At 61.1% G+C, this 56,811-nt stretch carries 52 protein-coding genes and 1 pseudogene (1 of these 53 only partly in view); 34 read left to right on the forward strand and 19 right to left on the reverse strand.

Annotated features, from left to right (window positions below):
• Window positions 1-173 precede the first annotated feature (173 nt).
• Both ACYG9Z_RS25920 and ACYG9Z_RS25925 read left to right on the forward strand, forming a co-directional pair.
• Entirely contained in the window at window positions 174-740 is a 567-nt protein-coding gene (locus ACYG9Z_RS25920; RefSeq protein ID WP_023682302.1) for an SIS domain-containing protein, read from the forward strand.
• Between the two features lie 3 nt (window positions 741-743).
• A complete protein-coding gene (locus tag ACYG9Z_RS25925) occupies window positions 744-1,487 on the forward strand; it encodes a creatininase family protein (protein ID WP_023752926.1) in 744 nt (247 codons plus the stop codon).
• A gap of 232 nt (window positions 1,488-1,719) precedes the next feature.
• On the opposite strand, the gene ACYG9Z_RS25930 is transcribed toward ACYG9Z_RS25925, so the two are convergent.
• From ACYG9Z_RS25930 to ACYG9Z_RS25940, 3 genes are all read right to left on the reverse strand, one after another.
• Window positions 1,720-2,637: a carbohydrate ABC transporter permease gene (locus ACYG9Z_RS25930; RefSeq protein ID WP_023669427.1), complete on the reverse strand. Its 918-nt coding sequence runs from the start codon at window positions 2,635-2,637 to the stop codon at window positions 1,720-1,722.
• A gap of 9 nt (window positions 2,638-2,646) precedes the next feature.
• Entirely contained in the window at window positions 2,647-3,762 is a 1,116-nt protein-coding gene (locus ACYG9Z_RS25935; RefSeq protein ID WP_023730888.1) for a carbohydrate ABC transporter permease, read from the reverse strand.
• Window positions 3,763-3,860: 98 nt separating this feature from the next.
• A complete protein-coding gene (locus tag ACYG9Z_RS25940) occupies window positions 3,861-5,525 on the reverse strand; it encodes an ABC transporter substrate-binding protein (RefSeq protein WP_023682299.1) in 1,665 nt (554 codons plus the stop codon).
• A gap of 273 nt (window positions 5,526-5,798) precedes the next feature.
• Between ACYG9Z_RS25940 and ACYG9Z_RS25945 the strand changes: the two genes are divergently transcribed.
• From ACYG9Z_RS25945 to ACYG9Z_RS25965, 5 genes are all read left to right on the forward strand, one after another.
• Window positions 5,799-6,851, forward strand: coding sequence for an ABC transporter ATP-binding protein (locus tag ACYG9Z_RS25945; RefSeq protein WP_023715417.1), 1,053 nt, complete (start codon window positions 5,799-5,801; stop codon window positions 6,849-6,851).
• A gap of 41 nt (window positions 6,852-6,892) precedes the next feature.
• On the forward strand, window positions 6,893-7,345 hold the full coding sequence (locus tag ACYG9Z_RS25950; protein WP_023682297.1) for an RbsD/FucU family protein: 453 nt from the start codon (window positions 6,893-6,895) through the stop codon (window positions 7,343-7,345).
• Window positions 7,346-7,349: 4 nt separating this feature from the next.
• Entirely contained in the window at window positions 7,350-8,279 is a 930-nt protein-coding gene (gene rbsK, locus ACYG9Z_RS25955; protein ID WP_023752927.1) for a ribokinase, read from the forward strand.
• Between the two features lie 276 nt (window positions 8,280-8,555).
• Complete coding sequence (locus ACYG9Z_RS25960) at window positions 8,556-9,359, forward strand: alpha/beta fold hydrolase (protein WP_050586889.1); 804 nt, start codon at window positions 8,556-8,558, stop codon at window positions 9,357-9,359.
• A 130-nt stretch (window positions 9,360-9,489) separates the two neighbouring features.
• Entirely contained in the window at window positions 9,490-10,125 is a 636-nt protein-coding gene (locus tag ACYG9Z_RS25965) for an SGNH/GDSL hydrolase family protein (protein ID WP_023752929.1), read from the forward strand.
• Window positions 10,126-10,186: 61 nt separating this feature from the next.
• On the opposite strand, the gene ACYG9Z_RS25970 is transcribed toward ACYG9Z_RS25965, so the two are convergent.
• Complete coding sequence (locus ACYG9Z_RS25970) at window positions 10,187-11,200, reverse strand: NADP-dependent oxidoreductase (protein ID WP_023752930.1); 1,014 nt, start codon at window positions 11,198-11,200, stop codon at window positions 10,187-10,189.
• Between the two features lie 92 nt (window positions 11,201-11,292).
• Here ACYG9Z_RS25970 and ACYG9Z_RS25975 point away from each other — a divergent pair, with 92 nt between their 5' ends.
• The 5 genes from ACYG9Z_RS25975 (at window position 11,293) to ACYG9Z_RS25995 (ending at window position 16,307) form a co-directional block, all read left to right on the forward strand.
• Window positions 11,293-12,225 (forward strand): LysR family transcriptional regulator, encoded by a 933-nt coding sequence (locus tag ACYG9Z_RS25975; RefSeq protein WP_023689456.1) that lies wholly within the window; start codon window positions 11,293-11,295, stop codon window positions 12,223-12,225.
• Between the two features lie 194 nt (window positions 12,226-12,419).
• Window positions 12,420-12,824, forward strand: coding sequence for an MAPEG family protein (locus ACYG9Z_RS25980; protein WP_023752931.1), 405 nt, complete (start codon window positions 12,420-12,422; stop codon window positions 12,822-12,824).
• A gap of 654 nt (window positions 12,825-13,478) precedes the next feature.
• Complete coding sequence (locus ACYG9Z_RS25985) at window positions 13,479-14,384, forward strand: SMP-30/gluconolactonase/LRE family protein (protein ID WP_023752932.1); 906 nt, start codon at window positions 13,479-13,481, stop codon at window positions 14,382-14,384.
• Between the two features lie 77 nt (window positions 14,385-14,461).
• The gene (locus ACYG9Z_RS25990; RefSeq protein ID WP_023752933.1) at window positions 14,462-15,625 is read left to right on the forward strand and encodes an alpha-hydroxy acid oxidase; all 1,164 of its coding nucleotides are present in this window, start codon (window positions 14,462-14,464) and stop codon (window positions 15,623-15,625) included.
• Complete coding sequence (locus ACYG9Z_RS25995; RefSeq protein ID WP_023752934.1) at window positions 15,618-16,307, forward strand: RraA family protein; 690 nt, start codon at window positions 15,618-15,620, stop codon at window positions 16,305-16,307. Before ACYG9Z_RS25990 ends, ACYG9Z_RS25995 begins: the two co-directional genes overlap by 8 nt.
• Before the next feature lie 13 nt (window positions 16,308-16,320).
• Here ACYG9Z_RS25995 and ACYG9Z_RS26000 read toward each other — a convergent pair whose 3' ends face one another.
• Genes ACYG9Z_RS26000 through ACYG9Z_RS26030 form a run of 7 tightly spaced genes read right to left on the reverse strand, consistent with a single transcriptional unit; the run spans window position 16,321 to window position 24,722 of the window.
• Window positions 16,321-17,274, reverse strand: coding sequence for a response regulator (locus ACYG9Z_RS26000; RefSeq protein ID WP_023669440.1), 954 nt, complete (start codon window positions 17,272-17,274; stop codon window positions 16,321-16,323).
• 47 nt (window positions 17,275-17,321) lie between these two features.
• Window positions 17,322-18,359: a chemotaxis response regulator protein-glutamate methylesterase gene (gene cheB, locus ACYG9Z_RS26005; RefSeq protein WP_023752935.1), complete on the reverse strand. Its 1,038-nt coding sequence runs from the start codon at window positions 18,357-18,359 to the stop codon at window positions 17,322-17,324.
• A gap of 22 nt (window positions 18,360-18,381) precedes the next feature.
• Window positions 18,382-20,655: a hybrid sensor histidine kinase/response regulator gene (locus ACYG9Z_RS26010; protein WP_023705672.1), complete on the reverse strand. Its 2,274-nt coding sequence runs from the start codon at window positions 20,653-20,655 to the stop codon at window positions 18,382-18,384.
• Window positions 20,652-21,356 (reverse strand): chemotaxis protein CheW, encoded by a 705-nt coding sequence (locus ACYG9Z_RS26015; RefSeq protein ID WP_023705671.1) that lies wholly within the window; start codon window positions 21,354-21,356, stop codon window positions 20,652-20,654. Before ACYG9Z_RS26015 ends, ACYG9Z_RS26010 begins: the two co-directional genes overlap by 4 nt.
• On the reverse strand, window positions 21,356-22,597 hold the full coding sequence (locus tag ACYG9Z_RS26020; protein ID WP_023705670.1) for a CheR family methyltransferase: 1,242 nt from the start codon (window positions 22,595-22,597) through the stop codon (window positions 21,356-21,358). The genes ACYG9Z_RS26015 and ACYG9Z_RS26020 overlap by 1 nt, the downstream gene beginning before the upstream one ends.
• A complete protein-coding gene (locus tag ACYG9Z_RS26025) occupies window positions 22,594-23,061 on the reverse strand; it encodes a chemotaxis protein CheW (protein WP_023700505.1) in 468 nt (155 codons plus the stop codon). The genes ACYG9Z_RS26020 and ACYG9Z_RS26025 overlap by 4 nt, the downstream gene beginning before the upstream one ends.
• A 23-nt stretch (window positions 23,062-23,084) precedes the next feature.
• Window positions 23,085-24,722 carry a methyl-accepting chemotaxis protein gene (locus ACYG9Z_RS26030; RefSeq protein ID WP_023705668.1) on the reverse strand — a complete coding sequence of 546 codons (1,638 nt, stop codon included), beginning with the start codon at window positions 24,720-24,722 and terminating at the stop codon, window positions 23,085-23,087.
• Window positions 24,723-25,590: 868 nt separating this feature from the next.
• Between ACYG9Z_RS26030 and nanR the strand changes: the two genes are divergently transcribed.
• From nanR to ligD, 13 genes and pseudogenes are all read left to right on the forward strand, one after another.
• Window positions 25,591-26,298, forward strand: coding sequence for a transcriptional regulator NanR (gene nanR, locus ACYG9Z_RS26035; RefSeq protein WP_023705666.1), 708 nt, complete (start codon window positions 25,591-25,593; stop codon window positions 26,296-26,298).
• Complete coding sequence (locus ACYG9Z_RS26040; RefSeq protein ID WP_023669450.1) at window positions 26,298-26,603, forward strand: putative quinol monooxygenase; 306 nt, start codon at window positions 26,298-26,300, stop codon at window positions 26,601-26,603. The genes nanR and ACYG9Z_RS26040 overlap by 1 nt, the downstream gene beginning before the upstream one ends.
• Before the next feature lie 47 nt (window positions 26,604-26,650).
• Window positions 26,651-27,427, forward strand: coding sequence for an HpcH/HpaI aldolase family protein (locus ACYG9Z_RS26045; RefSeq protein ID WP_023705665.1), 777 nt, complete (start codon window positions 26,651-26,653; stop codon window positions 27,425-27,427).
• 14 nt (window positions 27,428-27,441) lie between these two features.
• A complete protein-coding gene (locus ACYG9Z_RS26050) occupies window positions 27,442-28,494 on the forward strand; it encodes an NAD(P)-dependent oxidoreductase (RefSeq protein ID WP_023705664.1) in 1,053 nt (350 codons plus the stop codon).
• Window positions 28,495-28,613: 119 nt separating this feature from the next.
• Entirely contained in the window at window positions 28,614-30,269 is a 1,656-nt protein-coding gene (locus ACYG9Z_RS26055) for an extracellular solute-binding protein (protein WP_023705663.1), read from the forward strand.
• Between the two features lie 87 nt (window positions 30,270-30,356).
• Window positions 30,357-31,298: a carbohydrate ABC transporter permease gene (locus ACYG9Z_RS26060; protein WP_023705662.1), complete on the forward strand. Its 942-nt coding sequence runs from the start codon at window positions 30,357-30,359 to the stop codon at window positions 31,296-31,298.
• Window positions 31,298-32,146: a carbohydrate ABC transporter permease gene (locus ACYG9Z_RS26065; protein WP_050586890.1), complete on the forward strand. Its 849-nt coding sequence runs from the start codon at window positions 31,298-31,300 to the stop codon at window positions 32,144-32,146. Before ACYG9Z_RS26060 ends, ACYG9Z_RS26065 begins: the two co-directional genes overlap by 1 nt.
• Before the next feature lie 12 nt (window positions 32,147-32,158).
• A complete protein-coding gene (locus tag ACYG9Z_RS26070; protein ID WP_023705660.1) occupies window positions 32,159-33,253 on the forward strand; it encodes an ABC transporter ATP-binding protein in 1,095 nt (364 codons plus the stop codon).
• Complete coding sequence (locus ACYG9Z_RS26075; RefSeq protein ID WP_023752936.1) at window positions 33,250-35,223, forward strand: hypothetical protein; 1,974 nt, start codon at window positions 33,250-33,252, stop codon at window positions 35,221-35,223. Before ACYG9Z_RS26070 ends, ACYG9Z_RS26075 begins: the two co-directional genes overlap by 4 nt.
• 154 nt (window positions 35,224-35,377) lie before the next feature.
• A pseudogene (locus ACYG9Z_RS26080) lies at window positions 35,378-35,626 on the forward strand (hypothetical protein); the annotation flags it as partial.
• 36 nt (window positions 35,627-35,662) lie between these two features.
• The gene (locus tag ACYG9Z_RS26085) at window positions 35,663-36,157 is read left to right on the forward strand and encodes a YidB family protein (RefSeq protein WP_023682271.1); all 495 of its coding nucleotides are present in this window, start codon (window positions 35,663-35,665) and stop codon (window positions 36,155-36,157) included.
• A gap of 55 nt (window positions 36,158-36,212) precedes the next feature.
• Complete coding sequence (locus ACYG9Z_RS26090) at window positions 36,213-36,572, forward strand: DUF4112 domain-containing protein (RefSeq protein WP_032911339.1); 360 nt, start codon at window positions 36,213-36,215, stop codon at window positions 36,570-36,572.
• Between the two features lie 96 nt (window positions 36,573-36,668).
• Window positions 36,669-38,438 carry a DNA ligase D gene (gene ligD, locus ACYG9Z_RS26095; protein ID WP_023752937.1) on the forward strand — a complete coding sequence of 590 codons (1,770 nt, stop codon included), beginning with the start codon at window positions 36,669-36,671 and terminating at the stop codon, window positions 38,436-38,438.
• Window positions 38,439-38,451: 13 nt separating this feature from the next.
• Here ligD and ACYG9Z_RS26100 read toward each other — a convergent pair whose 3' ends face one another.
• The 5 genes from ACYG9Z_RS26100 to ACYG9Z_RS26120 form a co-directional block, all read right to left on the reverse strand.
• Window positions 38,452-38,643 carry a DUF3606 domain-containing protein gene (locus ACYG9Z_RS26100; protein WP_023715431.1) on the reverse strand — a complete coding sequence of 64 codons (192 nt, stop codon included), beginning with the start codon at window positions 38,641-38,643 and terminating at the stop codon, window positions 38,452-38,454.
• A 578-nt stretch (window positions 38,644-39,221) separates the two neighbouring features.
• A complete protein-coding gene (locus ACYG9Z_RS26105) occupies window positions 39,222-40,259 on the reverse strand; it encodes a sensor histidine kinase (protein WP_023746308.1) in 1,038 nt (345 codons plus the stop codon).
• Window positions 40,259-41,746, reverse strand: coding sequence for an ATPase domain-containing protein (locus tag ACYG9Z_RS26110; protein ID WP_023682267.1), 1,488 nt, complete (start codon window positions 41,744-41,746; stop codon window positions 40,259-40,261). Before ACYG9Z_RS26110 ends, ACYG9Z_RS26105 begins: the two co-directional genes overlap by 1 nt.
• A gap of 170 nt (window positions 41,747-41,916) precedes the next feature.
• Entirely contained in the window at window positions 41,917-42,120 is a 204-nt protein-coding gene (locus ACYG9Z_RS26115; RefSeq protein WP_023682266.1) for a CsbD family protein, read from the reverse strand.
• Window positions 42,121-42,393: 273 nt separating this feature from the next.
• Window positions 42,394-43,227 carry a CGNR zinc finger domain-containing protein gene (locus tag ACYG9Z_RS26120; protein WP_352839602.1) on the reverse strand — a complete coding sequence of 278 codons (834 nt, stop codon included), beginning with the start codon at window positions 43,225-43,227 and terminating at the stop codon, window positions 42,394-42,396.
• On the opposite strand from ACYG9Z_RS26120, the gene ACYG9Z_RS26125 reads away from it, so the two are divergent.
• Window positions 43,145-44,116, forward strand: coding sequence for a DMT family transporter (locus ACYG9Z_RS26125; protein WP_023682264.1), 972 nt, complete (start codon window positions 43,145-43,147; stop codon window positions 44,114-44,116). The two genes, ACYG9Z_RS26120 and ACYG9Z_RS26125, sit on opposite strands and share 83 nt — an antisense overlap.
• Before the next feature lie 276 nt (window positions 44,117-44,392).
• On the opposite strand, the gene ACYG9Z_RS26130 is transcribed toward ACYG9Z_RS26125, so the two are convergent.
• The 3 genes from ACYG9Z_RS26130 to ACYG9Z_RS26140 all read right to left on the reverse strand — a co-directional run bounded on the left by ACYG9Z_RS26130 (window position 44,393) and on the right by ACYG9Z_RS26140 (window position 48,003).
• Entirely contained in the window at window positions 44,393-44,653 is a 261-nt protein-coding gene (locus ACYG9Z_RS26130) for a hypothetical protein (RefSeq protein WP_023682263.1), read from the reverse strand.
• 1,025 nt (window positions 44,654-45,678) lie between these two features.
• Window positions 45,679-46,569: an adenylate/guanylate cyclase domain-containing protein gene (locus tag ACYG9Z_RS26135; protein ID WP_023715432.1), complete on the reverse strand. Its 891-nt coding sequence runs from the start codon at window positions 46,567-46,569 to the stop codon at window positions 45,679-45,681.
• A 405-nt stretch (window positions 46,570-46,974) separates the two neighbouring features.
• Window positions 46,975-48,003 (reverse strand): LacI family DNA-binding transcriptional regulator, encoded by a 1,029-nt coding sequence (locus ACYG9Z_RS26140; protein ID WP_023669472.1) that lies wholly within the window; start codon window positions 48,001-48,003, stop codon window positions 46,975-46,977.
• 355 nt (window positions 48,004-48,358) lie between these two features.
• Between ACYG9Z_RS26140 and ACYG9Z_RS26145 the strand changes: the two genes are divergently transcribed.
• The 8 genes from ACYG9Z_RS26145 to ACYG9Z_RS26180 form a co-directional block, all read left to right on the forward strand.
• Window positions 48,359-49,972, forward strand: a complete 1,614-nt coding sequence (locus ACYG9Z_RS26145) for an extracellular solute-binding protein (protein WP_023682259.1) — start codon at window positions 48,359-48,361, stop codon at window positions 49,970-49,972.
• Between the two features lie 81 nt (window positions 49,973-50,053).
• Complete coding sequence (locus tag ACYG9Z_RS26150; protein WP_023715433.1) at window positions 50,054-50,914, forward strand: carbohydrate ABC transporter permease; 861 nt, start codon at window positions 50,054-50,056, stop codon at window positions 50,912-50,914.
• A complete protein-coding gene (locus tag ACYG9Z_RS26155; RefSeq protein ID WP_023752938.1) occupies window positions 50,911-51,867 on the forward strand; it encodes a carbohydrate ABC transporter permease in 957 nt (318 codons plus the stop codon). Before ACYG9Z_RS26150 ends, ACYG9Z_RS26155 begins: the two co-directional genes overlap by 4 nt.
• Window positions 51,864-52,955, forward strand: a complete 1,092-nt coding sequence (locus tag ACYG9Z_RS26160; RefSeq protein WP_023715434.1) for an ABC transporter ATP-binding protein — start codon at window positions 51,864-51,866, stop codon at window positions 52,953-52,955. Before ACYG9Z_RS26155 ends, ACYG9Z_RS26160 begins: the two co-directional genes overlap by 4 nt.
• Window position 52,956: 1 nt before the next feature.
• Entirely contained in the window at window positions 52,957-54,018 is a 1,062-nt protein-coding gene (locus ACYG9Z_RS26165; protein WP_023715435.1) for an ABC transporter ATP-binding protein, read from the forward strand.
• A 35-nt stretch (window positions 54,019-54,053) separates the two neighbouring features.
• On the forward strand, window positions 54,054-55,151 hold the full coding sequence (locus tag ACYG9Z_RS26170) for a Gfo/Idh/MocA family protein (RefSeq protein WP_352518864.1): 1,098 nt from the start codon (window positions 54,054-54,056) through the stop codon (window positions 55,149-55,151).
• Between the two features lie 26 nt (window positions 55,152-55,177).
• The gene (locus ACYG9Z_RS26175; RefSeq protein ID WP_352518863.1) at window positions 55,178-56,092 is read left to right on the forward strand and encodes a sugar phosphate isomerase/epimerase family protein; all 915 of its coding nucleotides are present in this window, start codon (window positions 55,178-55,180) and stop codon (window positions 56,090-56,092) included.
• 55 nt (window positions 56,093-56,147) lie between these two features.
• A protein-coding gene (locus ACYG9Z_RS26180) for a sugar ABC transporter substrate-binding protein (RefSeq protein ID WP_023715436.1) crosses the window boundary here: on the forward strand, window positions 56,148-56,811 show its 5' portion. The gene runs 278 nt beyond the window's last position; the window shows 664 of its 942 coding nt (coding positions 1-664); the start codon lies at window positions 56,148-56,150; the stop codon falls past the right edge of the window.

Below are 56,811 nucleotides of genomic sequence, written 5' to 3' on the forward strand. Positions count from 1 at the left end.
TTCCTGGATTGATTGTCTGACATGACACTATCACGCCGCTGGCTCAGCAAAAGCCGCCATGGCCGTTGGACAGGCATTTTCGCGGTGATAGCATGAACAAAAACAAGCCTTTTTGCGAAAGCGCGCAACCCGAAATCACCGGCCACAAACCCAGCCGGACAGATGGGACTCTCATGACGAATGCCGGCTCGGATATGTTTTCGACCGCCCTGCAAGAGCTGGGCGCCGTACTGGCGCGCGTCGACGAAGCCGGCATCTACACCGCCTGCGAAACCCTGGCCCGCGCGCAAAAGATCGTCGTATATGGCTGCGGCCGCGAGGCCTTGCAGCTCAAGGGTTTCGCCATGCGCCTCTATCACCTTGGCCTTGAGGTGTCGGTGGTCGGCGACATGAACACGCCACCGCTTGGCCCAGCCGATGTCTTCCTGGTCAGTTCCGGCCCGGGCGAGACGACGACGGTGCTTACCTTGATGCAAGTCGCCCGCCAGGCCGGCGCCACCGTGCTTTTGCTCACAGCCGAGGCAGGCAGTAGTGCGGTCGCGCTTGCCGACTTCACCTTGCTGATCCCGGCGCAGACCATGGCGCGTGACCAGGGGCCACAAAAGACATCGCTGCTGCCGATGGGCTCGGTCTTCGAAGGGGCGCTGTTCCTGCTGTTCGAGGTGATGGTGCTGAAGCTCAAGGCGCTGACCGGCCAGTCGTCCGAGGCCATGCGCACCCGCCACACCAACATGGAATAGATCATGCGCTACGAACTGATGTTGCCGCACCAGATCCGCAAGGCGATCGCCGAGAACTGGCCGGTCGCTCTCCCGCTCGGCGTGCTCGAATATCACGGCGAGCACATGGCTGTCGGCATGGACACGCTGGCCGTCGTCAAGACGCTGGAGCTCTACGAGAAGGAGGCCGACATCGTCATCCTGCCGGCTTTCTACTACGGTGCGGCGAGCTATGTGGTGGCAGCACCTGAAGGCAACGGCTCGGTGCAGGTCGGCGGCAACCAGCTGGCGCCGTTCGCCGAAGAATTGTTCTACAGCCTGCTGCGCATCGGCTTTCGTAACATCAACGCCATCATACACCACCAGACCGAGAACTTTGCCGCCGGCATGCCGACCGATCTCGCCTTCAAGGCCGCCGGCCGCCAGGCGATCTTCCGCTTCCTCGAGAAGCAGCGCGGCGAGGGCTGGTGGGGCTCAGACGAGATGGTCGATTATTATGCCGGGCACGCCGCCGGCGAGAATTTCTTCAACTGGGTGCAGGTGCACCCGCTGATGTCGGCTGCCATGAACGGGAAGTATCCGTTCGATCACGCCGGTGTTGGCGAGACATCATTGATGCTGGCACTGTGTCCGGAAGCGGTCGATGCCGGGCGTTTTGGCGAGAATACCGCGTGGTATACGGCGAGTGCGCCGGAGGCCTCGGCGGAGCTAGGGCAGAAGGGTGTGGCGATGATCATGGATCACCTGAGGGCGATATTGAGGCGCTAGCAGACAAAGTCGCTCTGTAGCGATCCTTCACACCCCCTCTGTCCTGCCGGACATCTCCCCCGCAAGGGGGGCGATCAGATGTCATTTCCGCTTTCGCCAATCACCTACGTCGCAAGAAAAGCGATGCAGCCAAAGCTGCCGATCTCCCTCCTTGCGGGGGAGAAGGCCGGCAGGCCAGAGGGGGGTGCTGTCCCGCCGAGGTCAACAGTAGAGGGGCACGCCGCCTCTCGCCCTACTTCACCGCGCCAGCCGTCATGCCCATGATGAGATAGCGTTCAAGCGCAATCCCGATGACCGCCAGCGGTGCGATCGCGGCGGTGGCAAGCGCCGCCATCGACCACCAGTTGATGCCTTGCGAGCCGGTCTGGCTCGCCACCATGACCGGGATGGTCTTGGCGTCCGTCGAGGTCAGCAGTGCCGCAAAAAAGTACTCGTTCCAGCACAGCACCATCGCCAGGATGAAAGCGGCGACCATGCCCGGCAGCGCAATCGGCATGACGATGCGGAAAAAAGCGCCCCAGATCGACAGGCCGTCGACCAGCGCTGCCTCCTCGAGTTCGACAGGGATCGAGTTGAACTGGTCGCGCATGATCCAGATGACGATCGGCAGCACCATCAGCGTGTAGAGCAGGATCAGGCCGATGCGTGTGTCGAGCAGGCCGACTTCGCGGTAGAGCACCAGGAAGGGCAGGGCGAGCACCACCGGCGGCAGGATCAACTGCGACAGGAAGAAGAAGGAGATGTCCTCGTTCTTGAACCAGGCGAACTGATAGCGGTACCGGGTCAGCCCATAGGCGGCGAGGCTGCCGATGACGATGGCGAGGCTCGACGCGCCGACCGAGGTGATGACCGAATTCATGAAGCGCTTGAAAAACTCCTCCCGCACCGTCGAGGTCTGGAAGATCGAATCCGGCGACAGGCCGAGCGAGCGCCAGCCCTTCCAGTCCGGTTGGAAGTCGACGAACGGGATGAGGTGTCCTTGCGTGACGTCGACCGCGGTCTTGAACGAGGTGGTGATGGTCCAGTAGATCGGGAACAGGCAGATGAAGGCCCAGAACGCCAGCGCGCCATAGATGAAGATGCGATTGGCCAGAAAACCCAGCGGTGAGCGGATTTCCGAGGCAGCATAGTCGGTGGTCTGGACGCTCATTGTGCCTCGTCAGTTCACGTTGCGCACGAAGCGATTTGCGAATTTCAACAGCCAGGTCACGAACACGACGATGATGACGAGATAGGCCATCGCCAGCATGGTGCCGTAGCCGACATTCGAACGGTCGCGGTATTCGCGGTAGATGAAGCTCGACACCGAATCCGTGGCGCCGCCAGGCCCGCCGGAGGTCACGGTGATGATGATGTCGGCGAGCTTCAACTTGAAGATGATGCGCAGGATCACCGCCGTGACCGACACCGGCAGCATCAGCGGGAAGGTGACCTGCCAGAAAGTCTGCCAGGGCGTGGCGCCATCGACGCGCGCCGCTTCCAGCACGTCGCGCGACATCGCCTGCAAGCCGGCCAGCAGCATGATCATCATGAACGGGATGAAGGTCCAGGCGTCGAGCACCATGATCGAGATGCGGGCGGTGATCGGGTTGGAGAAGAAGGCGGGGTTTTCCCAGCCGAGATGGCGCGCCAGCGTCGCCGCCGGCCCGAAACGGTACTCCATCAGCGATTTGCCGATCATCCAGGATACCGCGACCGGCGACAGCATCAGCGGCATCAGGAAGACGACTCGGAAGAATTTGCGCGCCCGGATCTGCGCGTTGAGCAGCAGCGCCAGGCCGAAGGCAATCACATACTCAACCAGCACGGCGAGCACATAAAGCACCATGTTGAACAGCGCGTTGCGGTAGTAGGGATCGGCCAGCATCTGCCAGAAATTGTCGAGCCCGTTGAACTTGCGGCCGGAAAAGGACGACAGGTTCCAGTCGGTCAGCGCGATATAGAAGCCGAACAGCGTCGGGAAGATCACCATGGCGATGGTGAACAGCAGCGCCGGCAGCAGGAACAGCGCGCGCTGGCCGTCCTCGCCGCGCGTCAGCACCTGGCCGATGCCGAGCGCCACGCCCCACAGAACATAGGCGTAGACGATCGGACGCCAGGTCTCGAAGCCGAGCGTGGTGATCTCGTTCTTGTAGAGGATCTCAAACGCGATCACCGCCAGCAGGCCAAGCGTGGCGGCCGCCATCAGGGCAAAACCCGCCCGCTTGCGGGCCGGCGAGATCAGATCGGCTGGGCCGGCGTTGGCCGGCCATACATTGGTGGTCTGGTCAGCCACGCGTCCCCGTCCGTTTAAAAAATCAAGCCTGCGACCGGCCCGAGCCGGTCAGGTCCGGCGGCTTGCACCGCCGGACCTGTTGTCACGATAGGATCAGCCTACACGCCGAGCGAGGCCTTGTAGAGCTTGATCTGGTTTTCGCGGCCGATCTGGTCGGTCAGCTTCTCCCAGGCCGCGGCAATGGCGTCGGCGCCTTCCTGCGCCTTCATCTTGCCGGCGAATGTGTTGGCCAGAATGTCCTCGGCAGCCGAGTAATACTGGAAGATGCCGGGGATGCGCGGTTCGATCGCCGCGTTCGGATGGTTGTAGCTGTCGGCTTCCGACTTCAGATACGAGGTGATGAACGCCTCGTCGTAGCCTGCCGCCACCCATTCGGGAATGTCGAAATGCGAGTTGCGGTAGGGCTGGAAGCCGGACGGATACATCGCCGTCCAGATTGACAGGTCCTTGCCGCCGAGATGAGCGGCGGCCGACCATGCCGCTTTTTTCTTCTTTTCGTCGCTGTCGACGCGGGCCATGACATAGACGCCCCAGCCGAGATAGGCACAGTTTGGCGCATAGTTCGGGCCGCTGGCGAGTTTGTCCCAGGCGCCGGTCTTGGCATTGTAGACGTCGTCGGATCCCGGCAGGATCGAGAAGCCGGTGACGTCGCCGATGACCGAGCTATCGTTGGTCTTGACGTTGGAGCCGACGTCGCCCCACCAGGTGACCATTGAACCGGTGCCGGCCAGGAACTGCTGGAAGGCTGTCGTGTTCGGGTCGGCGTTGATCTGGTCGGCGGGCTCCGACGGCAGCGCGTCGATGACGTCCTGGATGGCGCGCACCCAGGCCGGATTGTTGATGCGCGGCTTCATCGTGTCGGCATCGAACAGCCAGGCCTTGTCGTCGGGATGCTTGGCATAGGCGGTGGCGCGGCTGCCGAGGAAGTAGAAGCCGAAACCGCCCCAGGCCTTGGGCGCATCGAGATAGCCGAAGACGTCCTGGTCCTTGAACTTCTTGCCCTTAAGGAATTTTGTGACGGCCTGGACTTCCTGCCAGGTCTTCGGCACACCCCATTCGGTGGTCGCACCGCCGTCCTTCCACGCCTTGGCGAGGTCGGCATCGGCAAAAACGTCGGTGCGGTAGTTGAAGTTGTGCGCATCGCCATCGACGGTGATCCGGTACTGCTTGCCGTCCCAGGTGCCGACCGGCGGCTGCAGGTAGGCCACGACATCCTTCATGTCGATCTGCTCTTTGACCCAGTCGGGCATCTCGGAGGTCAGGCCCTTGCCGCAGACATCGCCTTCGAAGGGCGCGCCCATCTCGATGATGTCGAAGTCGACGGTGCCGGTGGCGATCGACTGCTGCAGGCGGGCATTGTAGTCGGCCTGCGCCAGGTCGATCCAGCTGATCTTGGCGCCGGTATAGGCCTCCCACGGCTTCAGGAAGCCGCGGAACAGCACATTGTGCAGGTTCTGGTTGTTGAGGCCCATGAAGGTGAGCTCGACGCCGGCGAATTCGCCTTCCTTGACATTGGCCTTGGTGGCTTCCAGGCAGAGTTCGCCTACCTTCTGGAAGTCGGCATCCGTCGGCTGGCCTTTGCCGACGCCGGGGATCTGCAGAATTTTGGAGCGTAGCTCGCTGGCGGCTTCAGCCGGGCGGGTGAAAGCGCCGAGCCCAGCGCCCGATGCGGCGGCGATCGCGGCCATCGAGGCCGCGCCTTTGAGTATGTCACGCCGGGTGGCACCCGCGCGGACGAGTTTTTCGTACAGACCGACTCTCATCTATTCCTCCCAGAACAACAGTCGTGAATTAAAATGCCAATCCCTCCGACGCCGAAACGTCGGCGGTTCTCCTTTATCATACGGGGACGTGGGACCCCACCCTGCGTCGCCTGGAGCTCCGATTTCCGGATAAAAATCCGACTGCCGGATTGGCAACAGCTAATATTTGCGTAATCGATTACCTTGTCAACACGAATGGCTTTTTATCGATAACATACCGACTTGCCCTTGCCCTTGGCAATGGCTAGCTTCACCGCGAGAAAAGGGGGGACGATGGCTCAAGTCGCGATCAGCAATGTGGCCAAGGCGTTCGGAACCGTCAAGGTCCTGCACGAGGTCAGCGTCGATATCGCCGATGGCCAGTTCGTGGTGTTGGTCGGCCCGTCGGGCTGCGGCAAGTCCACGCTGCTCAGGATGGTGGCCGGGCTGGAGACCGTCTCCGGCGGCACGATCGCCATTGGCGAGCGCATCGTCAACAATCTGCCGCCGGCCAAGCGCGACATCGCCATGGTGTTCCAGAACTACGCGCTCTATCCGCACAAGACGGTGGAGCAGAACATGGCGTTTGCGCTGAAGCTGCGCAAGACCGATCCAGCCGTGGTCGCCGAGCGGGTCAAGCGCGCCGCCGACATTCTCGACCTCAATCCGTACCTGAAACGTTATCCGCGCCAGCTATCCGGCGGCCAGCGCCAGCGCGTCGCCATGGGCCGCGCCATCGTGCGCAATCCGCAAGTCTTCCTGTTCGACGAGCCGCTCTCCAATCTCGACGCCAAGCTGCGCGTGCAAATGCGCACCGAGATCAAGGAACTGCACCAGCGGCTGAAGACCACCACCATCTACGTCACCCACGACCAGATCGAGGCCATGACCATGGCCGACAAGATCGTGGTCATGCGCGACGGTCGTATCGAGCAGGTCGGCGCGCCATTGGAATTGTTCGACCGGCCGGCCAATCTGTTTGTCGCCGGCTTCATCGGCTCGCCGTCGATGAACCTGCTCAAAGGCGTGGTGCGCAAGGGCGACAAGGTCGAGATAGCAGGCACGCTGTTCCCGATCGCGGCCGGCAGCGCCGCCAAGGAGGGCCAGGCCGTGGTCTATGGCGTGCGGCCCGAGCATCTCGAAATCCATCCCGACGGCGTGCCGGCAAAAATCTCGGTGGTCGAACCGACCGGTTCCGAAACGCTGGTCTTCGTGCGCTTCGGCGACGGCGAGATGGTGGCGCTGTTTCGCGAGCGCCACGACTTCAAACCCGGCGACACGCTCAATCTCAAGCCGCGCCTCGACCAGGTCCATCTCTTCGACGCCGAGACCGGCAACCGGCTCTGATTTCCAATCGACTTTGGCCAAACTGTTTGACGAGGACTGCCATGCTCAAAGGGATCAACCCATTGCTCAATGCCGATGTGCTCCAAGCGCTCAGGGCAATGGGACACGGCGACGATCTGATCATCGCCGACACCAATTTCCCCGCCGATTCGGTGGCGCGCCAGACCGTGCTCGGCAAGCTGCTGCGCATCGACGCCTCGGCGGCCGATGTCGCCAAGGCGGTGCTGTCGCTCTATCCGCTCGACACTTTCGTCGACGATGCGGCCGCGCGCATGGAGATCGTCGGCAAGCCGGACGAGATCCCGCCGGTGCAAAAAGAGGTGCAGAAGGAGATCGACAAGGCGGAAGGCAAGGCCTGGCCGATGATCTCGGTCGAGCGCTATGCCTTCTACGAGCGCGCCAAGAAAGCCTATTGCGTCATCCAGACCGGCGAGCGCCGCTTCTATGGCTGCTTCGCCTTTCGCAAGGGCGTCGTGCCGCCGGACGCCGAGTAGGGCCATGGCGTCGGGCAAACCTGTCGTCATTCTGGGCGTTTTCGTCGCCGACACCGCCTACCGCGCCGATCGACAGCCGCGCATGGGTGAAACCATTCTTGGTAATTCCTTCAAGCTGGGACCGGGCGGCAAGGGCTCGAACCAGGCGGTGGCGGCAGGCAAGCTCGGCGCGGACGTCACCTTCCTGACCCGGCTTGGCGTCGATGCTTTCGCCGACATGGCCAAGGCGACCTGGGCAGAGGCGAGCGTCAAATCCGCCGTCATCGAGACGCCGCAAAGCTATACCGGCGCGGCCTATATCTTCATCGAGGAGACAACCGGCAACAACGCCATCATCGTCAGCCCGGGTGCGGCGATGCTGATCTCGCCTGAAGACATCGAGGCCAACGCCGGCCTGATCCGTGGAGCCGGCGTCTTCGTCACCCAGCTCGAACAGCCGATCGACGCGGCACTGCGCGCACTCGAGATCGCGCGCGGTGCAGGGGTGACCACCATCCTCAATCCGGCGCCCGCGGCCAAGCTGCCGGACCGCATCTATACGCTTTGCGACTATGTCACCCCCAACGAGACCGAGGCCGAGGAGCTGACCGGCATCAAGGTTTCTTCGATCGACGACGCTCGCCGCGCCGCCGACAGCCTGCTCAAAAAAGGCGTCGGCTCGGTCATCATCACGCTCGGCGAAAAAGGCGCGCTGCTGCACACGGCCGCTCGGTCCGACCATGTTCCCGTGGTCAGTGCCGGTCCGGTGGTCGAAACCACCGGCGCGGGCGATGCCTTCAATGGCGGCCTGGCCGCCGCACTCGCCAAAGGCGTGGAGCCGCTGCAAGCCGTCCGCTTCGCCTGCGCCGTCGCCGGCATTTCGGTGACAAGGCCGGGTACGGCGCCATCCATGCCGACGCTGCATGAGGTCGAGGCGCTGCTGGCCGAGGGGTGAGGAGGTCGTTGCGGGAGAGATCGAATTCAGATCCGACCGGATCTGAATTGCCTCATGCAAGATCATGATTCTAGACGATTATGTCACATTTCTCCTGAGGAGAAATGGCGCGAGTGACGGGGCTCGAACCCGCGACCTCCGGCGTGACAGGCCGGCGAAAACGCCTGATTAATCAACGACGGATTCAATTCCTTACGCTCTCGAATTTGCGGGAAAAAGCGCGAAATTGAAACATGCTTATCAGAACTCCTCGTCGTAATCCGCGAGGTATTCACTTTGATCGGTGCCTCCGCTGCTGCCAGCCTAGCGGCTGGACCGGGACAGACTGCTCCCGGCGACTTCTGGATCGGCTGGAGACGGCAGATCGATGCGCTCGCTACCGCCGGATTCCGGGTCATCGTTCCCGACCAGAGGGGCTACAACACCAGTGACAAGCCGAAAGCCATCCGTGAATACACGCTCCCCAAGCTCGTCGGCGATGTCGTTGCCATCGCCGACGCGCTCGGCATCGGAAGGTTTCACCTCGTCGGTCATGACTGGGGCGGTATCGTCGCCTGGGCCGCAGGCGCAAAGCTGCCGCACCGCCTGGAAAGGCTCGTCATCCTGAACGCGCCCCATCCCGAGGTGCTGCTTGCCCATTCCTTGCGATCTCCGACCCAGTTCCTGCGGAGCAGCTATGCGGCCTTCTTCCAGTTCCCCTTGCTGCCGGAGGCTTTTCTGGGGGCGGGGCGCTCGGCTCTGCTGGCACGGGCGCTCATCAAATCCAGCCGAACAGATGCCTTCACGGCGGAGGAAATCGCAGAGTATCGGCAGGCCTGGGAACGGCCGGGGGCGCTGACAGGCATGCTCAACTGGTATCGGGCGCTGCGCTTCCGCCCAAGCCTGAAGGAGCGGATCACGACGCCGACCCTTGTACTGTGGGGGATGCAGGACCAAGCTCTGGAATATGGCCTGGCCGAGCGCAGTCTGGCCCTTTGCAACGATCGGGGCCTGCAGACGTTCGAGAAGGCGACGCATTGGGTACAGCGCGAAGAGGCCAGCGCGGTGAATGCCGCGCTTCTGGCGTTGCTGGACGGCTGAGATGCCGTTCCGTTCTGCAGGTGGCCTGACTCGCCGTGATCTCCTGACCGTGCTCGCTGCCGCGGTCACAACCCACCACCTTACCTCCTCTGCTGATGCAGCATTGGCAGAGGCCTCAACGGAGCATCCGATGCCACACGTCGTCCTTCTCGGGGATTCGATCTTTGACAACGCTGCCTATGTCGCGCACGGGCCCGACGTAGTGCGGCAGCTGCGGGAGCGGTTGCCGGAGGGGTGGCGTGCAACGCTAAACGCCGTCGACGGCGCCGTCACAAGCGGCGTCGAGCGGCAGCTTGAACGGCTCCCCCAGGATGCTAGCCATCTTGTCGTCAGCGTCGGTGGCAATGATGCTCTTCGTCATGCAGGGATTCTGGAGCAGGGGGCCTGTTCGGCGGCCGAGGTTCTGGACAGGATCAGCGATATCCGGGAGGAATTCGAGCACGACTACTGTACGATGCTCGAGGGGGCGCTGGGCCAAAACCTACCCACCGCTGTCTGCACGATCTACGAGGCGCGCTTTCCCGACCCACAGCGTCGTAGACTTGCCGCAACTGCCCTGACGGTCCTCAACGACGTCATCACCAGGGCGGCGTTCTCGCGCGGTTTGCCGCTCGTCGACCTGCGCTTGGTATCGAATGAGGACGCGGACTTCGCCAATCCTATCGAACCGTCAGTGCAAGGCGGCGCGAAGATCGCGGCAGCCATCGCGGCACTTGTAGTCGAGCACGATTCAGCCGGACGTCGGTCGGTGGTCTTCGTCGGCTAAACGGCGTAATCCCGCCCGATCGTCTGCACTCCCGATGGTCGGTCGGACTGAAAGCAACAATTCAGACGGCCAGCACGATCTTGCCTTGAATACTGCCGTCGGCGGCGCGCTCATGTGCGCGCGATGCCTCGGCCAGCGGGAATGTGCTGTCGATGACGACACGCACAAGGCCGTCGTCGAGCAGGCGGGCGGCTTTTGCCAACTGCGCGCCATTGGATCGAACCTGTGTGGATGAGACCGTGATCCCCAGCCTCTCTGTCTCTTCGTGACCAGCGAAGCCCAGTGGGTTGACCAGGAACAGCGCGCCGCCCGGCTTCAGAACATGGAAGAAGCGCTCCATGCCCGCGCCGCCCACCGCGTCGAGGACAAGGTCGACGTCTCGGACGACATCTTCCGCCGCGGTTGTCTTGTAGTCGATGAATTGATCCACGCCGAGATCGCGCATCAGCGCCTCGTTCTTGGCCGATGTCACCGCGATGACGCGCGCGCCCAGCCATTTCGCCAACTGGACGGCCAGATGCCCGACACCGCCTCCGGCACCATTGATGAGCACCGTCTTGCCGTCGAGGGGCACCGGCTCATGCGGTAAGGGCTGGAACGGATTCGGCTCGTCGTGGCCAAGTTCGATCAAGAACTGCCATGCCGTCAGAAGCGACATCGGCGCACCAGCCGCATGAATATGGTCGATGCCGGCTGGTTTCAACGCAACATGCGATGCCGGCACACTGACATAATGCGCGTAGGCATTGCTACCCGTCATCAAGTTATCGGGGAAGCGAACCATTGCGTAGACCTCGTCACCGATGCTGAACTCAGCGACGTCAGCGCCAACCGCTTCAATGACGCCCGACACGTCCGTGCCGAGAATCAGTGGGAAGGACGCGTTGGGTCGCCATTCTGGCGGCAGTACGCGATAGCCATCCCGCAGATACCAGTCGGGCGGATTAAGCCCGGCCGCCTGGACTCGGACAAGCACCTCGCCGGGCTTCACACCCGGCCTAGGCGCGTCTTCGTACACCAGCATCTCGGGACCACCGAATGCGTGCAGACGGACTGCCTTCATCTTATCGCTCATTGGTGAAATCTCCGCTCATCCATGTCATTGGAGCGAATCTAGCGGCATGACCGCCGGTTGATAATCGGTCTGGATGGCGGTTAAGTAATGCCATGGCGGAACATATCACTTTGGATCGGCTCACTGGCATCATCGCCTTCGCGCGTGCGGGATCGCTGGGCAGCTACACGGCAGCGGCGCGCGCGCTGTCGATTTCCCCGTCGGCGGTCAGCAAGAGCGTCCAGCGGCTCGAGCGGCATTTAGGAGTGTCGCTGTTTACCCGTACAACGCGCTCGCTCACCTTCACGCCCGAAGGGCGCGACCTGCATGAGCGCGCGCTGCGTCTGCTACGCGAGGCGGAGGAAATAGAGCAGGCGGCAATGACCGCGCGCTCCGAACCATCGGGCACGTTGCGCGTGGCCGCGTCGCTGCCGATCGGACTGCATCTGATCGCTCCGGCTTTACCGGCTTTCCGTCGGCTCCATCCGAACCTGATCGTCGATCTCAGGCTGGGTGACCAGATGGTGGACATGATCGAGGAAGGGATCGATGTCGCCATACGCATCGGTGATCTGGCTGACACCCGGCTACTATCACGCAAGCTCGCACCCCATCGGCTTTGCTGCTTCGCCTCGCCAGCCTATCTCGAGGAACGCGGCACACCGACCCATCCCGATCACCTGGAAGGGCACGACACCGTCAACCTTCGATATCAGAGCACAGGCCAGGCCTTTCGCTGGCCCTTCCGGATTGGCGACCGTGAAATCGAGATCGTGCCCAATTCCGGTGTGGTCGCCGATGCCAGCGATGCCGTGCTCATCATGCTGGCAGCCGGCGGTGGGATAGGCATAGGCGCCTCCTTCATGGCGGCTCCCTATGTGAAGCGCGGCGAACTGGTCCCAGTGCTGTCCACGTTCGCGGTCGAGCGAAACAATGTCACCGTGCTCTGGCCGGCAAGCCGACGCGCCAACCCCGCCGTGCGCGCCTTTCTGACCATGCTCGACGCCGCTTTCACTCTGCGAATGGCAGCTTCAAGCATCGACTGATCTGGCGCGGAAGGGTCGCTAAAGGGCGAAAGCGGTCAATCACTGCTAATTGGCTGAACGGCAGCTATTCCGGGCACAACGTCCAAAAGCTGCTATTCCGTTTCGCCCCACTACAGGCCGCCCCTCCTCGTCGAATAGCATTAGACTAGTTGATCGGCTACAACGACCTAGAGTGCTAGCAACGGGGAGGGCACATGTCGGCGAGTGCTTACGCATTGACTGGCTTCATCTCGTGGGCGCTGGCCCTGCTGATCGTGATGGAAGTTATCCGGAGCTACCTGGTGATCTCTGGGCAAGTCCCGGTAAACGGCTTTACGCCAGATAACGGAGCCCTCTCCCCGTTTATGCGGAGGTTAGCCCGTGCCCACGCCAACTGCATTGAAGGGCTTCCAATCTTCGGAGGTCTGCTCGGAGTCGCGATCATCATTTCAAAGACAGATGTCACGGATCCCTTGGCCTCCACGATGTTAGGCGCACGTATAGTGCAGTCGGTGATCCACCTCGTCTCAACCAGCCAACTCGCGGTCAGTCTCAGGTTCACCGCGTTCGCTGTGCAAATGGTGATTGGTGCGTATTGGTGCTGGTTGCTGTTGATCTGAAGAGTGGCGGAGCCCCGACGCAAAAGTGGGCCACCTCGATTCCGGGAGCCTTGGCAAACCCACTCCGGATCGTGACCCGAAAGACTGTCCCTTTTGACGGGCGAGCGAACCGCAAAACTGGCAGTGGCAAAACCGCCGTTGAGGCATGATATTGCTGTTGGATTTTGGGGCTACTCCCCAGCTTCGGAGAAGGATCGGCGTTCAGAGAGCAATTTGCACGCCTGGGCGCTGCGGCGCTCCCCAGCTTTTGGCCACACGCACGCCCTGCAAACGCTCGGCTCAAGAGCGCCTGGCAGCGGAGCAGAGAATTGTTGGACTTTGTGAGTGTTAGAGGGAGAGGAACTGAGATTCAACCTTCTCCACCTGCACTTGTTCCTTGCACGCTGGCCTCAGCAGCACCTAATCCTGCCACGCAACCTGGAGGAGCAAGCCAGTGCTACCGAGCTGTGTAGACACCGATCGGCTCGCGCTGTAGCCATAGGCCTCCGCCCGTCGGGGTTCACCGGCGTCGGGGTGGGGGCCGGCCTAGGGGGGCCCAGCAACGCGCACGTCAGCCTGGCTATCTTTCGAGTCGCCCGGTCCGGTGACCGCCAGATCGTCAGGCTGGATTATACCCGACAAATCTTGATAGGCTGCCGTTCTGGGGGTCGCACGATGAACGAGGTTGAAAAGCTGGCCGTCGAGGTTGTCGCGACCGGCCTTGGCTGGCCCGAGGGCCCGACGGTGCTGCCCGGTGGCCGAATTGTCATCGTCGAAAGCTATCGCAGCCAGCTGACGGCCGTAGATCGCGACGGAAGTGCTCGCCAGTTCGCGTATGTTGCCGGAGCGCCCAACGCCTGCGTTCTCGGATCGGATGACCTGCTCTATGTCTGCCAGAACGGCGGCACGACAGGACCTTGGCGGGCCGCGGAGATGACGACACCGTCCATCCAGCGGGTTGCCGAAGGCGGAAAGCCGGAAATCCTGCTGACCGAAGTCGCGGGCATTCGGCTCAATGGGCCAAACGATCTTGTATTTGCTGCTGACGGCCGGCTCATCTTCAGCGATCCCGGCACATACAACCCGGGGAATCCGGACCCAAGCTACATCTTTGCCGTCAACCCCGACGGCAGTGCGTACCTTGCTCTCGGCTTCGACAAGCCGACCTTCCCCAATGGTGTGGCGATCGAAGCCGACGGCTCGATCATTTGGGGGGAGTCCTATACGGGGCGCGTCAAACGGCAGCGTCCGGATGGTTCCGTCGAAGACCTGGGCCGCTTGCCTGGGCCCAATCCGATCCCGGACGGGCTGAAGGTCGGAGCGGACGGCCGCCTTTACGTAACGGATATTGCCGCCAACGGCATTCATGTGCTCAGGCCGGACGGAACAGCGGAAGGTTTCTTCGTCTGCGGCAAGGCAACGACCAACTGCGTCTTCTCGGGCGAGATGCTTTGGGTGACAAATGCCGGCGTGCTGGCGACCGGCAGCGATCCCTCCTTTGAGGGAACACTCTCCCGCGTGCGTGTTCCGGGAGGCGGTGGACCGACGCACCACGGTCGCATAGACGGTAAGAAACCGTGAGTAGCTCCTCGACTGTCTCGAACGCAGGTGCTCTGATCAGCAGTGGCGTTGGTGCATCGCCTGCTTCGACGGCGGCGTTGAAGCGCCTGTACAGCGTGGCCGCGGTCCGCGTCGCCGCGCGGCGGACTTTGCCACGCCCGGTGTTCGACTTCGCCGATGGCGGTGCCGAGGATGAGCGAACGCTGCGCCGGAACGAGCAGGCTTTCAACGAGGTTGCCATTCTGCCGCGACCGCTCAACGGTGCAACGACGCGAGACCTTTCCCTTGACCTCTTCGGCGCGAAACTTGCCATCCCGCTGGGCATCGCGCCAACCGGCCTGGCTGGGCTGTTCTGGCCCGACGGCGAGCGCGCAGCCGCCCGAGCCGCAGCGGCCGCAGGGACATTCTACTGCGCCAGCCACGGATCCGTCTGCACGCTGGAGGACATAGCAGCCACTGGAAGTAGCCCACGGTGGATGCAGGTGTTCGTCTACACCGATCGCGGCTTCACCCGAGAAATGGTGCATCGGGCGCGTGCCTCAAGCTACGACGCGCTGGTGCTCACCATCGACAACCAGATGCTTGGCAACCGTGAACGCGACATCCGCAACGGTTTTGCCATCCCGCCGCGCTTCGGTGTGGCCGGAACCCTCGCGACCGCCACCAAGGCGGCGTGGCTTCTTCGTATGCGCACCCGACTCCCGAAACTGACCTTCGGCAACTACGCGCGCCCCGGAGATACGGCGACGGTCGGTGCATTGGCGGGCCGGATGGCCGCAATGCTCGATCCCGGACTCTCCTGGGCCGATGTCGACTGGCTGCGCACTGTCTGGTCCGGACCGTTGTTGCTGAAAGGCGTCCTGCATCCCAGCGAAGCCGCCGAGGCTGTAGCCCGAGGAATCGACGGCATCATCGTATCCAATCATGGGGGACGTCAGCTTGACGGCGCCGCCGCATCCCTGGACGCGTTGACGGCAGTTGTCGCGGCTGTCGCCGGCCGCGTACCAGTGCTTATCGACGGAGGCATCAGGCGAGGCTCTGACGTCGTCAAGGCCCTGGCGCTCGGCGCCTCGTGCTGTCTGATCGGGCGGCCGCAGTTGTGGGGGCTCGCGGTCGCCGGCGAGGAGGGGGTACGCCACGTGCTCGAACTCTACCGCAAGGAAATCGACCGCGTCATGGGACTGATGGGCGCGCGGAGCCTGCGCGACCTCGGGCCGGACTGTATTTCGTTCGTTCAGGGAATGGGGCCGCTACATGATTGAAAACCCACCACTGCTCACCATCAAGCGCCGTTTCGAACGGCCCGCAGCAGAAATCATCAGTGCTTTTGCGGGCGTGCCGGTTAGCCAGGTCGTAGACGCGATGGGGGGACGCGGCGCCTTGCATTATGCGATCAAGCCACTGTCGCCAGCTACTGCGACGATGGTCGGCGTCGCCGTGACCTGTCACTGCGGTCCCGCCGACAACCTCGCCCTGTTTGGAGCACTGGATGCCGCAGCAAGTGGCGATGTCATCGTCGCGGCCACCGACAGCTTTGCCGGTACGGCGGTAACTGGCGATCTCGTGCTCGGCATGGCGCGCAACAAGGGGGTCGCCGGCTTCATCACTGACGGCCTCGTGCGCGACGTTGTCGGGATCGAGGCGGTCGGGTTGCCGGTTTACTGTGCCGGGATCATTGCGAACTCGCCTGCGCGCAATGGTCCAGGCACGGTCGGATTCCCGGTGGTGGTGGGAGGAGTGACTATCTCGCCCGGAGACATACTGGTCGGCGACCGCGACGGTCTCGCCGTGGTGCCTCGCCTGGAGGCTGAGACGGTGCTGGCCCGGCTCTCCGCCATCAGGGCGGCTGAGAAAACTCTTGATGGCCTGGTGCGGCAAGGTCTCGAGATGCCCGACTTCGCCAAGGTCGTCCTCAAATCGAACAGGGCGCGCTTCGTTGACTGAGATGTGAGCTTCTCTAGCTGCGGGACATATGAAGCGCAACACGATTTCGTCCTTCCGATTTGGCACGAAACAGAGCCAAATCGGCGGCATTGACGAAATCGTTTGGCGTCTCGTTCTCGGTGGGCACCGCTGTTGCGACGCCGACGCTGATGGTCACGCGATCCGGGCCGTGGGGTATGTTCAACTCTCGCACGCTCTGGACGAGCCGCTCGGCGATCGCACTGGATTGTTCCAGTATAGTGTCGACCAGCACGATGACGAACTCTTCGCCTCCGTACCGCGCAGCGAGATCGGTGGAACGGCCGGAACCGCTCTGGATTACGCGGGCGATTTGCTTGAGCACATCGTCGCCGGCCATATGGCCATAGGTATCGTTGTATCGTTTGAAGTTGTCGGCATCGATCATCAACAGCGACAGTGGGGACTGTGCGCGAAAAGCGCGTTTCCATTCAGCCGCCAGATATTCGTCAAAATAGCGCCTGTTACCGAGACCCGTCAGGCCATCGATCCGCGTCAGACGTTCAAGCTCTAGATTTGCACTGATCAGCTGTCGCTGGCTTTCCCTCAGCGCTCGGTGTGCCGAGTCTCGCTGGACGTGATCCAGATAGGCCCGCGTGTGATATCGAATGCGTGCAATCAACTCGATACGATCCGGCAGTTTGACGAGATAGTCGTTCGCGCCCGCAGCGAAGGCTTCGCCCTTGGTGGCTGGATCTTCCTTGCTCGACAGCACAATGACTGGAACCGCGCGTGTCGACGCATGCTTCCTGTATTCTCGCACCAGATGTAGCCCATCCACCCCGGGCATGACGAGATCCTGCAGGATAACGGTTGGCTTTACCTCATCCGCGACCGTCATCGCTCTCAACGGGTCGGTGCAGAAGTGTAAGGATATATCGGGCTCGTTGGCTAGAGCGCGCCTGACCGCCTCGCAAACCATGATCTGATCATCGATGAGCAGAACCATGGATGAATAGTTATCTGCGAGTGGCGGGACCAACTCTGGTTCTTGCGTCATCGGAAGGGGCCTTTCACGTGGGGGCGCTCGCAGGCTTCGATTATACGTGAGCCGATCGCACCCAAAGGAAGAATATCAACAGCCGCGCCGATGTCGGCGGCGGCCTTCGGCATGCCATAGACGGCACTGGTTGCTCTATCCTGCGCGATTGTGAGATGCCCCTTGTCACGGAGCTGTCTCAGCCCGCGCGCACCATCCCTGCCCATGCCTGTGAGCAGAACACCAATCACCGAGCCAGGCCACCATTGCGCCGCACTTTCGAAGAACACATCTACGGACGGCCGATAAACATTGTCCTTGGGGCTGGGCGTGTAGCCAAGTTGCTGAGCTGACTTGAAAACCAGATGATCCGCAGAACTGGCAACGAGAACGGTGCCCGCTTGAGGACTATCCCTTTCCCCCGCCGGACGGATCGGGAGACGCGTATGCTGCCCTAGCCAATCAACAAGGCCTGGAACGAACTGAGCATCGAGATGCTGGACGAGCACAATCGCGCCGCCAAAATCAACGGGAAACGCGCTCAGGACTGCGGCAACGGCAGCCGGCCCGCCCGCAGAGGCGCCGATTGCTATCAGGCGTCGAGTTGACGGCTCAGCCGCACGTGACATCCGCCTTTTTGCCTGGGTAGGCGCATCACCGATCAACTTGCCTATCGTTCGTATCTTGTTCGTCAAAAGCCGGGCGGATTGCGAGGACGCGTTGCCTTCGATGCCCACTGACGGAATATCGACTGCGTCAAGCGCGCCATGACCCATTGCTTCGTAGACGCCGGCGAGGTTGGCTTCGATACTGGCGGTCACCAGCAAGATTGAGCACGGGGTTTCCGCCATGATTCTGCGCGTCGCTTCCACGCCGTCCATCTCTGGCATCGCTAGATCCATGAGTATCAGATCCGGCAGATCACGTCTGCAGACCTCGACCGCCTCACGCCCATTGGTCGCGATCCACGCGACCTGATGTTCGCCGGTCGACAGGACCAGTCGACGCAGAAGTTCAACCGCCATCGGCATGTCGTTGACTACGCCGATTCTCATTCGCTGGCTTCCAATCTCGATCTCATTCAGCCGCCTCGCCAATCATGTCCACGACGGCATGGATCAGCGCCTCGTCCTGAAAACTACTCTTGGTCAGATAATAGTCCGCACCTGCGTCGAGCCCGCGCGCGCGATCTTCTTCCCGATCCTTGTATGAAACGATCATAATGGGTGTGTTCTTGAGATCAGCGTCCTTTCTGATCAAACTCACCAGCTCGATGCCATCCATGCGAGGCATGTCGATGTCGGTGACGACGAGATCGAAAGGACCAGACCGGACGGCATTCCACCCGTCCATGCCGTCTACCGCCACTTCGACCTCATAACCGTAATTGCCGAGCATCTTGCGCTGGAGTTCGCGAACCGTCAGTGAATCGTCAATCACGAGCACGCGCTTGCGCCTGCTCGCTTCGGGACCGCCCGCGGCGCGCCGAAGAGCTCGAAATCCGCTGGACGATGCAAGCTTTTCCACCGATCGGATCAGATCGTCGACATCGAAGATCAGAACGGGCGAACCGTCTTCCATCAGGGCCGCTGCGCTGATGTCCTTGATCTTGGCAAACCGTGGATCGAGAGGTCTGATCACTAACTCGCGTTCCCCGAGAAAACGGTCAACGATCAGGCCGTACGCATCGCCCCGACCCGCATCCACGACGACGACCGATAGTTCGTTCGGTTCCGATCCGGGCTCACCTCGATCGAGCACCTCGCGAGCGGTGACCAGCCCGATCTGTCGATCGTTCAATCGAAAATGCGGCCGGCCCTGCAGGACGTTGATCTCCGTCCGTTGCAGTTTCAAAGTCTTGGAAATGGCAGCGAGTGGAAAAGCATAGGGCTCTCCATCGACATCGACGAGCAGCGTGCGGAGGACCGACAGTGTCAGCGGCAATTGCAGTTGAAATCGGGTTCCGTGGCCAAATTCTGAGGAGACGCTTGCGACTCCCCGGACTTCCTTCGTCATGGCTTGCACTGCATCGAGCCCCACACCGCGACCTGAGACGTCGGTAAGGCCCGCTTTCATGGAAAAGCCTGGCAGAAACAGAAACGCGAGCAATTCGCTTTCGCTGAGTGTTTCAGCACTTTCCCTGGTTGCAAGTTGCCGGGCGACGACGGCCTCGCGCAGCTTCGAGAGCTCTATCCCCCTGCCGTCGTCCACCACGGCTATCTGCAGCAGCCCGGCATTGTGCCTCGCTTCGAGCCTGATGAGCCCCTCTTCGGGTTTGCCCATCGCGAGGCGCTCCTCAGGCGGTTCAAGCCCATGGTCTACAGCGTTGCGCAGAAGGTGCCCCAAAGGGGCATCGAGCTGCTCGAGGATATCGCGGTCGATGCCGGTCGAGCCGCCTACGATCTCCAGTCGCACCCGCTTGCCAAGGGTACGACCGAGGTCGCGGATCATTCTCGCATAGTGTCGCACGCCGTCCTCAAAAGGCCGCATCCGGCTCGCCAACGTTTCGTCGTACAATCTGTTGGCAAGATCGGTCGCTTTCCGATCCACTGAATCCAACTCATCGAAACGCTCCGCCAGGAACGCTTGGCTCAACCGAAGCTTTCGCTGCGCTTCAGCCAGCGCCTCCACCACCGCCGCATCGTTTGAAACCGGCGGCAGCACTGCATGAAGATTGTCGAATGCACTTGCGAGGTCCGATTGAAGTCGCTTCAGCCGTAGCAGCCCGTCAGCGAATGGCCTGAGCCGCCGAGCTTCCATCAGCGACTCGCCAGCCAGCCCGAGCAATCGGTTCAGGCTGTCTGCCGTCACCCGAACCATTCTATCAGAGCTGATGCTGCCGTGGGCTTGCGGCACCGCCCCAACGAGGAGGTTCGCTGAAGAGGTCGTCGCCAGTTGCTCCTGGGCATGATCTGGAGTTGCGAAATCAGCTGCAGAATCTTGGGGCCCGGGCTTTGCCTGGGGGAGGGACAACCCCTCGAACTTCGCGAGAAAGGTTTCGACTTCTGAGTTGGCGCTTTCGCTCGATGATCCCGATGCGATCAATTTCAAAAGGTCAGAACCTTGCAGAAGCGCGTCTATATGCTCCCGTCGCACCCTCAGATGCCCGCGTTGCGCTGCGACCAGGCAGTCTTCCATCGCATTTGCAACTTTGACTGCGGGCATCAGGTCGATGATGCGGGCAGCTCCTTTCAGGGAATGCGCGGCACGCATGCATGCTTCCAGGGCGTCGGCGGCGATAGGATCGCGTTCGAGTGCCAGAAGTCCAGAGGTCAGAGCCCGTGACTGCGTCTCCAGTTCGGCCTGGAAGAGGCTGAGCATCGAAACCTGGCTGAAGTCTTCATCTGTCATGCGATGCTCCGATCCAGCATCGTGAGCAGTTGTCGTGGATCGAGACAGCCAACGGCTCGTCCTTGCCATGGCAGCACGGCAACCGTAGCGGCCGACAGTGCCTTGCCAATCATGGCCGGAACAGCGAGAGTGTCGCGTTCCTGGTACCGATGTAAGCCGTGGATCTCATCAACCATAAAAGCAACCCGCTTGTCGCGCTCGCCTACCACGACAAGGCGGCGAAATACCTTGGTTCGTGTGCCTTGTTCCCCTTCCTTGCGCTCGTCTATCCCGAGCAATTCGGCCAGGGACAGGCAAATAAGCAATTCACCACGGACATTCGCAATGCCGAGCAGTGCACTGTTCCTGCGATGTGGAAGTGAATGAACGCGACGAGATTCAGCCACTTCATGAAAAATACCGACCGGAAGTGCCAGCCATTCCTCCCCCAAACGGAAGAGAACGGCCGTCTGCAGCGCGTCGCTGTCTGCCGAATCGATCCCTGCACGACCAGCCTTGTCAGGCCATTCGTCGCGAGATGCCGAGGGAGCTGCACGGTCGAGGAGGCGTCGTGCGATCTTCTTGTAGGTCGGGCAATTGCGGCAGTGGAGATGCTGCTCTAGTAGCGGACATGACTTGTCACCCCGTACGCCTATTTGCCGCCAGCAGTCGTTGATTTCGATCTCCTCCACCGGCTGAGCGATCCTTGTCGAAGCCGCCATCAACTGCCGCTCCTTTTCTGGACCCGACCCAGCCGGCCGGCCAGCGCCTCGGCGCCGTTATGGTCGCCTTGCTTGCTAAGCAGCAAGGCCAGATGGACAAGAGCTTCTCGATGATTTGGCGCGAGATAGAGCGCCTTGCGATAACTTTGCGCGGCTTCGGGTGCAGAACCATCCGCATCCTGGACGAGGCCCAGCAGGTAGAAGATTTCTGCGGAAGGACCGAACTCCCTGAGATGCGCCAGGGCGACCTCCTGTGCCTCCTTTACGCGTCCTGCATTGGCGATCCGTTCAACCGCGATGAGGCTTTCCGAGGCGCGTGCAAGCGGCTTGGCCGGAGCCTGCCCGCGGCCTTCATTGCCACTTGTCGGTCGGAACGGACGAAGAGGCTCGCTCTTGTTGACCTTAGGGCTTGGCGTCCGCACCGGGACGGCGGCCGAAACCTTCGGCGCCGTGGTCTTGACGGGCTCCGATTTCAGAAAGGCGAAGGCCAATGGCCATTCAGCGGAAAGAAAGCCATGCACCCTTGGAAGAGCTGCTTCCGCCGGACCGACCAGAAGAAGTCCGTCTTTGGCCAGCAGGTCCTTCAGGCAGATCAATGCGCGATCCTGCAGCTCTCGATTGAAATAGATCAGCAAATTGCGGCAAAGCAGGATGTCATAGACCTCTTGCCCGAAAGGCGCGTGAGAACCGAACAAGTTTCCTACCATGAACCGAACCTGTTTCAGCACCCCAGCAACAGGCCGCAACCCGCCCTCGGCCGCTTCGAAATAGCGATCCTTGAATTCTAAATGGCTGCCGCGAAACGAATTGCGGCCATAGATGGCGTGTTCAGCCGTCGCGATATTGCGGCTGCTGACGTCCACGCCATCGATCTTGAACTCATGCGCCTCAAAGCCGGCATCGAACATGGCCATGGCGACCGAGTAAGCCTCTTCGCCGGTTGAACATGGCAGGCTCAGGATTCTTATCGGCTGAGCAGGCTTGTGCGCGCGCGCATGCCGCGCCAGCATCGTGAACGCTTCTCGGTCGCGAAAGAACCAGGTCTCTGGGATCACCACCGCATTGATCAGCTCCTGCAGCTCCTGCGAGGAACCGGCTAAGTGTTGCCTATAGGCCTGAGGGTTGGTTATCCGGCATGCTTCCATCCGTTCTCTGACCGCCTGACGAACCACTGTCGGACCAACGCTGGCACTGTCCAGTCCAATGGTTTCCGTCAGGAGCTTTTCTATTGCTCCGGTCATTGATCACCTATTGCCGCCTGGCGGAGCAAAGCGGTACGAATCTCTTCCGAAAGCAGCGCTTCCACTTTGACCCACTGAATGATCTCCAAACCATCGGAAGCCACCGGCCCAAGATAGGGCGGGGTTCCTGGTTCCAGTCCGAACGGCGCGAAATCGGCCGGGTCTCGCTCGATCGTATCCGTCACCCGTTCCGCGATCAGCCCCAGCAGGCGTCGCTCGCCATCATCCGCCGGATAGCGCGTCACAACGATCCGGGTGCTCAACAGGCGCTCCGATGGTCGGCCAAGCGCAAGAAGGGTGACATCGATCAGGGGGATGGGTATTCCGTTATAGCTGACCAAACCCACCACACCAGTTGGCGCACCCGGAAGAACTTTCACGTCGATATAGGGCAGCACCTCTTCAATTTTGTGGACATCGATCAAGTAGCGATCCGGACCCATGCTGAAGGCGAGGAATAGCATTGTCACCTCCTACTGCCGGCTCGCTATGCTCGTAGCTTGAACCTCGATATGCTACTTCGCATGCCGCCTGAGACTTGATTGAGCTCGTCGATCGCGAGCGTCGATTGCTGAAGGGACTCGACTGTTTGCTGAGCTGCCTCGCTTAGCTGGGTTAGCGTGTCGCTGATCTGCCCCGCGCCGGTCGCCTGTGCTTGCATGCCTTCATTGGCGACTTCGAAACGTGGCACCAGCCCCTGAACCTGCTGAATGATCTCGAAGAGTTGCCCGCCGACCTGCTGGATGTCCTGCATACCCCGACGGACCTGCTCGGAAAACTTGTCCATGCCCATCACCCCGGCCGCGACTGCCGACTGGATGTCCTTGACCATTTGCTCGATATCGTAGGTGGAGACAGCTGTCTGGTCCGCGAGCCTTCGGATTTCCGTTGCCACCACTGCAAAACCCCGGCCATATTGGCCTGCCTTCTCCGCCTCGATGGAAGCGTTGAGCGACAACAGGTTCGTCTGATCGGCCACTTTGGTGATGGTCGTCACCACCTGATTGATGCTGCCGGCTTTCTCGCTCAGGATCGCCAGTTTGGAATTGATCGCGCCAGCCGCTTCCATGACCTGCTGCATGGTTTCTTCCATACGGGTCAGCCCCGCTTGCCCCCCGCCAGCCACGGCAGCGGTTTGTTCGGCAACTGTGGAGACCTCGTTCATCGTGCGGACCAGTTCGTTTGATGTGGCGGAGATTTCCTTGGCTGTCGCTCGGATTTCTGTTGTGGTCGCTGCGATTTCAGTCGCAGTTGCCTGCTGTTGCTTGGAGGTGGCGGCGATCTCAGTTATCGACGTGCCGACCTGTATGCTGGACCTTTGAACCTGACCAATGAGGGTTGTGAGATCGTCCGCCATTGCGTTGAAGCCGTCGGCAAGCACGCTGAATTCGTCTCGGCGCCTCAGATCGAGCCGTTCGCTGAAGTCGCCTTGCCGCATCAATTGAACCGCGTCGACCAAACGGGTGAGCGGACCTGTAATGGCGCGAAACAGCTGGTAACCCAAAAGAAGGGCTAGCCCGAGGGCTATCAACAAGCCAACGCTCAAACCGACTTCGGCCGTTCTGACGATCGAGCTGATCCGCTGCGTCGCGCTGTTTGCCTCGCCTCTGTGATCCTCAACCATGGCCTGCAGAGCGGACTGCAATTTTACAAAGATCGGCTCTACTTCGTTCTTGATAGCTGGGCTTTCATTGGGAGTTTCACCTTTCGACAAGGCAGCCCGGCTTGTTTCCAGCACAGCAGTTTCAGCCAGACGGAATTGGTTGGCGAGTTGTTTGACGGCTGCATAATTCTGCTTGTCGATATCGGAGACGATCGTTGCCTCATAGTCGTCCATCGACCGCTGCACCTGGTTGCGATTGGTCGTGATCGCGTTTGCAACCGTGCTTCTGTCTGACGGGTTGTCCTGAAGGGCATATTCCTGAAGCAGACTATGGGCCGCCATCTGGCCCGTCATGATCTCGGTACTGTGATAAAGGTCCGGAAGGATGCCCTTCTCGACCTCAGTCGCCTCCTCCCCCGCCTGAAGAAACCAGGCGTACGCGATGAGGGCTATCACGGACATGACCACCAGAACGGCTGCGAAACTGACGAGGATGCGGTGGCGTATTGTCAGACTCTTCATGGAACCGGTTCACCAATGGGGGGCATCGTGGGCTGCGCGACAAGCGCTCGTTCCGACATATTCGAAAAGGTGCGTCGAAAAGCGGTAGTCTGATGCTGAATGGTTTCTTTTCCGTTCCATAGCTAATGATGGCGAGGCGGCTCGCCAATCGGCGCCGCCAGAAGCGGTGGTCAAAGGACGACTGCCGTCCACGCACATCAGCCCGAGATCGGCTGGTTGGCACGCCGCGTCAGGAGGAGCGTGGATGAGTTGCTTGAGGCCACGAATTGAATGACTGCTTAGGCCAGGTCGAGGCAAGAAAGCCGACGTCCTGCTTGCTGCCCCTAAGCTGCCAGGCGGGAACGCGCCTCATATCAGCCGTCCAGCATGATCGTCGCTACTGAAAGCGGAATCGCCGAAACCAGATGTCGCAAACTGGCCAACGCGTAGATTGGCGTCGAGTGCGGGTTCGGCATTTGCAGGTGACGATAACTAAATGGCAAGCGCCCCCGCCTGAGGCCCTCAGGACTAAAAGATCTTGAGAAAACCAGTTTCAAATGCGCATCGTTCAATGTTGCAGCTCATAAGCAGGCGGTTGGGTAGGTCTCGGCCAGCACACGGCCCGGTGGCACTCACTGCGGTCCACACCGCAGTTGAAACTGACCACCCGACCCAGGGTTCGAAGACGGTCCCCGATCGGAACACCGAGCAGAGTGTGCTCGCGCTCCTCAAGTCACCGATATCCTTGGTGAAGACGTTGAAGGCGTGTGCAAAGGACGCCTCGACATCGGCGGAGTGATTAAACGGCTCGGCTACCGGATGCTTAGACATCGTTGACAAGGGTGCTATGGGATCATAACGTACCTGATTGGTATAACAGGTATGCCACATGATCGGAGTTCTGATCAAACAGCGGAAGCTTTCGGACGAGGTGGCAGCGCACCTCGAGCGGATGATCCGAGAGGGAGAGTTGGCCGAAGCCGACCGTCTCCCATCTGAACGGGAACTCATGCGGCAGTTCGGGGTAGGGCGGCCTTCCATCCGTGAGGCGCTGCTGCATCTGAGCAAAATGGGCCTTGTCGAGGTAAAATCGGGGGAGCGTGCCCGCGTCACTCGACCCACTCCTCAATTCGTGATCGACGCCCTTTCAGGGCCGGCTCGGCACATGATTTCGGCGCCGGGAGGAGTTCACGACTTCCAGAGCGCGCGGTTGTTTTTCGAGGTCGGCCTTGCCCGCAACGCCGCTGTGCATGCTACCCCGAAAGACATTGAGAGCCTCAAGGAGGCGCTCGAACTCAACCGTCAATCAATCGGCGACCTGGCGCGCTTCGAGCGCACGGACGTAGACTTCCATTACGTGCTGGCGGTAATCACCCGCAATCGGATCTTTACAGCTATTCACGCGGCGTTGGCTGAATGGTTGCTCGAACAGCGTCGCACCACATTGGCCAAGGGTGAAGACCGCAAGGCTTACCAGGCTCATCGCGAAATCTTCGAGGCCGTCGCCGCGCGCGATCCAGACGCGTCAGAGGCGGCCATGCGCAGCCATCTCGAATATGTGGCCAAGCGCTATCTGCAACTTGCGAGGCCCAAGTGATGACCGGATTTGTCGTCTGGGTCGATTTCCGCCTGAGGCCTGGTGCCCGGGACAGATTCCGAGAACTTGTCGACGCCAATGCGACCGCCTCGATGCGCACCGAGGCCGGCTGCCGCCGCTTTGACGTGACGGAGGCGCGCGGCGAACTGGATCGGGTCCTGCTCTATGAGATTTACGATAGCGAGGCCGCATTCGAGGACCACTGCCGCACCGCTCATTTCGACGAATTCAATACGCAGAGCGCGCCGCTCGTCGTGACCAAGTTGGTGACGACCTGCGACCTCGTTCTTGAAGCCACGCATTGAAGCGAACATAGGCGGATTGGCCCATTGGGGCGAACGGGAGGAAGTGCATGTCGGAGCCAAGTCTCAGGGCGTTAGCTTCTCACAGGCGGGTCAAGCTCGGTACGCTCGTCGCCGAGTTCGCCACGCCGGGAATCGGTCACATCCTGAAGTCCGCTGGCTGCGATTTCGTCTTTTTCGACATGGAGCATTCGGGATTTAACTTGGAAACGCTGAAGAGTGCGATCCGTTATTTCGAGGCGGCCGATCTGCCGGTGATGGTTCGTGTGCCATCGCAGGACTACCATTTCCTCGCCCGCGCCATGGACATGGGCGCCGAAGGCCTGATCGCGCCGATGGTGAGCAGCGTCGAACAGGCGCAGCACATCATCAACTCCATGAAATACCACCCTGCCGGCGCCCGCGGCGTGGCGCTGCAGATCGCTCATGACCGTTACCGTCCGGGCTCGGTCGCTGACAAATTCGAGGCCGCCAACAAGCGCTCGACGTTCATCTGCCTGATCGAGACCGCCGACGGCGTCAAGAACATTGACGGCATCGCGGGACTGGACGGGGTCGATTGTCTGTGGGTTGGGCATTTCGATCTGTCCGTCTCGCTCGGCATTCCTGGCGACTTCGCCCACCCCACTTTCACTGCTGCAATGGCCAAAATCGTGGCCGCCGCCAAGAAGCACAACAAATCGCTTGGACGCTTGGTGCCCAACGTCGCCCAGGGACACGAGTTCTACGCACAGGGCTTCGATTTCATATGTTATTCAGGCGACGTTTGGGTCCTGCACGACGCGATCGCCGACGCGGTTTCCAAGATCCGGGCCGGGTGCCAATAGGAGCGGAAGAGACGATGGACAGCGTGAAATTCAGGGTGGCGCTTTCCGGTGATTTCCGCAGGCCGGACGGCTCGCCGACCTACCCAGATTTCGATCTGGAGCCGCTGCGCAATGCGATAGGTGTCGAGATGGTGTTCCTGGAGTCAAACAGTCCGCTTCGCGGCGACCAACTTGAGAATTTCGATGCGCTGATCCTCCTCGCCCATCGTTTCGATGCCACGAGTGTCCCCAGGAGCGGCCGCCTGGCCGTCGTTGCCCGCTTCGGGGTCGGCTACGACACTGTCGACGTTGAGGCATGCACCGCAGCCGGTATTGCCTTGGTCATCACGCCCGATGGCGTGCGACGGCCCGTCGCCGTATCCGTCATCACCTTCATCCTGGCGCTGACCGGCAAGCTGCTGACAAAGGACGCGCTCACCCGCAAAGGGTCTGTTGGTTTTGAGAAGCGCTCCGAACATATGGGGGTCGGCCTCGTCGGGCGTACGCTTGGGTCGCTGGGCATCGGCAACATCGGTGCCGAGGTCTTCCGCTTGGCGAAGCCCTTTGACATGCAATTCATTGCCCATGACCCGTTTGCCGGCAAGGGGGTCGCTGCCGACCTGGGCGTCGAGCTGGTCGGGCTGGAGGATCTGTTTCGCCGCGCCGACGTGCTGTCGGTGAGTTGCCCCCTGTCGCCCCAGACCCACCACATCGTCAATGCTGAGCGGATCGCCCTGATGAAGCCGACAGCTTACCTGATCAACACCGCGCGCGGCCCGATCGTCGACCAGAAAGCGCTGACGCAAGCACTGCAGGAGCGCCGCATCGCCGGCGCCGGTCTCGACGTGCTGGAACAAGAGCCTCCCGACGCAGACGATGCGATCCTCAAACTCGACAATGTCATCCTGGCGCCGCACGCGCTTTGCTGGACCGACCAGTGCTTTGCTGGCAACGGTGCCGCCGACGTCAAAGCGGTAATCGAGGTGCAGCGTGGTCGCGAGCCGCGCGGCGTGGTCAATCGCGAGGTGCTTTCGAGCGAGCTGTGGAAGACCAGGCTGTCTGGGCTCGCCGCCCGCTTCGGAACCTAGGAGGAGACTGATTTTCGGCGCGCCGCCGCGGCCTCTTTGCGGCGACCTTACGGGAGGAAATGCTTGACCGCTGCGCCGGCGGCGAGTGAAGCAAAAGGAAAATGGGAGGACCAAGCACTATGAACGATCGTGAAAAACGTGACTTTCAGGCAGGCCTCGAAGCTGAGGTCGACGCCTTCATGCGCGGCGAAACCACCCGCCGAACTTTCATCACCCGCTTCGGTCAGATGACCGGTATGTTGGCCGTGTCCGGCCCGCTGCTGGGGATAATGACCGATTGGGCGCTGGCGCAGCAAACATTGGAATTGGCGGACGCCACGTCGCCGCTCGGCCAGGCGCAGGCCGCAGCCCTGAAAGCATCGAAGGGAGGGCCTGCGGACGGTTCCGCCTTTCGCGCGGCGGAGGCGGCCAAGGCGCATTCGGGCGTCACCCTCAACATGACCTACGAGGCTGGCCTGCAGGCACTCGACCCGCGCAATTTCAGTGGGCCGATGTGGGAGCAGCTTACCGGGATGAAGTCGAATGTCGTCGAGCTGTCGAACCCGGACCAGTACTCCAAGGCGGTCGCCGAGCACATCGCCGGCTCGGGTGCCTATGACGTCCTCGACATCTCGCCGGCCTGGACGCCGTCGCTTGCCGATGGCGGCGTCATCGCCCCTCTAGACGACTACATCGCCAAATACATGAACCCGGCAGACCTCGAGGACTATCATCCCCTGTACAAGGCGCTGCCGACCTACAAGGGTAAGATCTGGGGGTTCTTCGACGACGGCGACATGTTCGCTCTCTACTACCGCAAGGACATTTTCGAGGACCCTAAAATGGTGGAGGCTTACCAGGCGAAGTTCAACGCCAAGCTTGGACCGCCCAAGACATGGGAAGAATATGCCCAGATCGCCCAGTTCATCACCGACCAGATGGCGCCAAAGGTCTATGGCGCGGGACATTTCCGCAAGGCGGGCAGCCCCGGCAATCAGTTCGACTTTCTGCAGCAGTACCGGGCCAACGGCGGAAAACTCTTCGGCGACGACATGAAGGCAGGTTTGGTTTCGGATGCCGGCGTCAAGACGCTGACAAACATGCTCGCCGCAAACAAGGCCTCGATCCCCGGCAACAACGAGCTCGACGCCGTCTCCTTGTGGGCGGCTTTCCTGACCGGCAAAGTCGCGATGATCTATTCCTGGCCTCCTAGCGGCCGTATGGCGGCCAACTATTCGCAGTCGGCCACGGCAATCAACTTCATTCCGCAGTCCCAAATCGCCGGCAAGGTCGGCTATGCCGTGGTTCCGGGAAATCCGGAACATGCCACCGGCTACAACAAGGCACTGTCGGCCGACTCGCCCAACGCTGAGGCGGCGTATCTGTTCATGCAGTGGGTATGCTCGCCACCCGTCTCGCTGGCACGTTGCATGCTGCCCTACGCTCTACGCGACCCGTACCGCATCTCGCACTTCAAGTCCGAGCTCTACGGCGCGCTCTTCCCGAGTGCCAAGGAGTACCTTGCCAACCTCAACAACTCGGCAAATGTCGGTCTGCTCGACCCGATCATGCCAGGCGCGCAGGACTACTTCTTGAGCATCGATCGCATGTGCACGGCGGTGTGGGCTGGTGCGGATCCGAAGGCGTCGCTTGAAACGGCGGCCGCCGAGTGGAACGAGACGACCGACCGACTGGGTGTGGATTCGCAGAAGGGCTTCTACACCGAGTTCTTGAAACTGCCTGGCGCCACCGCCGACAACACGGTGGAAAAACTTGGCATGGCGGTCACCCTCTGAGGGCAGGCGGACTTCTCTGGAGCAATCGGTGTTGCGGGCGCTTGGCTCGCAACACCTCCCCGCTAAGCGGCGATTTTGGATACGCCTATGCAGCCCACCGCCACGATCCGTCGTTTGAAGGCAGCCGGCGCACCGCCCCGGCTGTCTGCCTTTGCTCAATGGGCAGACCGTCATTTCAAGTGGCTGCTGGTCGGCCCCGCTGTGCTGCTGATATTGGCACTGTCGATCTATCCGCTTCTGTTCTCGCTGGTGGTATCCTTCATCAACTACGACTTCCAGGTGCCGGGCCACGCCTTTGTCGGATTGAAGAACTTCGAGCGGGTCGTGTTCGATCCCGTAGCACGTTGGTCCCTGTTGCTGACAGCATCGCTGTCGGGCATCAGCGTCGCTATAGAATTCGTTCTCGGCCTCTTGGTGGCGCTGACAATGGTGCGCAGCTTTCCGGGCCGCGGTGTGATCATGTCGATCCTGATCGTGCCGCTGTTCATCAGTCCGGTCATCGTCGGCCAAGCCTGGACGCTGCTTTTACAGCGGCCTTTCGGACCGACGAACTATATCCTGACGCAACTATTGGGGCAGGAGGTTACGATCGGCTGGATGACGGAGCGCCCGTGGCTCTACGTCTCGCTGATCATCGCCGATGTCTGGCAGTGGACGCCGTTCATGTTCGTCATCCTGCTCGCCGGGCTGACCGCAATCCCACCCAATCTCTATGAGGCGGCAGAACTCGACGGCGTCAACGCCTGGCAGGTTTTTTGGGCGATCACGCTCCCGCATCTCGGGCCGATGATGCTGCTGGCGCTGACCTTCCGTCTGCTCGACGCAATCCGTATGTTCGACACCATTTTCATCATGACAGGGGGTGGCCCGGGAACACAAACCTACACGGCCTCCTATTATCTTTATACCATCGGCTTCACACAGTTTCATCTGTCGCAGGCAACAGCAGGAAGTTGGCTGTTCCTGATCTTTACGGCGCTCATCGTGACGTTGCTGGTGCGTCGGCTCTTGAAGGTAGAACCGGTCTGATGGCCGCCGTCGCGCCCGCCCGCCGCAGGAAACGCCGGTCGTTGCCGATCGGCCGAATTCTGCTGCTGGGGTTCTTCCTGGTGTTCGTGCTGTGGCCGCTCTACTGGATGTTCAACACCTCCATCAAGCCCAGCGACGACTACCTCACCGTACCGCCTGTCTGGTTCCCCGCCGCTCCGACGCTTGTCCACTACAAAGCTGCGCTGTTCGCCTATCGTGGTCTCGACGGGCTCATCAACAGCCTGATTATTTCGCTTTCGGCCACGGTGCTTTCGGCGCTGCTCGGCACGCTGATGGCCTATAGCCTGGCGCGCTACGACACCGGCGGCAAGCATCTGTCTTTCTGGGTGCTGTCGCAGCGCTTTTTGCCGCCGATCGGGATCGTGCTGCCGGTGTTCCTGATCTATCGCCAGGTCGGGCTCTACGACACTCATGTCGGCCTGATCATCGCCTATACGGTCTTCACGCTGCCGGTCTCGGTGTGGATGATGTTCGCCTATTTCCGCGGCATGCCGAAGTCGATGGAGGAGGCGGCCCTCGTCGATGGCTGCACGAGATGGGAGGCGTTCTGGCGCGTTGCCATGCCGCTCGCAGCACCGGGCATCGTCGCGGCGGCTGTCTTCGCCTTCATTGCATGCTGGACGGAGTTCTTCTTCGCTCTGATCTTGACCAGCCGAACTGCCTTTACACTGCCAACGGTCTTCCGCGCCTTCATCGGCTTCCAGGGCGCGCAATATGGCGAAGCCGCGGCCCTTGCCATCGTCTCCCTTGTGCCATCGATCGCCCTCGGGGTCCTTGCTCAACGTCATCTGGTGCGCGGGCTGACGCTCGGCGCCGTTCGCGGTTAGGAAAGCTCCCGCATGGCCGAAGTCAAAATTACCGGCTTGCACAAGCGCTACGGCGCGTTCCATGCCGTGCGCGGCATTGACCTCCACATCCGCGACGGCGAGTTCACCGTCCTGGTTGGACCGTCCGGCTGCGGCAAGTCCACGCTGCTCCGGACCATCGCCGGCCTGGAGGAGATATCGGAAGGCACGATCGAGATCGGCGGCGAGGTGGTCAATGATTTCCGGCCGCGCGATCGCGACGTGGCAATGGTGTTTCAAGATTATGCGCTCTATCCGCATATGAGCGTGGCCAAGAACATTGGCTTCGGCCTCAAGGCTCGCAAGATGCCGAAGCCAGAGGTCGAGGTGCGCGTGGCCGAGGCGGCACGCATGCTTGGCATCACTCCCTTGCTGGGGCGTTTTCCGCGCCAATTATCCGGTGGCCAGCGCCAGCGCGTCGCCATCGGCCGCGCCATAGTCCGCAACCCCCGCATCTTTCTGTTCGACGAGCCGCTGTCCAACCTCGACGCACAGCTTCGCGACGAAATGCGCGGCGAAATCAAACGCCTTCACCAGGACATTGCGACAACGATGATCTACGTCACCCATGACCAGATCGAAGCGATGACGTTGGCTGACCGTATCGTGCTGATGCGCGACGGGTTGATAGAGCAGCAGGGCGCGCCACTCGAGTTGTTCGAGCACCCGGCCTCAACGTTCGTCGCTGGGTTCCTGGGTTCGCCGCGGATGAGCTTCCTGCCAGGCACCCTTGCCTTGGACGCAGGCGCCGCTGCCATCCGGCTCGCAGATGCACTGCTACCCTTAGCGCCCGGCAGGGGGCTGAAGGGCGTCGCGGACGGACAGCAGGTGCTGCTCGGGTTGAGGCCAGAACACCTCACTCGTGCGCACACTGCCATGCCGGAGCAGGGCACGTTTCGCTATGAGGCAACGATCGACCTGCTGCAGCCGACCGGCTCGCGCAGTTACGCGACATTCCGACTGGCCGGCGCGCCGGTGATGGCTGAGCTGCAGGCGCACGATGTCAGCCGTCCGGGCGAGAAGCTTGCGATCGACATCAACATGAACCGGGCCTCGATCTTCGACGCCACGACGGAGCGGGCAATTTGACCTCGACAGCTTCCCTGGCAGTCCGCTTGTGTGGCACCGAACAGCTCGAGGCACCGCTGCGCACACTGCGCGCCGGATCATTGTCGGTCGCGTTCGACAATGGCGCCTTGCGTTACATCCGCATCGGGACGATCGAGATCTTGCGCGGAATCTCGTTTCTTGTACGGGACGAAAACTGGGGAACATGTACCACCGTTCTCGATGATCTGCGGATCGACGAGAGGCCGGATGCGTTCGCCATTGAATACCGTGCAACATGTGCCGCAACATCCGGCCGCCTGATTTACCGGGCGCGCGTCTCAGGCAGTGGCGATGGTGCGCTGTCGTTTGTGGCGGAGGCAGAGCCCGAGACTGACCTTTTGACGAATCGGACCGGCTTCGTGGTCCTTCATCCGATCGAGGGCTTGGCCGGCAAGCCGATAAAGGTGCTGCATGAGGATGGTCACGACGAGCTATCGTTCTTTCCGGACCACATCGATCCAAAATGTCCGTTCACCGACATCCGGGCGTTGTCGCACGAAATCGCGCCTGGGATCTGGGCGACATGCACCATGGAGGGTGATGCCTTTGAGATGGAGGACCAACGCAATTGGTCTGACGCCTCCTATAAAACATATGTCCGCCCTCTGCGTCGCCCGTGGCCTTACAGACTGCCCAGGGGCCAGAAATTCACGCAGGCCGTCCGGCTTCACGTGTCAGGAACGCTCCCTGCCGGGACGTCTGAAAATCGCAATCCACTCATCAACCTGACGATCGGCGGACCGGTCGGCCGAGTGCCCCGCACTGGCGTCGGCGTCGCCGCCGACGAGGCAAAGCACGCGCTCGAAACCCCCGAGCTCCTACGACGAATGGCTCCCCAGTGGATGGTCTGCCAGGTCGATCTCCGGATCGCACACGGCCAGGACGAACTAGAAAGCTACGCCGCGCTCGCACGGCTGACCGGCGCTGGCGTGGTCCTCGAGATTGTCACCAAGGGCACGCGCGATCCATTCGGCGAATTGGCGCCGGTCGCGGATGCTGTCCACTCACTCGGCCTCAAACTAGAAGCTGTCTCCGTCTTTCCGGCGCAGGACATGACATCCGTACAGCCGGGAGCACCGTGGCCGACTATGCCCAGCTTCCACGAAAGCTACTCCGCCGCTCGCCGGGCTTTCCCGGGCATCGCGCTGGGCGGCGGCATGGCCGCTTACTTCACCGAACTCAACCGCAAGCGTCCGCCAGCCGAAGCGCTCGACTACGTGACCTTCACCACCTGTCCCAGCGTGCACGCCGCAGATGATGTCTCGGTGATGGAGACACTTCAGGCAATCCCCCATCTAATCCGCTCCGCGCATGCTTTCATGGGGGAACGCTTGCCACTGCGTATCGGTCCCATCCAGCTCGGCTGCCGTGAGAACCCATACGGAAAATCCACTACGCCGAATGAAGCGAACGCTCGCGTCTGTCTATCGCGCATTGATCCTCGTCAGCGCGGGCTGTTCAATGCGGCTTGGACTGTCGGATATTTCGCGGCCTGCGCTCGCGAAGGAATCGAGGCCGTCGCGTTCGGTGACTTCGCCGGCCCCTTTGGCCAAATCCATAGGAAGGCTGATTTCGTGCAGCCATGGTATGATCAGCAGGATGGCCCAACGGTCTATCCCGCTTTCCATGTCTTGGCTGGTCTCTCAAAGCTCGGCGGAGCCACCTTGCTGTCGGTAGGAACTGCCGGCGCTGACGGCGTCGCCACGATCGCGGCTGAAAAAGATCGCCGCGTGACCCTGTGGGTCGCTAACCTTACCGCCAAGACGCAATCTGTGCGGCTTTCGGATTCGCCGAGCAGCGCCCGCATTGCTCTTCTCGGCGCCGAGCAGTTCGAGCGGGCGGCAACCGATCCCGACTTCATGGAAAGTTCCGCAAGACCGCTGGATGATCAAAGCATCTCGCTTGGCGCCTCCGCCGTCGCGCGAGTCGACCTCGATCGATCGTCTTAGGCCTAGTGATGTTCGCTGTTTGGCCAAACCCCCGTCAAAGATGAGGGTGGTAGTTCCATACTCTAAGGCAGCGCGTGGAATCCATCTCGCTTATACGTTGTACTATCGCGACGGCGACCAGGCTCGCTAGGTTCCGCCTGCCGAGACGCCAAGTTTTGAGGACGCTCGCGCCGAAGCGATCCGTTGCGGAATCGGCCTGTTGGCTGATCTGGGCGATGACGATATGACCGGATGGTTAGTGCGCATGCGCGATCAGGCAGGCAACGAGCTTTGCACGATCAACGTCTGCGAGGCCGAAGCCGCACCGCAAACGGAAACAAGCCGGTTAGGCAGCACCGCTCATGTCTGTGTCGATACGCCAGCCCTTATTCAATTAGATCGTCGCCAGTCGGAACTTTTGTGATGTTGAGCCCTTGTCCATTGAACAGTGGAGGTACCAATGGCTAACCTGGGAAAATTGGCGATCGCGATGCTCGGCGTCTTGGCATACCAAAATCGCGACAAGATCGGCGACATGATCCGTGGAGCGGGTGATCGCAACCCAAATGATCCGCAAGGCGGGATTCTGGATCAGCTTTCAAAAGGCGTTTCGGGGACCGCGCTTGGCGATATTCTCGACCGGTTCAGAGGGGCAGGCGCCGGATCGAAGGTCGATTCGTGGGTAGGCACCGGGCCGAACGAGCCGATCCAGCCAAGCGAGGTGGAAGCAGCCATAGACGAAGACACCCTGACTTCCCTCTCGATGCAGACCGGCCTTTCGCGCGAGGAGCTCATAAGCCGGATCACGCGAGATTTGCCTGAGGCCGTCAGCAAAATGACGCCTACTGGTGAATTGCCCGTTGAGGCGCCGAAAAGCTCCGGTGAGACGACCTTGCTCGACGACGTGCCATCGCACAGGACGCAAGCGAATTCAGGCGGTCAAAGCGATATCTAAGGTGACGGCTATCCATCAGGGAGAGATACTAAATCGTACTGGCGCGCGAGTTGGCATGATCGGGCAGGGCGGTCACGGTGGTGATACAGCAAACGTACTTGCCGAGTTGGATCTATTGGCCGCGCTACTCGATTCCCGCTGGCGCATTCCAGGCACATCAATTCGTTTTGGACTGGATGCGCTCGTAGGTCTGGTCCCCGTACTCGGAGATGCGGCGACGGGCATTGTCTCGGCCTACATCGTCTTGCGAGCTCGAAACGTCGGTGCCGGAAATGGGTTGGTCGCCCGCATGCTAGGCAACGTGCTGCTGGATACGCTCGTAGGAAGTGTCCCAATTCTCGGCTCGATCTTCGACGTCTATTTTAAGGCGAACAATCGCAACATCACTCTGCTGCGCCGCCACATCAACAAGTGAGGCGGATAACCAATCGTCGCGATGCAATTCTTCTAAAAGGCTCGGAACCGACAGGGGCGCTGGGGCTTGAGTCGCGATTCCTGGAGTCGCGAGCATATGACCAGTGCCATTGACCGGCTTTCGTTCATCGAGTTCCAATCGCCCACACTGGTCGAGAAAGCTCCCGAAGGCGGAGATTGGCTTCACGAGATCAAATATGACGGCTACAGGACGCAGCTGGTCGTTGAAGGCGGAAAGGCGCGAGCATTCACGCGTCGCGGCTACGATTGGTCCCACCGTTACAAGAGGATTGTTCAGGCCGCGGTAAGCTTGCCGGTCAAATCCGCTATCATCGATGGTGAAGCTGTCGTCCTGGGCGACACCGGCCTGCCGGACTATCAAGCCCTGGAACGTGAGCTGGGCAACCCAAGTTCGCTGCGGATGACTCTCTACGCCTTCGACCTCCTGTACCTCGATGGCCGTGATCTACGGGAACAACCGTTAGTGAAGCGCAAGGCTGCGCTGAAGAAGCTGCTGACCGAAACCGAGCCAACCCTGACTTATGCCGAGCATCTGGAGGTGAACGGCAAGGATATGTTCGACCATGCCTGCCGGATGGGCATAGAGGGAATCGTATCGAAGCGAGCGGATGCTCACTACCGCTCGGGCGTCCAGACCAGTTGGGTCAAGGTCAAATGTGTCAAGAGCGACACTTTTCCAATCGTGGCTTTCGTCGAGAAACTTGGCGCGCAGCCGCGCCGCATCGCATCGTTGTACATCGGCAGGCGAGAGGGCGACCGGCTGCTTTATGCCGGGAAGGCCCAGACCGGCTATACGCTGGACGCAGCCCGGCGCGTTAGGGAGCGGCTTAATCCGCTTGTTGTCGCCAAGTCACCGCTGTCGGAGCCGATCAAGAAGCCCAAGGCGACATGGGTCAAACCAGACGTTCTTGCCGAGGTACAATTCAGTGGCGTGTCTGACCGCGGCATCTTGCGGGAGGCGGTCTTCAAGGGACTACGCGAGGATCTTAAGGCAATCCCGCCCAAGCCTCCATCGCCCTCCAAGCGGAGGTCGGAAGGACAACACGGCGTCCCGCGCGAGAACATTCTCCAGCTGCTACCCGATGCGGTTGCACCTTCCAAGGAAGAGCTGGCAGACTATTGGCGGCGGGTCGCTGATCAAGTTCTAGTTCATCTCGTTCGGCGACCGCTGAAGCTGGTCCGCCACGCCTCTGGCGCAACCTTCTATCACAAGGGACCGCTACCTCGGATACCGGCGTCCGTGCACCAGCTCCGCGTTCAAAAGCGCGAAGGCGGCGAAGGCATTCGGGTATGGATAGATGACATGGATGGTCTGCTTGGCTTGGTCGAGATGGATGCCGTTGAGCTTCATCCTTGGAACGCGACGATTGAAGACATCGAACATGCGGACCGGCTCGTCCTCGACCTCGATCCCGGAGAAGGCGTGCCATGGGACGCTGTGATCGAGGCCACGCTGGCGCTACGGGGCATCTTGGAAGCGGCAGGCTTGGAGAGCTGGCCAAAGGTCACTGGCGGCAAAGGCATCCACTTGATGGCCCCGCTCGTTGCGACGATGAACCATGACAGCGCCCGGAAACTGGCCAAGTCGCTCGCCCACCGTCTGGTTGATACCGATCCTGACCGATACCTGTTGTCAGCTGACCCCGCAGCCCGAGGAGGCCGGATCTTTCTCGACTATCTCCGCAACGGACGGGGCAATACCGCAATAGGCGCTTTTTCCCCGCGAGCGCGGCCCGGCTTCCCAATTGCCCACCCGGTCACATGGAAGCAAGTCGAGGCGGGCATCCGGCCAGACGTTTTCACGCTCGCGCAGCCTTTCAGACCCGCTCGTCGAAAAGCCGCGTGATGCGTCGCGACCATCAGCCGATATCAGCCCGTTTTCTTGCCTCGCGTTCGAGCCTCTTCCGGTCGTTGCCGTGTTCTCTGATTAGCTCGCGGACCTGTTCTGGCGTGATACGATGCTGTTTGGCGAAATAGCGAACCTCATAATCTTCATCGACTGATACACGATTGCGATCTCGAAAATCACGCTTGCTCTTATCGTCTGCCATTATCTTTCCTCCTGATCAGAGAAACAACGACCGACGTTGTATGTTCCCGGCGCCTCACTTCGGCCGCCAGATGCGCGGGCTGTCTGACCGTACTGGGGCCGCAGGCATTGCGAAGGTGATCTGGCGAAAGTTGGTTGGCCAAAGGCGAGGGTGATTTCGTTTGCTGTTCGGGATAGCTGACCGTCGATCGAGCCTGCCTGCGGGCCTCTTGGTTTTTACGACGCCAGTCGGAACCCCGACGGGTCGCAGATGATTCAGATGCGCATCCGGGCTATCAACGAGATCGTGATCAAAATGGCGGGGGGTGACCACGAAGGCGACAAAGCTGAGCTCCGGGAGCCCAAAGTTTCGTCTAGGACGCATGACCCGGGTCACAGCGCCGCGGCACGAGTTCGACTTCATCACCAAGGTCGGCCGCATAGACCACGCCGGAGCTCTCGCAATGTTGCAGAGGCATATGGGAGATATAGAGGCGGTCTTTTTCGGAACTGATGTTTTGGCTAAAGCGCTAGACCAGCCTGCCGAGTGACGCTCAGTTAATCCCTATCGCGGCGCCCAGCCTGCCTTTCCGTTGCCGCTCAGTAAGCCGGCACAAGGCGCGTGTTTCGCAACGGCAAGGCCATGGTGAACTGCAAGCCGTCACGATGGTAGTTCAATTCGATCTTTGCGTTGCATTGCACGGTCACGACTTTTTCCAGAAGTGTCGTGCCAAACCCCCGGCGACTGGGCTGCTCGACTTTCGGCCCATCTCGTTCCCGCCAGTCAAGATTGACGATCTGTGTATCGCCGGACCCGCCTAACGACCAGCGGACATCAAGGCGGCCTCCCGTTTGCGAAAGCGCGCCAAACTTCGACGAATTGGAGGCCAGTTCGTGGAAAGCCATCCCGACGGGGACCGCAATGTCGGCGACTAGCGCTACGTTCGGGCCTTCCATAACGATACGCGGCCTGTCGCGCGTCTCATAGTGGTCAAGCTCGCTTTCGAGCAGCTTGTGCAGGGAGGCAGTCTGCCAATAATCGTCGGTAAGCATCGAATGGGTCTGGGCCAGGGAAACGAGCCTGGCTGAAAAATCGCGTACGAAATCATCGACGTTGCCGCTCGACTTGGCCGTCGCGCCCATCATGGCGCGAACGTTGGCCAGCGTGTTCTTGACGCGGTGATGCAGTTCGCGGATGAGCAATTTCTGCCGATCGGCGACCTCCCGCTTCTGTTCGATGTAGGACTGGACCTCACGCTGGCGGGCGCGGGCACGCAAGGCGGAGCGCACCGAGTTGGCGAGGCTCGAAGCCAGAAATGGCCGTTCAAGCACGATCAGATAGCGGTCCAGAAATGCCATCCGCGTGTCGACTTCGTTCCCCCGCATCGTCAGGAGCACGATCGGAAAATCCGACCATGCGGGTTGGGCTTCAAGCCAGGCCGCAAACTGCGTTCGATCGGAACTGAGCAGGGCCTCCTCGGCCACGACAAGGCACTGAGCCTCGTCGAGAAGCGGCACTGCCTCTTCCAAGCTGCCGCACACACGCGAGGCAATCTGGTTTGTAGCCAGGATGGAGGCCGCGATCCTCGCGTCACGGCCAAGCGGCGCCAGCACGAGAACGGCGGGGCTGGACGACATCACAGCGCCTTGTCCCTCAGAAGGTCTGTCTGCTTGCCTTCAAATTCCGGAGATCCCATCAGGATGCCGCGGAATTGTTCCAGTGGCTCACCTACGGCCACGCCGTTACCGCCGATTTTAAACTCACGAATCGTCTCTTCATGGGGGCCGACACGTTTCTTGACAACCGAAATCGCGCGTCTCAACTGACCTGCGTTCTCGAAGAAGCGTAGAAGCATGATGGAATCGCAGAGATAGGTCATATCGACCGGCGCTGCCGTTTGCCCAAACAGCCCGTGATTGGCCAACAGCAGGATCGTCGCCACTGCCTTCTGATTGAGATAGGTGAGGATCTCGTGCATCTGAAGCACCAGATGCTGTTCTTCGGACATGGCATTGAGATAGCCGGTTAGGCTGTCGATCACGACGATCCGCACATTGGATTCTTCGACGGCCGCTTGGATGCGCGAAGATAATTCGCCTGGTGAAAGCTCAGCCGGATTGACACATTCAAGCATCAGCGTGCCGTCCTCGGCAAACGGCTCCAGGTGCATGCCGAGCCCGGCGGCGCGCGCCAAGAAGATGCGCTTTGTCTCGTCAAACAAAAGCACCAGCACACGCTCGCCACGCTCGAGTGCGGCATAGCAATAGGTGCAGGCAATGGTAGACTTGCCAACGCCAGACGGCCCCATCAGCATCGTGCTGGTACCACGGGCCAGCCCGCCGCCAAGCAGGGTGTCGATCCGGTTGTTGCTCATGGCCGGCGTATCATGCTCGGCCACCTCATGCTCGGCTGCAACGAGCCGCGGATAGGCGACAACGCCGCCTGGGCGAATTACGAAATCGTGAAAGCCGCCCCGGATCTGCACGCCGCGCATTTTGATCACGCGTAGCCGCCGACGCTCTCCACCATAGACGGGCGACAGCTGCTCCATCCGAATGACGCCGTGACTGATCGAATGCAAATTGAGGTCATCCTGCTCAGCCGTCAGGTCGTCGAGCATAAGCACCGTCACATTGTTGAGCATGAAGAAGCTCTTCAATGCCAACACCTGGCGCCGATACCGCAATGACCCTTGCGATAAAAGTCGAATTTCAGAGAGCGAATCGAACACCACGCGATCGGGTCTGACGCGTCCGATCTCGGCCATGGCAGACTGCACGGTTTCGCCGAGTTCCAATTCCGAGGAATGGATCAAGGTCTGTAGCTGCGCCGGATCGAAACTGAGCTCCGGCGGCACAAGTTCAAGAATTTGCACCGCCTTCAGGTCCCAGCCGTGACGGCCAGCAACCGAGAGCAGTTCGCGCTTGCTTTCTGACAAAGTGATGTAAAGGCATGTCTCGCCTTTCTTGGCGCCCTCGATCAAAAACTGGAGGCCAAGAGTGGTTTTTCCAGAACCTGGTTTCCCTTCGATAAGATGGGAGCGGTTCCTGGCGTAGCCGCCACGAAGAATGTAGTCGAGCCCGCTAACTCCAGTTGCGATCGCTGAGGCGTCGTCTCTGTCCAACTAATCCCCCAATGTAATTTCGAGAACCAGATAACGACGGGCACCTTTGGCGGTTCCACGTCTCTCCGTGAGCGCTATTGTCGTGAGACGAAAAGGCGACAGGAAGCGCGGCAAAAAAGGGCGCCGTACCTCTCGGAGCCCTTTTTCAAGTTCAGTTTGGAACCGGCGACCTACCAGCCTTGCCGGCCATACCAGTCATCGATGTCGCGCTGAGCGCGGTCCTTCTCAATGCCGTAGCGCTCCTGAATCTTGCCTTCCAACTGATCGCGGTTACCGGCAATACGGTCCAGATCATCGTCTGTGAGTTTGCCCCACTGTTCCTTGACCTTGCCCTTTACCTGCTTCCAATTGCCTTCGACACGGTTCCAGTCCATGGCACCTATCCTTGTTTGTTTCGGACTGAGAAAAACGCCGTAACGCTACCGGAGTTCCCGTCAAGTTTGAGCAGATCGACCGATCGAAGCGTGGCGAGGTAGGCGGCCCCGAAGCAACCCGCTCTGGAACGCGATGATGGCTTGCCGCGCCGGCTGTGTTCTCCACAGTCTTGGCCACAGTCGCTCGCGAGACCAGCTTCGTTGGACAAACAGCGACAGGGACAGCGTGAAGCCAACTATGCTGCGTTGGTCATCCAAGCCTGGCGTCAGATACTAATTCTTGCTGTTGGGAGCCATGTTCCCTGCGGCTTTTGCCCTGAAGCGCCTTACCCGGCTGCGTGTGCCGCAGCTCTCATCCGAGCACCACCGCCTGCGCCCGCCACGCGAGGTGTCAATGAAAAGCCAACCGCAGTTCGGCCCGGTGCACTCGCGCACGCGGCGGCGGTCATTCCTGGACACCAAAAACTCGGCTGTCTCAAAGGCCACGCGGTGGCCGATCGTGTTCAGACTGGCTGCGTCGGTCCACTGCCAAGCGAGGCGGTCGCCGGACGGGAAAAGCGAGCGCTTCGGCAGGGCTAGGGCGACTGCATCGCGCACGATTTGCAAGGCATCGTCCGGCACCCGGGCGCCTGCCGCCTCGGCCTGGAGAGCCGCGTAAACGGCCTCGCGCAAAATCTTGGCCTTTTCCAATGCCGCCTCCGCAAGGAGCGGGCGGGCGGAAGCCTCCGCGAGCAGTGCTCGCGCCTCATCGACGTCGATCAAATCGGCACGTCCAGCCCAGACGACCAGGTCGGCATAGGTCTGCAAGAGGTCTGGGCCCCATACATCGCGTCGCGCGTCGACCGTGTTGACGAAGTCCAGGCAGGCGTGACCGCCAACCATGCGCATGTCGACGATAGTCTTCGCAAAATCCATCCCGGAAACATCGGTTGGCGGAACCGTATTGGCAAGAGGCCGTTGTAACGAAATAAACGTCTTGTGGCCGTTACGACGAACCAACAACGCCCAGCGAAGGCTGCTTCCGATGAACCGCAACACAGCGACATTTTTGGTTTTATGTGTGATCTGGGGCACCACGTGGATCGGTATCAAGGCAGGGATCGCCACCGTGCCGCCTCTGATGTTCGCAGGCACGCGTTTTACAGTAGCCGGCTTGCTGATCCTCAGTGCGACGCGCCTAAGGGGCGCTGCTCTACCAGGGGTGGCGAAAAGGAGTTGGCCGCGCCTTTTCGTTGTTACGTTGTTTATGATTCCGCTTTGCTATGGCCCACTCTTTTGGGGCATGCTCTACATCGATACGGGCACCGCGGCTGTTCTTGAGCTTTCGCTGACCCCCGTCACGCTGCTTGGCTTTGCGTTGCTTCTGGGGGACGAACGCTATGACGGCCGCAGGCTCTTTGCGATTTTGCTCGGTGCGGCCGGTCTGTGCGTCCTGTTCGGGCCCGAAGCCTATGCTAGTTGGACACACGCAGACCAGCAGGGCAGGGGGCTCCGGCTGCTGGCGATGACAGCGGTGGCGTCGGCAGCTGTAATCTATGCATGGGGTTCGGTGCTCGCGCGGCCGCTTCTTGAGGTATATTCATCGGACTTCATCGCCGGCTTCACCACCCTTTTCGGGGGCGCATTCCTAATTCTCATCTCACTCGTTGTGGAGCCAGGCGCGGCCGCGGCTCTAAAAGGCGATTGGGGCTGGCCGGCCTGGGTCGGGTGGCTGTTCCTCGTGCTGTTTGGTTCGTTCATAGGCTACACACTCTTTATCCAGCTCCTGCACGAAATCGGCGCCTCGCGCGCCGGAGCATTTGCCTTCGTCTCACCCGTGATTGCCGTCGTGCTTGGCATCATCACCTACGGCGAGGAGGTTAGCCTGATCGACATCATCGGCATGGCTATCATGCTCTTCGCAGCGTTTCTTGCGCTACGCGAGCGCAAACAGGAAACATCATCCGCTTCCCCGCCGTTGATTCCACGCTCCGCGCGGGCCGATGGCAGAATATGAAAGACGGCGCGCGCATCCAGCCGCCAATCAGCCTTGAGATGGAAAAGCACAAGGTTCGCGTCTATGCGAAAAGAGGGCTTTCCCGGCAGCGTATCCCGCCTACCACCGGCGGCGAGGAAAGCTCCAGCTCATATGACAACACTAGTCGGCGAGGGATTTTGCCGAGTTGCTGTCAAGATTGCAGGCGGGATTTGATGGAAAAATCGCGAGGCTGCAATCAGCGACCTATTCGTTCCGATCGCGATGCAGGCTATCCGCCAACGCGTCGACAAAGTGTCAGCCGCATCGCTTCAGTTCCGCCACCTGAACGCCGAGACGGAATGCCTGACCATCGGCGTAAGAACGTGCATAGCTTTCTGCTTCGAACGGAAACGTCAGGGTGCTGCCGTAGGCGGTGACGCGGACCGTCCACTTCTTGTCGCGAACGAGTTCGACCGAATTGTCGGGCGACGTCATGATTTCCTCCGGCACCAGCAAGGCGAAGGCACGGATAGCGTCGCAAAGGTTGTTTGAATGCAAACAATCCGACACGCTCATGTCGCTTGTTCTATACGCCTCGACTTTCTCTCGATTAGCGTAGCGCCACGGCTGCAATGTTGGTGGCGCTAAGTCCCCTAGCTGCCAAGACCTTTCCCATCGCGTCGGTCCCCTTGCGGCGTCACGCAGCGACCTTTCTGAACCCAATCGCCGAGATCGTCAGCCCGCAGTGTCATCGAGAGAATAGCCGGCAAGCCGCACGGTGCGAATGGCAACTCTGCGACGACTGCTTCAACAACTTTCGCGACTGGCTCATGTGAACGTCGACCACCTGGGCGCTCACACTGGCTTTCTGCGACCAGCCAGCTGCGATGAATTCATCTGATCACCTTTCAGGATTCTCGAGCCATGTGGCGCAGCAACTTGAACTCGATCGGACCAAGAGGAATTTTCCCCGGTGCTGCAAACACGGTGGTATCGAGCTCCATCTCGACGTCGCGATATGTCAGTGGTCTGCGCTTCTGCGCCAATTTCGTGACGGTAGCCCAATCGCGAGCCTTCGCAGGTGGTCGAGGAGCTATTGCGGCGCAAATGGTCTGATGAAGCGTTCGTCGACCCGGGCTGCAACAGCCTGTGCTGACCTTCAGCGCCTGGGGATATCAAGGCGACACAGGGCAGGGAATTGGTCCGGGCATCCCGCTTCAGCCGGCCGCTCCCGTCGCCAGCTCATTGTCTGGCCGACAGTCCAGCACAATTCCCACGCACCGGCCTTTTCGCGGCAAGACCTAGCGCATCATCGATCGAGCGGGCCAGCTTGCTGCCGAAACCATCCACCTGCAGAATGTGGCCTCGGAGCAGGTAGAACTCCGCATCCTGCGAGGGAGATGCACCGGCCGCGGCTCCGTCGAACTCAGCGAGGGAAACGGAAGTCAGCTCTTCGCAGTTCAACTTCGAGAGCAGACGTTCCTGGATTGGCCTTGGCACATTTGTGAACGGTCGATTCCAATGGCTGTCAAAGAGTACGGCGCGATATTGAGGCGCCAGCGAACCAGCTCGAAACCGGTCGAGCTAGTATCCGGGCCGGGTCAATCCGAGACAATTTCGTAGTGAAGAAGCTGGGCTTCGTCGAGGGCCGACTTCACTCCAGGCGAGATGACGCCGGAGCCGAAGAGGATAATATCTTCACGGCGTACGAATACTTCGTGGCCGAGTCCCATGGACACAAATGTGCCCGAAGAGCTTCGTTCGAGAAGCCGAGCTCTGCCATTCAATATGGTGAAGGCGGCGTGGCGCCTCGATACCCAGGGCCGCTCGACGATGATATCGCATTCCGCCGATCTGCCGATTGTCACGGATTCGCCGTTTCGACAGGATCGCAGCTGATCTCTGTAGCGGATGACCAGATGAATCTGCCGCGGCAGGACCGAGCGTCTATCTGTAGTGGCGCCATGGCTGGTGATCTGCGTACCGGGGGCCCCATCGTCGCTCCACAGCGTGTAGACATCGAAGAACTCTTGCTTCCCCTTCAAGGCCATTTTGTCGAGGAGCCGCAGGCCCTTGCGGCTTCTCGGGGAAAGGGCTTCGCAGAAGCTCTGGCTGATCAGCACCTCTCCGGGGTTCGCCGTGGTGGACAACCTTGCGGTGACATTGACAACGTCACCGAATATCGCGCCCCGCGCGCGAATGACCGCCCCGAAATGCAATCCGATACGGGCGCTCAACGGCCCTTTAGTCAGTTGATGGGTAATTTGGCAGACGGCCCTCAGCGCCATTTCCGGGCTCTCGAAGAGGCTGAGTATGTCATCGCCCTTCGAGTAAATGAAATCACCACCGTGCTTGGCGACGATCTCGCGCATCGTGTCCAGGCAATCCGAGACCTGCTGTAGAGCGGCATCGTCTCCGATCCGCTCATAGAGTGGCGTGCTGCCCACGACATCAGCTAAGAGGACTGCGGCAAGAAGCGTTTCCTGGTCCATCGATCTCGTGTCCGACCCAAAAAGTCAGCGTGCGTGTATAACACACGAGGTTGCCTGCGACATATCTGCTCGTGCGCCAGGGGCCGGGGCGATGCCTCAGGTGATCGTCGCGGACGGACGGGCGTATGCCATTCGTCGGCTTCGTGCCGACATCCAGAACCCTCTTCGCCCCAATCGTTCGCGACTTCGGTGCTATGAGTGGACTTGGTCTTTTAGGCTGACCGAGTTGCAACGGGCGACGGCCTTCTCATGCACCATCAACCACGACCCGATCTCGGCCCTCCGACTTCGCACGGAATAGTGCCAGATCGGCGGCTTTGACGAGATCATTCGGGCTCTCGTTCGTATTTGGGACCGGTGGCGACGCCAACGCTGTGCTTTGCGATAAGATCACGGATCCATTGATCAGATTTCAGGTATATTCTCTTTGAAAATCACCTGAAGTCGTGGTTGATGCGGTTCATAGTTCAAGTGCCTGACAGAGTGGCTTAAAATATTGAGCGCTTCCCGCGCCTCGACGCGCGGATTTTGATCTATGACCGCATCGAGCGTCCCATCCAACAAAAGTTCCTTGGTGCCGTCTGTCACCTCGTGGCCGAGAAAGAGAATGTCTTTGGCGCGTCCACGCTCCTTGAGCGCCCGAGCGATGCCGGTGTTGCCGGCGCCGACATTGTAGATCGCGGCAAGATCGGGGTGCCGGTCCAGAAGCGCTGATGCTTCCGAATAAGCCTTCTCTCGGTCATCCAGCATTTCGCGCATCTCGACGATCTTGAGATTGGGCGACTCCTCGGTCAAGATGTGCCGGAATCCCATCTCGCGTTCCTCATGGCCGCGATAGGACAGCGAGCCGGCGAACAGCGCCACCTTGCTTGGGCGTTCCGATCCCATGAAGCGGTTGAGCAGATAGCCGGCCAGCCGCCCCGCGGCGCGGTTGTCGATGCCGATATAGGCCACTCTCGGAACATGCAGGATGTCGGAGGCGATGGTCACCACCTTGACGTCATTGGCCGACAGCGAGCGGATCGCCTCGCGCACCGTTGGATGATCGAGCGCGATCACGCCGACGCCTTGTGTCTGTCCACGCAATTCTTGCAGCAGGCGGGCGAGCCGGTCGGGGTTGAAGCCCTCTATGGTGGCGATGTGGACGTCGAGATCGGGGCGCGCTAGGGCCTGCGCCTCGATGTGTCGATGCAGCATCTTGATGAAGGAATTGGTGCCGGCCGGCAGAGCGAAGTCGAGACGGATGACCTCTCCAGGTGAGGGCCTGGGCGGCGCTCCGTTCGGGCCCTCCGCGATGTAGCCGAGGCGCTGCGCCATTTCGAGCACTATCTCACGCGTGCGCGCCCGCACACCGGGCCTGTTGTTCAGCACGCGGTCGACGGTGGCGGCGGAAACGCCGGCTTCCCGGGCTATGTCAGTCAAGGTGGAACGCACCGTCTTCATCTCCTCAATGCATAAGATCGCACAATGCCGCTAGCCCGTCCGACGGCCACAGCTGCCAGCCATCAGCGATTCTGATGGGAAATGATGTATCCAGCCTAAGCCGATGCGCAAGGAAGTTGGGCTAAATCGCGTCGCCCGGCGTGATAGTCGCGTGCCAGAAAGGCAGATTTCCCATCAAATCGAGGCATTGAGCCGGTGTGTCGACCTTTGCATGACGTATTTTCTCCGCAGTTGCGGTGTTACGATGTATTTTGAGTATTTATGATGTTGACAGCCTTCCGGTGCTGCCGTCAATATCCCTCAATGGGCTCGTGGAGGAAACATCGGGCCTGAGGGAGGAATTCCAATGTCTGATTTGATCCGCATATCGCGACGCGGCTTGTTGGCGTCCGGAGGAAAGGCGGCGGCGTTCGTGGCTGCGGCCGGTATCGCACCGCAATTCATCCGTCCCGGCCGTGCCGTTGCGGCCGACGCGCTGGCGCCAGGCATGGTAGGCGGCCCCACCGGTTTCGAGGGCGCCGAGCGCTATCAATATGGCGCCGACACGCCGGAAGGCCGTGCCGTTGAGGCGGCCAAGGCCTTGAAGGGAGCAGGCAAGGCGCCGGCCAAGATCGTGCTTGGCCTGTCGGATGGCTCGATTGGTCAACTCACACAGCCTTTCCCGGCGGGTGCGCCGTCGATCAAGGAGCTGTGGGAAAAGGAAACCGGCATCCAGATCGAGATCGTCGGCCTGCCGAACGGCCAGGAATTCACGAAGACGATGCAGGACATCTCCACCAAGGGTGGGGCCTATGACATCTACTCGACGGAATGGAACCGCCTCGGCGACCTTGCCGAGACCGGCGGCATCGCCAAGCTCGACGACTTCGTCGCCCAGTACAAGCCCGAATGGGACGATCCCAAGACCGGCTATGTCGACGGCGCCAAGGGCGTGTCGCTGCTCAACAAATATCGCGGGTCCAACTATGGCGTGTCGCTGGACGGCGACTTCCAGACCTGGGTCTACCGCACCGACCTGTTCGGCGACGCCGCCGAGCAGAAGGCGTTCAAGGACAAATTCGGCTACGATCTGGCGCCGCCGAAGACCTGGAAGCAGCACAGTGACATCGCGGGCTTCTTCCAGCGGCCCGACAAGGGCCTGTTCGGCTCCACCGACCTGCGCAACCAGGGTTGGGGCTACACCAACTGGTATCAGCGCTATGTCTCGATGGCATCGCCCAACCAGTTCCTGTTCGGCGACGACGGCAAGCCGCTGATCAATTCCGAGCACGGCATTGCCGCCACCAACGAATATGTCGGCTCGCTCGTTCATCACTCGCCGGACGCGATCTCCTGGGGCTGGCCGGAGCAGTATGGAAATTTCGCCAAGGGCGGCGCGGCGATGACCTGCGCCTTCTCGAACCTGCCGAAATTCCTCGACAATGCCGGCAACAAGGATTCCGCCGTCACCGGCAAGATCGGCTCGATGCTGCCGCCCGGCCGCGAAGTCGACGGCAAGCTGATCAGCCGTTCCGTGCTGTGGTTCTCGCTGACCGGCATGGTCTCGTCTCAGTCGAAAAACCAGGAGGTCGCCTACCTTTTGCTGCAGTGGCTGGGCTCCGCCCGCATATATGCCTGGATGAGCGCCAATCCGGGCGGCTATCTCGATCCGTTCCGGCTCTCGGATTTCTCCGATCCGCTGGTGCGCCAGACCTACCACGCCTACCACATCGACGTGGTGCGCGAGACCGTCGCCCGCACGGTGCCGACGATCAACTATCCCGGCGCCACCGCCTTCCACAACGCATTGGACGAAAATCTGATGGCGTCGCTGACCAAGGCCAAGACAGCGGAACAGGCGATGGCCGACACGGAAGCGGAGTGGAAGAAGATCGCCCGCCGCATCGGCGAGGACAAATTGCTCGAAGCCATCAGGACGAACAAGGAGGCCTGGCCGACGGTTCTCGACCCGATCAGCTGATCCGTCTCCCTGGATCAGCGCTGGAGGGGAGGAGCATCTGTTCCTCCCCGCCGCAGTCAACGCCACCAGCAAAGCAGCCAGATGAAGCGTTCCGTCCCCTTCGAGATATTCCGCTACGCCGCGATCTTCGCGGCGATGGCGGTGACGCTGGTACCGATCCTGTGGATGGTGTCGATGGCCTTCAAGCCGATCACCGAATGGTCGGCGACCGGCGCCGACCTGACATGGTGGCCGAAGAACCCGACGCTCGGCAATTTCCAGTTCGTCTTCGGCGAGTCCAACAACAATCTGATCGTGGCGCTCGACCGCACCGCGCTGAAGCCGATCCTGTCGTCGCTGCTGTCTTCGGTGTTCGGCACGGCGATCGCAATGTCGGCGGGCACGGCTGCGGCCTACGGGCTGTCGCGTTTCGGCTCCGGCCAGAACCTGCCGCTGGCGCTGATCCAGCTCAGGCTGTTTCCGCCAATGGCGGTGATGATCCCGGTCATGATCATGTGGGCCTTCCTGAACTTCACCGACAGCTGGTTTGGCCTGGCCCTGATCTACGGCATCGTCACCCTGCCATTCGCTTTCTGGCTCATGAAGACCTTCTTCGACGACATGCCGCGCGAGATCGAGGAAGCGGCGCTTGTCGAAGGTTGTTCGCGGCTGCGCGTCTTCACCCGCATCACGCTGCCGATGATGCGCGCACCGCTGGCCAGCGCCGCCCTCTTCGTCTTCATCCTCAACTGGTCGGACTATCTGATCGCGCTGCTCCTGACGACGCGCGAATGGGTGACGATCCCCATCTACATGGCCTCGCTGTCCTCCTCGATGACCGGTCAACTCTATGGCGCCAAGGCCGCGCTCGGTCTTATCGCCGCGGTGCCGCCGGTCATCATGGGCATTGCCATCCAGCGCCATCTGGTGCGCGGGCTGACGTTCGGCGCGCTCAAGCAATGAGCGCGGTGACCGTGACTGTCTCGAAGGACGCAAAGGCCGCGCTTGGCAAGCCCGCGCTGCGGGACGAGGGAGCGCGGCTGGGATTCCGGCTGACGCTGCCGGCGCAGATCCTGGTGCTCTTCATCTCCGTCTTCCCGCTGCTGATGCAGCTCTACATCAGCGTCACCGACTGGTCGCCGCTCTCCGGCCTCGGCTGGTGGAACGCATGGGAGATGTGGAACAGCTTCGCCAACTACACCGACCTTGCCGCCGATGCGCGCTTCTGGAGCGCGCTGAGGCGCACGGCCATCGTCATGGTCGTGTGCGTGCCCGTCGAATTCCTGCTTGGCCTGGCATTGGCGACGCTGTTCGCGGACGATTTTCCGGGCAAGCGGATCTTCTATTCGATCCTGCTGATGCCGATGATGGTGGTTCCAGCGGTGGCCGGCTACATGTTCTTCATGCTATTCCAGTCGGGCGGACCGCTGAACGACATCCTGTCGGCACTCAGCGGGTCACGCGTCACCATCGCCTGGCTGTCGGACCCGACGCTGGCGCTGATCGCGGTGATCATCGCCGACATCTGGCAATGGACGCCGCTGATGTTCCTGATCCTGCTTGCCGGCCTGGTCGGCGTGCCGCAGGACCAGATCAAGGCGGCGACCCTGCTCGGCGCCAATGCGTGGCAGCGCTTCGTCACCATCGTGCTGCCGAAGATGAAGACGATCATCATCATCGCGCTGGCGATCCGTGTCATCGAGAACTTCAAGATCTTCGACACGCTCTACATCATGACCGGCGGCGGCCCCGGCGTCGCCACGGAGACGATCTCCGTCTACATCTACAAGGTCACGACGCAGGACCTGATCTGGGGCTATGTGGCGGCGATCGCGCTGGCCATCCTGGTCGTGCTTTCGATCGTTGCGGTATTGGCCATGAAGCGCATGGCGCGCGCAAGGCTGGTGCCGGCATGAGCGCGATCCAGCTGCGCAACCTGGTCAAGACCTTTGGCGAGTTCACGGCGCTGAAGACCATGGACCTCGACATCGCCGATGGCGAGTTCATGGCGCTGCTCGGGCCTTCGGGCTGCGGCAAGTCGACAACGATGAACATGATAGCCGGCATGGAGGAGCCGACCAGCGGCAAGATCCTGTTCGGCGAGCGCGACATGGCCGGCGTGCCGATGGGCCGGCGCGGCGTCGGCTTCGTTTTCCAGAACTATGCCATCTTCACCCACATGACGGTGCGCCAGAACCTTGGCTACGGGCCGCGGATGCGTGGTGCGGCGAAAGCTGAGATCGACCGCCGCGTCGGCGCCACCGCCGAGCTGCTGCAGTTGACGCCGCTGCTCGACCGCAAGGCCGACCGGCTCTCGGTAAACATCCTGCAGCGGGTGGCAATCGGACGCTCGGCGATCATGGAGCCGGCCATCTTCCTGCTCGACGAGCCGCTGTCCAATGTCGACGCCGCCTTCCGGGCGGTAATGCGGACCGAGCTCAAGCAGCTGCAGCGCCAGTTCAGGCAGACGATGGTCTACGTCACCCATGACCAGCTCGAGGCCATGACCATGGCCGACCGCATTGCCGTCATGGATCAGGGCGTGCTGCAGCAGGTGGGAACGCCGCTGGAAGTCTACAACAATCCAGCCAATGTCTTCGTCGCCCGCTTCATCGGCGCTCCGGGCATGAACCTGCTGAAGGGAAGGCCGGCGGAGAGCGACCGGGGCCTGGTGGTCGATCTCGGGCAGCTGGGGGTCACGCCGACGCTGCCGGATGCGCTGGCCGCCACCTTGCGTGGATCGCGCTCTGAGGTGCTTTACGGCTTCCGGCCCGAACAGGTGTCGCTGGTGCAGAGCGGGCAGGGCCTCGCCATGCCGGTGAGCTTCGTCGAGCGGATCGGCGCGAGGACCATCGTCCATCTCGGCGATGGCGAGACCGCCGTGAAGGCGGTGTTCGACAATAATGTCGGACTGTCGATCGGCGAGCTTGCCGTCGTCGCCCCCGTGGCATCGTCCGTGCGTGTCTTCGATGCCCGCAGCGGCATTGCGATGAAGGCAGGTTGACATGGCCGATATCGTCTTTCGCAATGTCAGCAAGCGTTACGGCACGACGCTCGCCGTCGACGACGCCTCGTTCACCGTCAATGACAACGAATTCTTCTGCTTCTTCGGGCCGCCGCTGTCGGGCAAATCGACAATCCTGCGCCTGGTGCTCGGGCTGGAGACGCCTGACGCCGGAGAGATCCTGATCGGCGGCAAACCGGTCAACACCGTCTCGCCGGCCGAGCGCAATGTCGCCATGGTGTTCCAGAACCTGGCGCTGTTCCCCCATATGAGCGCGCGCGACAATGTGCGTTTCCCGCTGGTCGAGCGCAAGGTCGCCGAGGCCCAGATCGAAAAGCGTGTCGCCGACGTCGCCGCCAAGCTGCATATCGGCCACATCCTTCACAAGCCGCCGGCGCAGCTTTCCGGTGGCGAGCGGCAGCGCGTGGCCATAGCCCGCGCCCTGGTGCGCGACCCGAACGCCTATCTGATGGACGACCCGATCTCTGCGCTCGATGCGCGGCTGCGCGAGGAAACGCGCGTCGAGCTCAAGCGCATCCAGCGCGAACTCGGCAAGACGCTGATCTACGTCACCCATGACCAGGAAGAGGCGATGTCGATCGCCGACCGCATCGCCATTCTGGAGAATGGCAGGATCCGGCAGATCGGCGCTCCGGCGGAGATCTACGACCGCCCGGCGAACACCTATGTGGCGCGACTGCTTGGTTCGCCGATGATGAACATCCTCAAATCCGTTCGCGGCGACGGTGGCATCGAGGCCGCAGAAGGCACGGTCAGCATCGCCGATCGCGCTGCTCCGGCCGACGCGATCGAAATCGGGCTCAGGCCGGAGGACATCCAGGTCCGGCCCTGGGTCGAAGGGGGCGTTGGCCGCCCGGCACGCGTGTTCGAGGTCGAGCCGCTTGGCGGCTACACGGTGGTAACGCTCGCCGCCGGAGAGGCGCGGCTGAAGGCGCTGCTGCGCGGCCAGCCCGACATCAGGCCGGATGCGGTGGTAGCGATTTCCTGCGAGCCGGCCCGGGTGCATTATTTCGGGCAGGACGGAGGCGCGTTGGCGAGATGATCGCGGCTGCGAAAACAGAATTTCGGGAGGAAGACATGGCGAGCGAAGGCTTCGAGCCGGACGTGAAGGTCCGCACCAGCGAATACCGGATCGGCTGCATCGGCGCCGGCATGATCATGGCCGAATGCCATCTTGCCGCCTATCGCGAAGCGGGGTTCAACGTGGTGGCGATCGCCTCGCGCACCCGTTCCAATGCGCAGAAGGTCGCCACGCGTTGGGACATCCCGACCGTGCACGACACGCCGGAACAGCTGATCGAGAATCAGCAGGTCGAAATCGTCGACCTTGCCTTTCCGCCCGATCTGCAGCCGGCGCTGATCCGCCATGCGCTGAAGCAGCCTCACATCAAGGCGATCCTGGCGCAGAAGCCGCTGGCGCTGTCGGTCGATGAAGCCGTGAAACTGCGCGACGAAGCCGCCAAGTCCGGCAAGATCCTCTCGGTCAACCAGAACATGCGCTACGACCAGTCGATGCGCGTCCTGAAGCAGATCATCGACAGCGGCGCGCTGGGCGACATCGTCTTTGCGCAGATCGACATGCATGCGATCCCGCACTGGCAGACCTTCCTTCAGGACTACGACCGGCTGACGCTCGCCAATATGAGCGTGCATCATCTCGACGTGCTGCGCTTCCTGTTCGGCGATCCCTCGGAAATCACCACGCTGACACGCAAGGACCCGCGCACTACATTCGAGCATAGCGACGGCATCACCGTCTCGACGCTGCGCTTTCCCTCCGGCATGCTTGCCGTGTCGCTGGAGGATGTCTGGTCCGGACCGCGCCAGGAGGGCTATCTGGACGACCAGCACATCAACTGGCGCGTCGACGGCACCAAGGGTGTCGCCAAAGGCACGATCGGCTGGCCGAAAGGCGTGGCCTCGACGCTGACCTATGCCTCGACCGAGACGACCGGCGGCCAATGGGTCAGCCCGAGCTGGGACACGATGTGGTTCCCGCACGCCTTCATCGGCGTCATGGAGCAATTGCAGCATGCGGTAAAGACAGGCGCGCCGCCGGCATTATCGGTGGCCGACAACGTCAAGACGATGGCACTGGTCGAGGCCGGCTATCGCTCGATCGACGAGGGCCGCACCGTCAAGCTTTCCGAAATCTCGATAAAATCAGCCAACTGAATCGCTTACAGGGAGGAATTCACATCATGATGCAGGCAGGTATTTTCACGGGCTATTTCCCGTACGGCCTCGAAGAGACGGCAAAGAAGATCCGCGGGCTCGGTTTCAACACGGTGCAGCTCGACCTGCATTTTAGGGATATCGATCTGTCGGCCGGGCAGATCACCCAGGACAAGGCCAAGCAGGTGCGCGACGTCTTCCGCGACAACAACCTGCCGATCTGCTGCGTGTCGGGCTACACCAACATCATCCATCCCGACAAGGCCGAGCGCGACAAGCGCGTCGGCTATCTCAAGGAGATCATCCGCAACGCCCGCGACTTCGGCTCGCCTTACGTGATCTCCGAAACCGGCACCTACAACACCGAATCCGACTGGGTCCATCATCCCAAGAACAAGACCGAGGAAGGATTCGAGGAATGCCGCAAGGTGATCGCCGAGCTTGCCCAGACGGCTTACGACCACGGCGCGGTGTTCCTGCTCGAAACCTATGTCAACAATGTCGTCGGCTCGGTCGAGGAGACGGTCAAAATGTTCGCGCAGGTCGACCATCCCGGCCTCGGCCTGCTGATGGATCCGACCAACTATTTCGAAACCCACAACATCGACAGGATGGACCAGATCCTGAACCAGGTGTTCGATACGCTGACCGACAAGATCAAGATCGCGCATGCCAAGGACGTCAAGCGTTCGGGCAGCGACAAGTCGGAAAAGCATGCCGACATCGGCGACGAGGATGCTATGGAGAGCCACACGTTCCGCGGCGTCGGCGAGATCGAGCTGCCGGCGCCCGGGCTGGGATCGCTGAATTACGATCTCTATCTGCAGCGGCTCAGTGAGAAGCACCCGAACATCCCCGTCATCATCGAGCATCTGACCGAGGACGACGTGCCGCGGGCGAAAACATTTCTCGACGGGAAGTTCCGCGCCAACGGCCTGTGAGTGCCGGTTGCGCCGCCGGCGCATGGCGGCGCAACTCCAACCAAGGGAGGAATGAATGTTGAAATTCGCATTGAAAGTGGCTGCCGCGGCAACGCTGGTAGCCGGGGTCTCCTTGAGCCTGCCGGCATTCGCGCAGGACGGCCAGAAGACCTTCTATCTGCTGTCGCATGGTGGCCCTTCGGACGCGTTCTGGATCGACTGGAATGCCGGCGCGACCAAGGCCTGTGACCAGCTCAAGGTGACCTGCAAGATCTCGTTCAGCGGCGGCGACATGGCGGCGCAGAAGGAGGCTTTCAACTCGGCGCTCGCCGCCAAGCCGGACGGCATCGCTACCACCTCGGCTCAGCCCGGCCTGTGGACGGAGGAGGTGAAGGCCGCCAAGGCCGCCGGCATACCGATCGTGTTCTTCAACACCGATGATCCGGCGACCGGGCGGCAGGCCTATGTCGGGGCCGACCTCAGGGAAGCGGGCGTCATCTGGGCCAAGTATCTCGTCGACCACAAGATGGTGAAGCAGGGCGACAAGGTGTTCCTGCCGGTCGAAGTGCCGGGCGCCAGCTACCAGCAGCTCGAGACCGAGGGCATCGCCAGCGTCTTCGATCCGCTCGGCATCAAGTACGACGTGGTCGATTGCGGCACCGACCCGGCCGGCATCATCGCCAAGATGACCGACTACATGGTCGCCAACAATCCGCCGGCAATCATTGCACTCGGCGATT

Source organism: Mesorhizobium sp. RSR380A, assembly GCF_054719385.1.

What these genes read in the sequence shown, in the direction of transcription:
- ACYG9Z_RS25920 (WP_023682302.1), top strand. Translation starts at nt 174, where the DNA reads ATGACGAATGCCGGCTCGGATATGTTTTCGACCGCCCTGCAAGAGCTG.
- ACYG9Z_RS25925 (WP_023752926.1), top strand. Translation starts at nt 744, where the DNA reads ATGCGCTACGAACTGATGTTGCCGCACCAGATCCGCAAGGCGATCGCC.
- ACYG9Z_RS25930 (WP_023669427.1), bottom strand. Translation starts at nt 2,637, where the DNA reads ATGAGCGTCCAGACCACCGACTATGCTGCCTCGGAAATCCGCTCACCG.
- ACYG9Z_RS25940 (WP_023682299.1), bottom strand. Translation starts at nt 5,525, where the DNA reads ATGAGAGTCGGTCTGTACGAAAAACTCGTCCGCGCGGGTGCCACCCGG.
- ACYG9Z_RS25945 (WP_023715417.1), top strand. Translation starts at nt 5,799, where the DNA reads ATGGCTCAAGTCGCGATCAGCAATGTGGCCAAGGCGTTCGGAACCGTC.
- ACYG9Z_RS25950 (WP_023682297.1), top strand. Translation starts at nt 6,893, where the DNA reads ATGCTCAAAGGGATCAACCCATTGCTCAATGCCGATGTGCTCCAAGCG.
- rbsK (WP_023752927.1), top strand. Translation starts at nt 7,350, where the DNA reads ATGGCGTCGGGCAAACCTGTCGTCATTCTGGGCGTTTTCGTCGCCGAC.
- ACYG9Z_RS25965 (WP_023752929.1), top strand. Translation starts at nt 9,490, where the DNA reads ATGCCACACGTCGTCCTTCTCGGGGATTCGATCTTTGACAACGCTGCC.
- ACYG9Z_RS25970 (WP_023752930.1), bottom strand. Translation starts at nt 11,200, where the DNA reads ATGAGCGATAAGATGAAGGCAGTCCGTCTGCACGCATTCGGTGGTCCC.
- ACYG9Z_RS25975 (WP_023689456.1), top strand. Translation starts at nt 11,293, where the DNA reads ATGGCGGAACATATCACTTTGGATCGGCTCACTGGCATCATCGCCTTC.
- ACYG9Z_RS25980 (WP_023752931.1), top strand. Translation starts at nt 12,420, where the DNA reads ATGTCGGCGAGTGCTTACGCATTGACTGGCTTCATCTCGTGGGCGCTG.
- ACYG9Z_RS25985 (WP_023752932.1), top strand. Translation starts at nt 13,479, where the DNA reads ATGAACGAGGTTGAAAAGCTGGCCGTCGAGGTTGTCGCGACCGGCCTT.
- ACYG9Z_RS25995 (WP_023752934.1), top strand. Translation starts at nt 15,618, where the DNA reads ATGATTGAAAACCCACCACTGCTCACCATCAAGCGCCGTTTCGAACGG.
- ACYG9Z_RS26000 (WP_023669440.1), bottom strand. Translation starts at nt 17,274, where the DNA reads ATGGTTCTGCTCATCGATGATCAGATCATGGTTTGCGAGGCGGTCAGG.
- cheB (WP_023752935.1), bottom strand. Translation starts at nt 18,359, where the DNA reads ATGAGAATCGGCGTAGTCAACGACATGCCGATGGCGGTTGAACTTCTG.
- ACYG9Z_RS26010 (WP_023705672.1), bottom strand. Translation starts at nt 20,655, where the DNA reads ATGACAGATGAAGACTTCAGCCAGGTTTCGATGCTCAGCCTCTTCCAG.
- ACYG9Z_RS26015 (WP_023705671.1), bottom strand. Translation starts at nt 21,356, where the DNA reads ATGGCGGCTTCGACAAGGATCGCTCAGCCGGTGGAGGAGATCGAAATC.
- ACYG9Z_RS26020 (WP_023705670.1), bottom strand. Translation starts at nt 22,597, where the DNA reads ATGACCGGAGCAATAGAAAAGCTCCTGACGGAAACCATTGGACTGGAC.
- ACYG9Z_RS26025 (WP_023700505.1), bottom strand. Translation starts at nt 23,061, where the DNA reads ATGCTATTCCTCGCCTTCAGCATGGGTCCGGATCGCTACTTGATCGAT.
- ACYG9Z_RS26030 (WP_023705668.1), bottom strand. Translation starts at nt 24,722, where the DNA reads ATGAAGAGTCTGACAATACGCCACCGCATCCTCGTCAGTTTCGCAGCC.
- nanR (WP_023705666.1), top strand. Translation starts at nt 25,591, where the DNA reads ATGATCGGAGTTCTGATCAAACAGCGGAAGCTTTCGGACGAGGTGGCA.
- ACYG9Z_RS26040 (WP_023669450.1), top strand. Translation starts at nt 26,298, where the DNA reads ATGACCGGATTTGTCGTCTGGGTCGATTTCCGCCTGAGGCCTGGTGCC.
- ACYG9Z_RS26045 (WP_023705665.1), top strand. Translation starts at nt 26,651, where the DNA reads ATGTCGGAGCCAAGTCTCAGGGCGTTAGCTTCTCACAGGCGGGTCAAG.
- ACYG9Z_RS26050 (WP_023705664.1), top strand. Translation starts at nt 27,442, where the DNA reads ATGGACAGCGTGAAATTCAGGGTGGCGCTTTCCGGTGATTTCCGCAGG.
- ACYG9Z_RS26055 (WP_023705663.1), top strand. Translation starts at nt 28,614, where the DNA reads ATGAACGATCGTGAAAAACGTGACTTTCAGGCAGGCCTCGAAGCTGAG.
- ACYG9Z_RS26060 (WP_023705662.1), top strand. Translation starts at nt 30,357, where the DNA reads ATGCAGCCCACCGCCACGATCCGTCGTTTGAAGGCAGCCGGCGCACCG.
- ACYG9Z_RS26065 (WP_050586890.1), top strand. Translation starts at nt 31,298, where the DNA reads ATGGCCGCCGTCGCGCCCGCCCGCCGCAGGAAACGCCGGTCGTTGCCG.
- ACYG9Z_RS26070 (WP_023705660.1), top strand. Translation starts at nt 32,159, where the DNA reads ATGGCCGAAGTCAAAATTACCGGCTTGCACAAGCGCTACGGCGCGTTC.
- ACYG9Z_RS26085 (WP_023682271.1), top strand. Translation starts at nt 35,663, where the DNA reads ATGGCTAACCTGGGAAAATTGGCGATCGCGATGCTCGGCGTCTTGGCA.
- ACYG9Z_RS26090 (WP_032911339.1), top strand. Translation starts at nt 36,213, where the DNA reads ATGATCGGGCAGGGCGGTCACGGTGGTGATACAGCAAACGTACTTGCC.
- ligD (WP_023752937.1), top strand. Translation starts at nt 36,669, where the DNA reads ATGACCAGTGCCATTGACCGGCTTTCGTTCATCGAGTTCCAATCGCCC.
- ACYG9Z_RS26100 (WP_023715431.1), bottom strand. Translation starts at nt 38,643, where the DNA reads ATGGCAGACGATAAGAGCAAGCGTGATTTTCGAGATCGCAATCGTGTA.
- ACYG9Z_RS26105 (WP_023746308.1), bottom strand. Translation starts at nt 40,259, where the DNA reads ATGTCGTCCAGCCCCGCCGTTCTCGTGCTGGCGCCGCTTGGCCGTGAC.
- ACYG9Z_RS26115 (WP_023682266.1), bottom strand. Translation starts at nt 42,120, where the DNA reads ATGGACTGGAACCGTGTCGAAGGCAATTGGAAGCAGGTAAAGGGCAAG.
- ACYG9Z_RS26125 (WP_023682264.1), top strand. Translation starts at nt 43,145, where the DNA reads ATGAACCGCAACACAGCGACATTTTTGGTTTTATGTGTGATCTGGGGC.
- ACYG9Z_RS26130 (WP_023682263.1), bottom strand. Translation starts at nt 44,653, where the DNA reads ATGAGCGTGTCGGATTGTTTGCATTCAAACAACCTTTGCGACGCTATC.
- ACYG9Z_RS26135 (WP_023715432.1), bottom strand. Translation starts at nt 46,569, where the DNA reads ATGGACCAGGAAACGCTTCTTGCCGCAGTCCTCTTAGCTGATGTCGTG.
- ACYG9Z_RS26145 (WP_023682259.1), top strand. Translation starts at nt 48,359, where the DNA reads ATGTCTGATTTGATCCGCATATCGCGACGCGGCTTGTTGGCGTCCGGA.
- ACYG9Z_RS26150 (WP_023715433.1), top strand. Translation starts at nt 50,054, where the DNA reads ATGAAGCGTTCCGTCCCCTTCGAGATATTCCGCTACGCCGCGATCTTC.
- ACYG9Z_RS26155 (WP_023752938.1), top strand. Translation starts at nt 50,911, where the DNA reads ATGAGCGCGGTGACCGTGACTGTCTCGAAGGACGCAAAGGCCGCGCTT.
- ACYG9Z_RS26160 (WP_023715434.1), top strand. Translation starts at nt 51,864, where the DNA reads ATGAGCGCGATCCAGCTGCGCAACCTGGTCAAGACCTTTGGCGAGTTC.
- ACYG9Z_RS26165 (WP_023715435.1), top strand. Translation starts at nt 52,957, where the DNA reads ATGGCCGATATCGTCTTTCGCAATGTCAGCAAGCGTTACGGCACGACG.
- ACYG9Z_RS26170 (WP_352518864.1), top strand. Translation starts at nt 54,054, where the DNA reads ATGGCGAGCGAAGGCTTCGAGCCGGACGTGAAGGTCCGCACCAGCGAA.
- ACYG9Z_RS26175 (WP_352518863.1), top strand. Translation starts at nt 55,178, where the DNA reads ATGATGCAGGCAGGTATTTTCACGGGCTATTTCCCGTACGGCCTCGAA.